This is a genomic window from Acinetobacter schindleri CIP 107287 (assembly GCF_000368625.1).
Classification (GTDB): Bacteria; Pseudomonadota; Gammaproteobacteria; order Pseudomonadales; family Moraxellaceae; genus Acinetobacter; species Acinetobacter schindleri.
The window spans coordinates 1-57,671 of the sequence record NZ_KB849575.1 but is presented as its reverse complement, the minus strand read 5'-3'; the positions used below and the strand labels follow the sequence as shown (position 1 = coordinate 57,671).

Sequence of the window (57,671 nt, the reverse complement as noted above, 5' to 3'; positions counted from 1 at the left end):
ATTGATTTAAGAAATATTAATGATTTTCTTAAAAATCAAAAAAATGAAATATTAAATAAAACAAAAATAGAACAATTAAAAATCAATCAAAATCAAAGAATTAAAGAACTAACAACTAGTTTTACATTAGAGTTACATAGAACAATTAATGATAAATTTATTTCTATATATGAATGGTTCAAAAGACCTCATTCAGTGGCTCCTAAAGCAAGTTTATCACTTCTTTTTAAAGCTGTTATTGAAGAAGTCAGAGACACGTTTCCTTTGTTCAAAGATATAGATGGAGATAATCAATTCGATTTCGAGTTATTTGGTGGAGCGTATCATGTTATATATGATGCATTATATGTGATTATCTATAATGCAGCGAAACATGGAAAACCAACTAGCCATTTAGAAAAATTCTATACAATTGATCCATCAAATTATAAAATTATAGTTTCTGTTAGCTCTGATATAAAAGATAGCGACAACGAAGATTATATCAATAGCAGACTCCAAGTCGATCAAGAAATGGACATTGATAATGCACAATTATCTGAAGATCGAAGCGGAATAAAAAAACTATACCATCTTATGAAATATGACAATAATTTCGTAATTGAAAAAATTGAATGTTCAAACCGCAAAGTAAATATAATATTCTCATATAAGGTATTACATAATGTTTGATATTTTAATTGTAGAGGATGATAGTTTTAAATTAAAAAGTTTAAAGGATTTTCTCTATGCTAATATGGTAAATATTAATATTGTAGTAGCTACAAACCTTCAAAATGCTATAACCCTAATCAATGAATCTATTTTTCACTTAATATTAGTTGATATGGCAATACCAAGCCATCCTATAGAATCAGGAACAGGTTCTCCAATAAGCTTGCTGAATGGAGGCTTACAAGTAATTCTTGAAATTCAATATTTAGATCGTAAAGATGATTGTATCGTTCTGACTCAATATCCTGATGTTGAAATATGTGGTGAATATTTTCCTATTGATCTTGCCTCTTCCAATATTAAAGATTTGCTAGATTGTACCGTGTTAGGATGTATACAATATTCAGAAGATACAACAACATGGAAAGAAGACCTCAAAGAGCTTTTACAATCGTATGAAAATTTTAATTCTTGAAGATGAAACCCATAAATTTAATTTAATTTCAGAAGAAATTTTAAATTTTAACCCTGACATAAAAATTGATCGTTCTGAAGATCGTACTAATTTTATCAAAAAGTTAGAGCGTGAAATTTATGATCTAATTATTATTGATTTAATTGTACCTACACATCCTCAAAGTGACCCAATCGATTTAAGTGGATCGATTATATATGACTTAAGAGATGAAGATTGTCCAAATATTAGGACTCCTGTACTTGCTCTAACACAGTTTGATGCCGTTGCTATTGATAATTTTGAAGAATTAAATAGTCATAATATCAATGTAATAACTTTTTCTTGTGAAAAAGAAGCTTGGAGAAAACCACTTCTACAGCGCTTAATAGATAATCTCCCCCCACCCAAATATGATTTTGTTATTGTATGTGCTTTACCAAAAGAAACCAATGCATATAGAAGTATAGGTCTAGACATTTCTGAATCTAAATCAATTCAAGGTCTAGACTGTTTAGATATTAAACTAGACAGCCACAAAGGATTAGTAATTACTTGCCCAAGGATGGGATTAGTTGATGCAGCTATTACTTCAACTATGGCATTACAGATATTCAAACCTAAGCTGATTGCAATGAGTGGAATTTGTGCAGGAATAGAGGGGGAAGCAGAAATTTATGATATTACTATTCCCGAACTATGTTACCAACATGATTCTGGTAAATGGACTGCAGATGGATTTACACCTGAACCCTACTCAATTCAGCTTGATCATACAGTGAAATTAAAGATCAAAGAATTAATTTCTAGAGAGGGATTTGTTAATCATATCCTTAGTGATATTTCCCCTAATAGATCTGAAATACCTCAACATCTTGAAAAAATTAGCACTTCCATTAAATTAGGTATTTTATCTAGTGGTAGTGCAGTAGTTGCAGATGAAAATTTTAATAAGATTATAAATATGCAACATAGAAAAATTGCAGCATTTGAAATGGAATCATATGCTCTTTATGAAGCGGCAAGATTAACAGATTTTAAACCAATGTTTTTTAGTGCCAAAGCAGTTGTTGATAATGGGACACCAGGAAAAAATGATGACTTCCATAGAATAGCGTGTCTAGTATCTGCAAAAACAACCATTGAAATTATTAAAGTACTTCTTTGATAAAATTAACAAATGGTTCTAAACCTCTAGAGCCATTTGTACTTTTAAAATAACAACTCCACATTCTAGCAAACATACTAGTTCTTTATTATTTGACTATACCTTTAAAATAATTTCTTAAAAGCCTTATTTTTTTATCAAAAGAGTTCCTGGCAGGAATTAAATTATTAATTTATCATTTTCGTTGCAAGTTAATAGGTAAATAATAATGACTGTTAGAATTTATGTAAGAGCAAGTACGAAAGAACAAGATGCAGAACGTGTATTAGATGACTTGAAAAAATTTGCAAAAAATCATATTGAAAGTGACCTAATACAATATATTGAGAATGAGTCAGGTACTAAGTTGGAACGCCCAATTCTAAACAAATTACTTGAAGAATCATCCAATGGAGATATTTTATTAATCGAAAGTGTAGACCGCTTATCACGGCTTTCTCAAAATGATTTTGAAATACTGAAGAATCGTATCAAAGAAAAGGGATTAAGATTAATAGTTGCTGATTTACCCACTACACATATGCTAGTTGCACAAGATGAAAGTATCACTAGCTCAATTCTAACTCTTATTAATAATATGCTGATTGATCTCCTAGCCACTATGGCTAGATTAGATAATGACAAACGCAGAGAACGCATTAAGCAAGGTTTAATGAGAAGTGGCTACATTCCAACTGGAAAAAAGGCGAACTTAGAAAAGCATCGAAGAATTAAAGAGCTAAATATTAAAGGGCTAACAAAAGAAGAAATTGCAAAAGCCGTCGAGTGTGCAATAGCAACTGTGTATAGAGTTCTAAAAAATTAGTAAAAAAAAAGCGATACAAAAGTATCGCCTTTAAAATCATTGTGTTATTGATTGATTGGTTTTATTATACCACCAAAGTTCTACTGCCTTAGCATCAAAATATACGGCGGATTGTCTATTAGTTCCATCCTTAATTGGACGAGGAAATTTTTCATCATTATTAATTAATTTAATCAATTTATCTTGTTTTATAGACAACATGTAACACACTTCTTTTTTTGTTAGTCTTAATTTCTTCATTTCTATCATTTTCTTCCCCCTTTTTTTCTTTTATATTTCTTATTATTCTTAATTCTAGATTTGCTTTAGATTTATCAATATTTCTATCACTTATGATTATTTTCATTTTAGTAGCTTTCTTTGTTCATTTTTTATATTTAAGTCTATACCATACTCATTTAAAATTTTTTTCTTCTTTAAATGAATCATTGTCCTAGAATAATAATCTGAAATACAGCCTTCTTCATAAAGTGTTATAAATTTTCTATCAGATTTATTTTCTATATCTAGAATATTATTTCTCTTATCAACATTGGGAAGCTTTAATTTAGAAAATACATCATCGAACATTCTTCTTATTTTTTCTAAATCATTCCATTGGCTTGCATACATCAAATTCCAGTCTTTAAGTTGAGCATTTAGAATTTTACACTCTGCTCTAACCATTCTTTCAGCAATTTCATAAATTTTTGGCTCTATAGAAAATCTTTGATTTTTTTCTCTCAACTCATTTCCTTTGTGATAATACTTTAAACTCCATCTAGTTTTACTACTCATACCGAAATAACAGCCATTTTTATATAGTTGTTTAGCCTTATAAGGAAAATAACCAAGCATTTGTACATTATTTAAATATCTTAAAGCATCTTGCTTAGATGCAAAAATATAATCAAGTTTCACATCAACTCGATATACTCTGAAATTCCCATTCTTGATATTCTTAAACTGTTCTTCTGAAAAAGAAATCAAATCTTTAGACTTTAAAACATTAACAAATTCCACAATCAAATTAACTAAATTTTTTTCACCAGTAACATTTTGTGATTTCAACCACTTATAAATATTTCCTGAAACATGAATATAATCTTTTTTGTATGTCAAAGTAACAGTTTTACCTTTATCAGATGATATAATTTTAGGCTTAAATTTTATCTGACAATTTTGATCAGACAATTTATAAACGTCATCGACTGTATCTAAATGCAAAGTTGTATACAAGATTGAACCCTCTGTAATTTTCTCTGCATTCCCATCAACAAATAAATCAAAATCAATCCAATCTATTTCATAATTATTATTTTTCTTCATATCAAAATCTCCTTTTTTTTTATAATTTTTCCAAATTAGGAACAAAAAATAGAACCCAATAAAAAAATTATGGATTCAAAATTAAAATAGTATTTTAAAAAATTAAACAATTGTCGCCTTAATATATATAATATGAACTTTTATTATTTTTAAATATATATTTTATACTTGTTATTATACTGCTTTATATTATAAAAGTCAAATTTCAACTAAAAACTACCATAATAAATTAGATGACTAACTTCTTTCTCATACTCATTTAAATTAAACACAATATGACCAAAATTTTTAAAAAATTTTATATTATTATCATCATTTCTTAACAAAAATACTTTTGGAATTATTTTACTTAGATCATCTAATTTTATATTTTCAATTTTTGGATAAATTAAACCATATCCTATCCAGCACTCAATCGCATAAGATAAAACATCATTATTTTCACTTATATCTTCAGCCAAAATTGATTCAACATTTTGGTATTTCATTAAATCTTTGACTGAACATTTAACAACCCTACTATTCGCTAAGAAGAGCTTCATTCATTTTCTCTTTTGATTTTAAATTCAGTAAGTCTCCATATTCATGAGGAGTTATATACGGATTATTTTCAATATAGGTTAGCCAGTTACTCCATATATTCATAATTTTTCTACGTTCTTCTAAGTATTCTGCAATATGAGTATACGCTCCAACGGTATCATTCTTTTCTATATGACTCATTTGCTTTTCTAAAGCATCTCTTTGGAACAAACCCATTTCAGCTAAAGAAGATCTTGCTAAAGCCCTAAAACCATGTAAACAAATCTCTTCTTTGTCATATCCCATACGCTTTAAAGCATTATTAGGTGCTTCCCCACTCAAGAATTTATTTTTGTCTTTCACACTTGGAAAAACGTGATTACAGTTACCACTATAAGTATAAATTTCTTTTAAGATTTCTATCACCTGTGGAGATAATGGCACAAGATGTTCTCTTCTTGATTTTGCCCCTCGATTCGAATACTTAATCCCTTCAATTAATTCTCTTCTAGCAGGTACACGCCACTGTTTCTTTTTAAAATCAATCTCAGTCCAACGTGCGTATCTAACTTCAGAAGAACGAAGGAATGTATGTAATACTAGTTTTAAACAACTCTTAGTTAGAAAATGTCCAGTATCTTTCTTAATCCCTTTTATAAGGTTTGGGATTTCATCTAGTGATTTAAAAGTAGCTCTATGTTTTTTGGGAGCAGATAAATCTAAAGTATCTTTCAAATCTCTAGCTATATTTGTTTCGATAAAACCATGCTGTAGTGCATATGCATAGATTAATATCAAGTCTGCTCTGATTCTCTGTGCATGATCTGCTGACTTTTCATAGATTCTATTTAAAAGATTCATCAATTCTTTTAATGTAATTTTTTCAATCAGTTTATCTTGAAGGATTGGAAAAACATGATTCTCAAATTTTCTTAGTCTTTTATGCTTAGTTTCTTCATCTAATTCAGCTTTTTTTGCATAAACTTCTAACCAAGCAAGTGTGATTTTCTTAAATGTGTGCTGATTATCTTTTTTCTGATTTTGTAAATGCTTTTGTTCTTTTGGATCTAAACCTTCTGCAAGCATTGTTCTGTAAGCTGAACGATATTCTCTAGCTTTAGCTAAACTTAGTTCAGGATAGGTTCCTAACGTCATTTTAGACACTTTATCAGCTATTTTATTTTTATATTTGAATTGCCAACTTTTCGTACCAGAGGGTCTAACAAGTAAAATTAGACCATCACCATCATGCAATGGATATTCTGTATCTTTAGGTTTGGCAGAAGCACATTTAGTATCAGTTAGAGGTATAACTTTTATTGCCATTCCAAATCAATACCTTGAGCATATGAGGTACTCATTAAGGTACTCATTTGGCATAGGTGTATCAAGGAATATAACGTGATATAACGATTGATAATTTAGATAAATGCAGGATTTACAAAGATATTTTATTATATTAATCCATATATCTTAAAAGATATGGTCCCGAGGGTCGGACTCGAACCGACACGTCATCGCTGACAGTGGATTTTGAGTCCACCGCGTCTACCAATTTCACCACCTCGGGAGTGGATGAAAGGTATATTACCCGGTTTCGAACAGATGTCAACGCAGATTCTCTGCATTTGTTTAATTTTAAAACAAAACTCATTTTTTTGATCTATAAAGCTGCAATTTCCTCCTTAAAAAGGAAAAAAGTTTATACTAAGCCCAGTTTTTATTACCGTAACTTGTCATGCAACTTTCTGATTTTAGCTTTGATCTCCCCGATGAGCTGATTGCTCGCTATCCGCTTGAACAACGTAGTGCTTCCCGCCTTTTACACCTCGATGCTGAAGGTCAATATCATGACCACCAATTTACCGACATTCTGGATTTATTGAATGAAGGTGATTTGCTGGTTCTGAACGATACCAAGGTGATGAAAGCCCGCCTGAAAGGTAAACGTGCTTCAGGTGGTGCAGTTGAAGTTCTGGTTGAACGCGTGATGGATCAGTTCATCGCGCACTGTCACATTAAAGCCAGCAATACACCGAAAGCCGGTGCTGAACTGTTTATTGGCCCAAATGCCGTTAAAGTGACTGTTCAAGGCCGTCATGAGAATCTGTTTGTTGTGGAATTCTCCCAGCCGATTTTAGATGTCCTGGATCAATACGGCGCCCTGCCTATTCCACCTTATTTCAACCGTGAAGCGGAAGAGATTGATACTTTACGCTATCAGACGGTCTTTAACGATCCGACTAAAATTGCCAGCGTTGCCGCCCCGACCGCATCATTGCACTTTGACGAAGATTTATTGAAAAAGCTGGAAGAAAAAGGCATTCAAAAAACTTTCGTAACCTTGCATGTTGGCGCAGGTACATTTTTACCCGTGCGCACCAGCGATATTGAAAATCACATCATGCACAGCGAATGGTGCCAAGTGTCTGATGCATCTATGGCGCTGATTAAAGCCACCAAAGAACGTGGCAATAAAGTCATTGCTGTCGGTACAACAGCGACTCGCGCGACTGAAAGTGCGGCACAGGCCAATGGTGGTGAGCTGAAAGGCTGGACTGGTGACACCCAAATCTTCATCTATCCAGGTTATGAGTTTAAAGTGGTAGATCGTTTGATTACCAACTTCCATTTGCCTGAATCTACCCTACTGATGCTGGTCTCAGCGTTGTCAAATCGTGACAATATCCTGAATGCCTACAAACATGCCGTAGAAAGCAGATACCGCTTCTTCAGCTATGGTGATGCCATGCTGATTGATCAGGCTAAATAATTACAGGACCCATCTATGCCGATCGATGCAGTGCAACGCTCCATTCATATTCGTCGTAAGAAAAATGAAGTGGTGTTTAAAAATATCGATCGGCTGTGGCACTTATCGAGTGATGCCAAAAGCCATCAGGACATTCTTAATGGCTTGCATCCATGGCAAGGTTCAATTTCTCTAAAATTTGAAAACACCCTGCCGTGGTTCTTGGCACTCTTTGGCTTGATGCAAGTATTCAGCCTTATCATTGCACCGCACAATTTCTGGCTGCAATGCAATTTTGCCTTGGGTTTTGGCATGTTATTTTGGGCCTATCTGATTTATGAGCAAGAGCGCTCCATCAATGATGTGATTGAATATTTAGAAGAACGTGTGCTGACGCATAAATATCATCTCCACTTTCAACAACAGCCACAGCATATTTCAATGCCACTTAATCCTCGGCAATTTATTGGCAATTTAAAACGCCTTTTTCCTGTGTTTGAACGTGGCTCATTACACAATGACATCTCACGTTATGCCAGCACCACATGGTTAGATGAAAATGAACAAGAACACCAAGTCTTGCTGTTTGAATACCACTATGTAGATGAAATTAAAACCATCGATAAAAATGGCAATACCGTCAAACTCATTGAACAACATAAAAATTTGTGGGGTGCATTTGTCTTTGATGTCTCTGTGCAGGGGCTTGCCATTAGCACATCAAGACGTCCATTCCCCTCACCTTATCGCCATCCTTGGCACAGCAGTGATATACGCACCAATCAGCGTTTAAAATTTTATGGCACAGATCCCATGCAAATGGCCAAACAGCTCAGCCCGGGTTTTGTGCTCCGATTAAGTCAATTTTTCCAATACCGTGAAGGCGATCTTATTTTTCATCCCCAACAACGTGTGCTGTGCTATTTAGGGCCACATGACATTTTTAATGCGCCTGAACGCAAGCAAAATATCCAGGATATTTCTGCATTGCGTGGACATCTGAGAACGTTTAAATTAGTAGAACTGGAAAAGCTGCAAACTGACCTGATTCAGTTTTTAAAATAATTATTTTCTCTGGGGACTGCTTTTATGGGATTTGTTGTTTTTGTCATTATCCCGATTCTGCTGATTGTTGCCATCATCATGATCCGTAACAGCATCGTACGTTATCATAATGCCACAATTCGGGCATGGTCTGATGTTGCCAGCTATGAACGGCAGAAACTGAAAATTCTAGATGGCCTGCAACCTTTGGTCGAACAGTATTCCAGTTTCGAAAAAGGCACGCTGGAGAAAGTGACTGAACTGCGTCAGAACATCATGAACCTGAATATTAAAGATGCCGATATTCGGCAATTACAACGGATCGAAAGCCTGAACCGGGAACTGATGCATAACCTGAATGTGGTGATCGAAAACTATCCTGAATTGAAAGCCAATGAAATTTATCTGAAAATGATGAACGAAATTGAAGAACAGAATGAAAATGTCGGTGCCGCAATCAGTATCTATAATCGTAATGTTGAACTGTTTAATAACCAGATTCAGGTTTTCCCGCATAATATAGTCAATAACATGCTGCTACAAAAGAAAGCTGTGCGTCCTTTCCGCGATCAGGCCGTGACCCAAAGTTTTGACTATCGTCCGAATTTTTAAACCCTGACGTATATTTATGCGATGATAAGAAATACCTAACTGCCTTAGCGATGAATCAGGAGATTCCAGATAAGGCATTTTGCTTCAGAATAAAAATAAAGAATTAAAAACTATGCTGGATCATCTCGATACCTTAAAGGAAGTCCTGATCAAGGAGTTGTATCAACTCTATGATCATTATAGTGACGACGGAATATATGCCTGTAGCCCCTGGTCTATGACGAGTTTCTGCGAGTGGATTACCTCGCCATATCAACCGAACGTAGTATTTTTAATGATCAGGAAGATCGTGCACAGTATCTGCCTGAAACTGAACGCTGGAATGCAGCGAAATGGCGTTACCGTACCGTCCACAGTTCTAATAACGGTATGACGCAGTTTCGTGCACTGCTGGACAGCTATTTCAAGAACCAGCATAGTTTCGGCAACCCTTTGCTGGAACATAGCAAGACCGATCAGGCCAATACGCTGGATGTACTTTTAAAGCTCTTTCAACAGGCACGTGATGCTTTAGAACAGGATTATGGCTTGGACTTAAACCGGATTGTGTTTTTTATCCATATGCCAACACAGCCACAAATAGAATTCCAATCGGCTATTTCTCTAAATCAGGAAAGTCCATTAAGACAACAGTTTCTGTTCAGCAAACAGCCTGCCAATCAACCTGCCATGTCAAAGTCATTTAAGCTAAACCAGAACGATAAAGATCTGCTGATTGATCTGGCGCAGCTGGTCAAGTTAGAAGCTTATGATTATTTACATGTTGCCCATCAGGCCTATTTACTGACCCTGGAACCGCATTTTGTCGATGCCAATTTTTATATCCAGAAACTGATCCAGCATATCGCAGCGATGGCAACTGAAATTGATGGCAGTTGTGCCATGACACAAGCGGAAATTCAGGAGCACATCAGCCAGTTTGAACGTTAGATCACAAGCTTATTCTTCATTTTTTATTCATACAGGCAACATAAATAAAACAGCCCGGACTGGATGGAGCGCTGGTGTTTACGGTCAGAATCAAGGAAAATAGCCGGTTTTAGCATTAACAATCAGCGAACTGTTTTTTCGCCTTGATTTGGAACTCCTATGAAGTTTGAAAAATTAGCGCAGTCGGGCCGTGCCCGTCGTGGCCGTTTAACGCTTGAGCATGGCGTGGTTGAAACCCCAATGTTCATGCCGGTGGGGACTTATGGCACGGTAAAAGGCATGTTGCCTCGTGACATTAAAGAAATTAAGTCTCAGGTAATTCTGGGCAATACCTTCCATCTGTACCTGCGTCCAGGTCTGGACGTCATCCGTGAACATGGTGGTCTGCATCAGTTCATGAAATGGAACAACCCGATCCTGACCGATTCTGGTGGCTTCCAGGTGTTCAGCCTCGGTGCGATGCGTAAAATCAAGGAAGAAGGCGTGACCTTCCGCTCGCCGATTGATGGTTCCAAAGTATTCCTGTCTCCTGAAATCTCGATGGACATTCAGCACACCCTGAACTCTGACATCGTGATGATTTTTGACGAATGTACGCCTTATCCGGCAACGCATGAAGAAGCACAGAAATCGCTGCAACTGTCTTTACGTTGGGCCAAACGCTGTAAGACTCAACATCACGACGTACTGAAAAACCGCAATGCCCTGTTCGGGATTATTCAAGGCGGTATGTACGAAGATTTGCGTGATGAATCCTTAAAAGGCCTGCTTGAAATTGGCTTTGATGGTTATGCCATTGGTGGTCTGTCTGTTGGTGAACCGAAAGAAGAAATGATCAAGGTGCTGGATTATCTTCCAGAGAAAATGCCGGAAGACAAACCACGTTACCTGATGGGTGTCGGCAAACCGGAAGATATCGTGGAAGCAGTACGCCGTGGTGTCGACATGTTCGACTGCGTAATGCCAACCCGAAATGCACGTAACGGTCATTATTTTGTGACCGGCGGTTTAGTACGTATCCGTAACGCGAAATACCGTCATGACCAAAGTCCGCTTGATCCAGCCTGCGATTGCTACACTTGCCAAAACTTTAGCCGTGCCTACCTGTTTCACCTGGAGAAATGCGGTGAAATGCTAGGTTCTATGCTGGGTACGATTCATAACTTGCGCTATTACCTGCGCCTGACTGAAGCGATGCGCGAAGCACTGGATCAAGGCACATTCGAGCAATTTGTTGAGGACTTTTATGCCCGCCGTGGCATGCAAGTGCCGCCTTGTCCTGAAGATTAATCTTTCAGTATTTGCGCTAAAGAAAAAGACAAGGTAAATTGCAGAACAAGTCAATTTATTATCATTCAGTTAATTAACCATTTTTAGTTTAGGAAAATGTAAATGAGCCTATTTATTTCGACTGCTCACGCTGCAGGTGAAGCTGCACAACAACCAAGCCTGATGGCGAACCTTTTGATGATTGCGGTATTCGTAGCAATCTTCTATTTCCTGATCTGGCGTCCTCAATCTAAACGTGCCAAAGAACATCGTGCACTGATTGAAAGTCTGGGTGTTGGTAGCGAAGTGGTATTTGCAGGCGGCTTAATGGGCAGAATCACAAAAATTGAAGGTGACTTTGCTGTGGTTGAACTCAACCGTGGCGTAGAAGTAAAAGTTCAGCGTGCGAGCGTGGTCTCAGTACTTCCTGAAGGCACTTTAAATAACATTTAATCAAAAGAAGTCGTGCTCCCTGCACGACTTTTTAATTTTAAGAAGAAAACAAATGCGTTACCCAGCATGGAAATATGTACTGATCCTGGTTGTCCTGGCGATCAGTACATTATATGCCCTGCCTAGTTTGTATCCAGATGAACCTGCCGTACAGATTTCGGGTGCCAAAGCCGGCACTCAGATCGATGCGGGCATCGTACAAAGAGCAGAGCAATTATTAAAAACTGAAAATATTGCAACTCATGACAACAGCTTCAGCAACAATGCGGCCTTACTTCGTGTTGATTCTAGCGAAGCACAGCTCAAAGCCAAGGAAGCACTGCGTCGCGGCCTGGGCGATGATTATGTTGTAGCATTGAACCTTGCACCAACAACACCAGAATGGCTGCAAAAAATTGGCGCCAAGCCAATGAAGCTGGGCCTGGATTTACGTGGTGGTGTTCACTTCCTGCTAGAAGTGGATATGGACAAGGCGATTGCGCAGCGTATGGAAACATCGGCAACTGACCTGCGTCGTCAATTACGTGATAACAATCTGAAATTCAACAGCCTGACCCTTAGCAACAACACCATTACCATGCAGTTTGCCAATAATGATGATCGTTCTGCGGTAATGGACTTTCTGCGCCGTAATGACAATGAGTTCACCCAGCAGGCTGTAGCGACGGATACCGGATCTACCCTGCGCCTGAACTATACCGATGTGCGTAAGCAGGAAATTGAAAGCTATGCAGTCAACCAGAACTTAACCACACTACGTAACCGTATTAACGAGCTAGGTGTGGCTGAAGCACTGGTACAAACTCAGGGCAGCAACCGTATTGTGGTTGAACTTCCTGGTGTTCAGGATACTGCTGAGGCAAAACGTGTCCTTGGCCGTACTGCAAACCTCGAGTTCCGTCTGGTCTCAGATCTGAACGATCAATATATCGATCCATATACGGGTCAGGCAGCAGGTACATTGCCCCCTGGTACTGAAGCATTTGCTTATGAATCTCTGGACAGCGGTCGTCAGTTATTGCTGAACCGTACCCGTATTCTGACGGGTGAACGTGTTCAAAATGCCTCAAGTGGCTTTAGCCAGGACACTGGTGGTGCTGAGGTGAACATTACCCTCGATGCTGCGGGCGGTAAGCTCATGTCGGATGCCACACGTAATGCCGTTGGCAAACGTATGGCTGTACTGTTCATCGAGAACAAGCAGAAGATCAGCTATGTTGAAGATCCTGCAACAGGTCAGCAAACTGAAGTTCGTACGCCATATACCGAATCTGTGGTAATTAACGCGGCAACCATTCAGGCGGTATTGGGCTCTCAGTTCCGTATTACCGGTCTGGATTCTCCACAGGAAGCATCTGAACTTGCCTTGATGTTACGTGCCGGTGCACTGGCCGCGCCAATGTACTTTGTTGAAGAACGTGTGATTGGTCCAAGTCTGGGTCAGGAAAACATTGATAAAGGTGTATTGTCTACCCAAATCGGCTTTATCTTGGTGGCGATCTGGATGGTCGTGTTCTTCCGTCTGTTTGGTGTGATTGCCAACTTTGCGCTGGTATTTAACCTGGCGATGATCCTGACAGTCATGTCATGGATTGGTGCTTCGCTTACCCTTCCAGGTATTGCCGGTATCGTGATTACCATTGGTATGGCGGTCGATGCCAACGTCCTGATCTGTGAACGAATACGGGAAGAAATGAAATGGGGCGCTTCGCCGAAACAGGCGATTGTGGCCGGTTATGACCGAGCCTATAACACCATTTTCGACTCGAACTTAACTACCTTCCTGGTGGCGTTCATTCTGTTCGCGATTGGTACCGGCCCGATCAAAGGCTTTGCCGTGACCCTGATGATTGGTATTGTCTGCTCGATGTTTACAGCAATTACTGTAACTCGTGCGATTGTACAGATCATCTATGGCAAAAAACGTAACTTGAAAAAGTTGAGCATTTAAGGAGATCACTGATGACTGAGAATACTCAACCTAATTCAAAACAATACGGCCGCCCGGATCACGAACGTGTTATCCCGTTTATGAAAATTGCTTTGCCTGCGGCATTGTTTTCAATTTTATTAACGGTTGCCAGCATCTTCTTTATTGCCACTAAAGGCTTGAACCTGGGTCTGGACTTTACTGGTGGTGTGGCAGCAGAGCTGAACTATACTAATCCGGTTCAGCCAGAATCAGTTACTCAGGCATTGAGTGAAGCTGGTTTTAATGATGCTGTGGTACAAACCTTAGGGTCAGATCGTGACCTGATGGTGCGTATGCCTGTTCAGGAAGATGTTGAAGCAGAAGACTTGACCAAAGCCATTACCACAGCAGTTCAGCTGCCAGGTAATGCAGCTGAAGTACCAAAAGTTGATGTGGTTGGTGGTCAGGTCGGTAATGAGCTGTACGTGCGTTCTGCAGGTGCGGTTGCCCTTGCCCTGCTGCTGATGCTGGTTTATGTCACCATCCGCTTTGAATTCAAGCTGGCGATTGGTGCAGTACTGTCCTTGTTCCACGATATCGTGGTGACACTGGGTATCTTTGCCATGATGCAATGGCCATTCGACCTGACCGTACTGGCAGCGTTGTTGGCGATTATCGGCTTCTCACTCAACGATAACATCGTGGTCTCTGACCGTATTCGTGAAAACTTCCGTAAAATCCGTGGTGCTGAACCATTGGAAATCATCAATATTGCCTTGACTGAAACTTTACGTCGTACCATTCATACCTCTATGACGTTATTGCTGGTAGTCGTAGCCATGATGATCATGGGTGGTGATGGTTTGAAATGGTTCTCGATCGCAATGTTTGTTGGTGTTTTTGTAGGTACCTATTCATCCATCTATATCGGTACAGCCTTTGCTTTATGGCGTGGCCTGAACCGTCAGGATTTCATTGTGCAAGTGAAACCTGAGTTTGAGGAAGAAAACGAAATTCCATAATTTCAGCCTTCTTTTAAAATATGAAAAGCCCATCTACAGATGGGCTTTTTTATCGCCGTTGAATCTGTTCTGGATGCAGGATGGCGATCACTACCTCAGCTTGCTGAACGTCCTGTTTCTGAAAACGAACCTGACGTTTGCCATCCAGACTTTGACATTGTAACTCCTGCTCAGTTTCTCGCTGTAATTCTAAAATTAAACAGAATTTATTGATGAACTGTATGCAAAGCCAATCAGCTGTTTGAGCTGACTGCTGACGGTCACATAGCAACCACCAACCCGATTTTAGTGTAGGTGCATAGGCTTCACCATTAATCTGTATCGCATAGTGATTCGCCTGCAACTGAATAGTAGGCTCTATTTCATAATGAACAGCATTCAGAGGCTTTAAGCAAAACAGTTCCTGCTCCACCGCCTGCATGCTATATAAATGAGGAACCAGAGTATTTTTTACTTGTTCTATCTGAAGCTCTTGCTGATCCAGACTCATGGATTTCAAGCCGAGTTGCTGTTCCAGTTCCCGAGCCGCCTTTTCTCCAATCTGGCGCTTGCTATTCAGTAACTGAGCGACATAAGTCGCAGACAGGCCATAATATTCACAGATCTCTTTGCCTGTTTTAAAGCGCTGACTGGCAATCCATTGATCAATGATCCTGCTCAGATTTTCCCGTCTACGTTCAAATAGTTCTGTCGTACTCATCGCAATTGGGTGACTTCATTTTTATTAAGTGCTACTGAGCACCTTACAATAAAAAAGCCCACCAATAAATGGCAGGCTTTTCTAGACAAATTAATCAGTAGATTTAATTACCTTGTACCAAACGACGGGCACTGATAATCCCTGGCTGCTGTTCTAATCGAGCCAGCAGTTTGGACAGCTGGGCCAGACCTTTGACTTCGATCAATAGTTTCATATTGGCAATACCATCAGCTTCTGAAATGGTATTTACCTGACGGATATTGATCTGATCAGAGAAGATCACTTGCGTCAGATCTTTGAGCAGGCCACGGCGGTCATAAGCTTCTACTACAATCTGGACACTCTGACCACGGGTTGGCTGCATTTCCCAATCAGCTTCTACGGCACGTTCTGGTTCCTGCGAAATCATACGCACATAATCCGGACACGCCACCTTATGGATGCTTACTCCACGATTGAGCGTGATATAGCCCCCAATCGACTCGCCATGTACAGGCTGACAGCATTGCGCCACATGTAGTTCAACATTGTCTAAGCCATCAATCAGAATACCATGAGCAGACAAAGTATGACTGGCACGTGGATTCAGCGCCGGCTTCAGTACCAGTTCAGGTTCATCCTGATCCAGGTGCATATGGCGATTCACCTGATTGATCAGCGCATGCAGGCTGATATCGCCATTTACGATACCAATCAGAATGTCTTCGCCACTCTTCACATTAAAGTGATTGCAATAATCGCCCAAGTCGATCGATTTCGGGTGAATTGCCAGACGTGAGAGTTCTTTATTCAAAATCTCACGGCCAACTTCCAGATTCTTGCTGCGATCCTGCTGACGGAACCAGTGACGTAACTTGTCACGTGCACGTGCAGTCTTGATATAACCAAGCGAGTTCACCAGCCAGTCACGGTTTGGCTCACGGTCTTTTTTGGTCAGAATCTCGACCTGTTCCCCGGTTTTCAGAGTATAAGTCAGCGGCACATAGCGCTGGTTCACTCGTGCGGCATAGCACTTGTTACCCACTTCGGTATGGACATGATAGGCAAAATCCAAGACTGTTGAGCCACGCGGCAATTCTTTAATATCTCCATCGCGGCTAAACACATAGATTTTCTCAAAGCCTTCAAAGTCTTGAATCTGTTCAAAATTCTCAACTTCTGCCTCAGAATCTTTATGTGCACTGGCATCATTACGTTCCTGGTAATGCTCCAATACGGCACGTAAAGAATGTAGACGATGGTTAAAGGAATGGTCTGTGGTTTTTGCCCCTTCCTTATAGTTAAAGTGTGAACATACTCCTAACTCTGCCTCTTCGTGCATGTGATAGGTACGAATCTGCACTTCAAGCGATTTGTTTTCTGCAATTACGGCAGTATGCAGTGAGCGATAACCATTGGCTTTCGGATTGGTAATATAGTCGTCAAACTGGTGCGGAATATGACGCCAGATCTGATGTACGATACCTAAAGTGTGATAACACTCAGGTACTGAATTTACCAGGACACGTACAGCACGGATATCATAGAGCTGATCGAAGCTCAGATCCTTACTCTTCATTTTTCGATAAATCGAATAAATGTGTTTGACCCGACCGGTAATTTCGGCCTCAATGCCATGCTCAGCCAGTTCACCACGCAACTTGTCGATCACAAACTGAATATAATGTTCACGCTCCAAGCGCTTTTCATTCAGTAAAGAAGCAATTTCTTTATAACGTTCTGGTGCCAGATAACGGAAGGCTAGATCTTCCAGCTCCCATTTCAACTGGGCAATACCAAGACGATGGGCTAGTGGCGAGTAGATGGTCAGAATTTCACGTGCAACACGTTCCTGACGGTCTCGAGGTGATTTCGCCAGTTCACGCAATGCATAGGTACGCTCGGCCAACTTGATCAGTACCACACGGACATCTTCGGTGACTGAGATCAGCATCTTGTAAATGCCGGTCAAATGCTCGCGCTGGTTATTATTGAAATGGTCTTCCAGACGTTTGTTATTTTCAATCAGCTCGGACAGCTTACCCATCGACAGAGTGCCTTTCACCAGGCCATGTACACTCTCACCGAATTTCTCCAGTACGTCTGCAAGCGGTGTGACACCTTCACGTACCGAACGATACAGCATGGCTGCAGACAAAGTGTCTTCATCGACATGCAAATGGGCAAGGATATCCGCCATCTCAATACCGGTATAGAAAGTATTGGAGCGATGCTGAACCGTGGTTTCTAACTCATTTTCTAAAGTAAGATGGGCGACTTCTTCGAGCTGTTTTAATGGGTTCCCATCTAATATGCCGCGTACACGATCTAACCATTCGGTCATATCCTGCAGGGCTTGATCGGCATGTTCTACAGTCGCCTCCTGTGACAACTCATTCAGTCGCCCAGGCAGCTGTTCACGTACTGTGACCATACCATTCTCCTACTTTTATATACATCATCTCTTTAATCGTTTATTTAATTTTCTTTTTCGAACAGGGCAATCGACTCAACATGGCCCGTATGTGTGAACATATCCATCACACCTGCCCTGCTCAGACGATACCCCTGTTGTACCAGCAATCCGGCATCTCTGGCTAGAGTTGCCGGGTTACATGATACATAAACGATTCTTTTTGCACCAAACTTAGGAATATATTGCATCACTTCTTCTGCGCCGGAACGAGGCGGATCAATTAGTAATGCATCAAAACCCTGATTTGCCCAAGAATGATGCGAAAAATCCTGGGTTAAATCCTGCGAATGGAATGAAAGTTGTGCAATACCATTTATTTTGGCATTTTCCGCACCACGTTGCACCATTTCTTCACTACCCTCAACACCTACGACGCTTCCACTCGCACCAACACAGCGCGCCAATGGCAAGGAAAAGTTTCCTAATTCGCAAAACAGATCCAGAACACGCTCTCCTGGTTGTAGTCGTAGCAAATCACATGCCAGACGTATCATCTGCGGGTTTACTGTGGAATTGACCTGGGTAAAATCTAGCGGATCAAAGCCAAACTCAACATCAAAATCATCCAGACGGTAATGCAGCCGCGCAGGCAATTGCGGTTGATCAATACGCGTCAGTTGGTTTTGACCTGCTGGCTGAATATAAAGCTGCCACCCCTTCTGTAACGCAAATTCGCGTAATTGGTTGACATCCTGTTCAGGTAATTGTGCAGTTTCACGAACTACTAATGCGATTTCCTGATCACCCATGGCCAATTCTATATGACCAACGTCAGCCTTACCATTTAGACTTTGGAGCAATTGTTTAAGACGTGTAACCGAGCCAAACTCCCGATCCAGAATCATGCAGCGATCAATCGAAGTCAGCTTGTTACTTTGGCTTTCACGGAATCCCACCACCAGCTTGTCTTTACCAGGTAAATAGCGTACGCCAATACGGGCTTTACGACGGTAATCTTCACGCTGTGAACGCAATGGCGCCAGCCATTCATTTGGCTGAATTCCAGCAAAATGTTGCAGATGCGATTTCAGCACATTCTGTTTGAGCTCAATCTGTGCATCCGGAGTGATATGCTGCATATTGCAGCCACCACAACTTCCAAAATGTGGACAAGGGGGCTGTATGCGAATTTCTGAGGCTTCACTCAACAATTCAAGCGAGTCAGCTTCTTCCAGCTTTTTCACTTCACGGGTGATTCGGGCACGCACTGTTTCACCGGGCAGTGCATAACGAATAAAAACTTTTTTACCGTGCTTGTCCGCTGGATGGTCCGGATGTGAACCATAGTGAGCAATGCCACGCCCCTCGTGCGATAGTGACTCAACCTGGAAGATGTATTCGGGTTGCTGCTTGGGCCGTGGTTGAGCTCGATGTTTCATGAAAACCTAATGTGTGGAGATGGGAAAATCAAATTGAGTAAATTCAGTCCGTCGCGACGTTTCACGCCAGACCGATAAAAAGTCCGCATGCTGCGGTTGCGTTTGCAAATACTGGATCGTACTTTGTACCAGATGTTGATAATCAGGCAGCAATAACTGTCCCTTTAGCAACTGCCAGCGAATATAGACCAGCCAGGTATTCAGGACATCACCTTCACAATAGCTGGTGAGCTTGTCCCATTCCTGATTGCGCACATATTCAGGCACATGGTAGCCACCATCGCCACGCTTGCCTGGATAACCGAGCAAGTGCGCCACGTCATCCAATTTCTGGAAATGACGGGCATGAAACATGGCCATCACATCCATCAAATCGACATGACGCTGATGGTAGCGGTTCTGATAATTATTATAGCGCTTTTGCGTATCAATTTCGCCCTGATCAAACAGACTTGGCGCAGACAAGCCATGGTACATGGCCCGGTAAAGAATCACGGGCAAATCAAATTGTGAACCATTCCAACTCACTAGGGTTGGATGACGCTTATCGAAAATCGATAAAAATTTTCGTAAAATTTCAGCTTCTGAATTCTGTTCCCGACTAAAGGAAAACAGTTTCATGCCCTGCTCATCAATCCACAGTCCGGAAATACAGACAATTTCATGTAGTGGCAGACGCTGAAAATCAGAACCCGATTCCTGACGACGCAGTTTGGTCAGGGCCTGATCCAGGCTTTGTTCCGGCAGGTCCAGGCCAAACAGATGTGCGCCTGACTTAAGATCGGTCTGGGTTTCAATATCAAACGTTAAAACAGGCAAGCGCATAAATTGATTACTCAGGAATTATTCAGGATCTTGTACAGAGAATAAACCTGTAGACAGATAACGGTCACCACGGTCACAAATAATGCACACGATTACGGCACCTGGATTTTCTTCTGCCAGCTTGATTGATGCCCAGACTGCACCTCCGGAAGAAGTTCCAGCACTGATCCCTTCTTTTTGTGCCAGCTTGCGCATGGTTTTTTCAGCTTCAATTTGTGGAATATCGATAATACGATCCACACGGCTACGGTCGAAAATGGTTGGCAGATACTCTTCTGGCCAGCGGCGGATCCCCGCAATACTTGAACCGTCAGAAGGTTGTAAACCCACAATCTGAATATCCGGATTCATCTCTTTCAGGTATTTAGATACACCCATAATAGTACCGGTCGTACCCATCGAGCTGACAAAGTGAGTGATCTTGCCACCCGTTTGCTGCCAAATTTCCGGACCAGTGGTCAGATAATGCGCTTCAACATTGTCCGGATTACCAAACTGGTTTAGGACCAGGCCTTTGCCTTCGTTTTGCATTTGCAGTGCCAGATCACGTGCACCCTCCATGCCTTGCTCTTTGGTCACTTCAATCAGTTCGGCACCGTAAGCACGCATGGCATCCTTACGTTCCTGACTCATGTTATTCGGCATGATCAGCTTCATTTTGTAGCCGCGCATTGCCGCAACCATCGCCAATGCAATCCCTGTATTTCCACTCGTCGCCTCAATCAGGGTGTCACCTGGCTTGATCTGACCACGCTTTTCCGCCTGCATGATCATGTTATAGGCCGGACGATCTTTCACCGAACCTGCAGGATTATTGCCTTCGAGCTTTGCTAACACTGTCGCTTGAGTGTGATTTGCCAGACGCTGTAGACGTACCAGTGGCGTTTTGCCTACGTAGTAGTCCAGTAAAAATTCGTCTGCTTGAAAATCAGGGGTTGTATTACTCATTATTTGCACCTATGTCGAGGTGCGGCTATTGTATGAAAATTTGCATTTCCCTGCACCCATTTAGCCAGTCTTTTTCAGAAAACCGATCAAAACTCGTGCAGCATGGTCTAAAAATTAAAAAACATTATTTCTGTCAGTAGCTTATTTGTAAATTAAACGCTGTTATTTCAATATTTCTCAGGTCAATTTCAGATTTAAAAGCTTTCATTTCTTAGCATTTTATACGCTATCTATTTGAATATTTTTCATATCCAGATTTATTCTTAAAAAGTCTGTTTAATTTGATATTGCGAAAAACCTTGATGAAATTTTAACTGAAGAATTAAAGCGTGCTAATATGCGGAGCATAAGGAAAACACTGCTTGAATCATGTCAAATATCAATAAAAAGCTGTTTAAACGCCTACACTTAAATCATGCCTACGGCCAGTTGATTGCCCTGATCTTTGTGCCAATTACAATTTTGGCTTGTGTGGGTGCAGCCCTAGTTTTGACAGAAACCTCCAATGCAGCCCGTGCCCAGCAAAAACAGATGGCGATTGCCATTCTGACCCGTTTTCAGGCCACTTCTGAATCTGCGCTGGATATTGTCAATTACTCCCCCTGGCAGTATGAACAGGCACGCAATGCCATGCAAAACATGCTCAATGAGAAGCATCTGATTCGTGCTGCAATTCTGGATCCTCAAGGCAAAAACCGCCTCGGTATTGGTTTTCAGGACCAGGCACCTTGGCCAAAGTTGAAGCAGGAAGCTAGTTTTGTTGGCCCGATTATCAATCAGAATAATCACATTTTTGCAGTTCGCATTAATGACAATACGGGCAATCCGGGCTGGCTTGCGATTGAGCTGGACAATCAACCCCTCGAAATTGCTCGCTACCGCGTGATGATCGTATTGATTGCCACCGGCCTGTTGACCTTGTTGCTACTTTTATTGTGTCTAAATTTTTACTCGCGCCGCTGGATTGCACCAATGTATGAAATCCGCATGCAGTTACAACGCCTGAATGCGGATACTTTGGATCAGCATATTGTCATCAACAGTACTGGTGAACTGCGCCTGTTACAGCGCGATATTGCCAATGTGGTAAAACGGCTGCATTTCAGTTTTCTGGAACTGCGCGAACATACTGAACAGACCGAAGATGACTTGCGCCGCACCCTCGACACTCTCGAAGTGCAGAACATCACCTACCGTCAGGCCCGTGACCAGGCGATTTCTGCCAATCAGGCCAAGTCAGTATTTTTAGCCAATATTTCACATGAATTACGCACCCCATTAAACAGTATTGATGGCTTTATTCATTTGCTACTGCGTCAGGGTAATTTAAGTAATGAGCAGAGTCTGTATTTACAAACCATCCGCAAATCATCGGCGCATCTGCTGGCCCTGATCAATGACGTACTAGATTTTTCCAAGATTGATGCCGGTAAACTAGAACTTGAAACGGCGCTGTTTGATCTGGAAGAAGCGATTTTTGATGTAATGGACATGCTCTCGCCACTGGCAGCGCAGAAGCATATTGATATGGCCTTCTACTATGCCGACAATGTACCAAAATGCGTCAATGGTGATGCACTGCGCTTTAAGCAGATTCTGACTAATTTGATTTCCAATGCGATCAAGTTTACGCCGGATGGTGAAATCATCGTGCGGGTACGAATGGAACACGATGATATCGGGCAATGTCTGCTGCATTTTAGCGTACAGGATAGTGGTATCGGCCTCAGCGGCACTGACCGCAAGAAGCTGTTTGAATCCTTCTCACAAGGCGATACCTCAGTTACACGTCAGTTTGGTGGCACTGGACTGGGTCTGGCGATTTCCAAACAGCTGGTCAGTCTGATGCATGGCCAGATCGGCTTTGAAGATAACCAGGAACGCGCCCCAACCGAGAAAGGTTCGACCTTCTGGTTTACCGCCCAGTTCCTGGTCGATGAAGATGATGTGATCGAACACCCAGACTTTAGCAATCTGACTGTGGTCTCTTATCTGGCACATCCAGCAACAGCGAATGTACTGCGTCATTATCTGGAAAACTATAACGTGAAGCATACTGAGTGTGCTTCGATTCTGGATCTGTTTAGCCGTCTGAATCATCTAAAAACTACGACTGAAAATACCTGGCTAATCGTTGATCATAGCGGTGACAGTCAGGCCCTGCTACAAGAAATTCGTGCGCGTTATCATGGCAATCTGGCAGTCTATGGCTATCAGATGCAGCTTGATCCAAATATGCTGAATGAATACCGTGCCCGTGCGCTATACCAGCCACTTAGCCGTAGTGCCCTGATTCAACTCCTGAATAACCAGCCCGTATTCGATCAAGAGGTTCATGAAGACTTTAATGGTCAAGGGCTGCATATATTGGCAGTCGATGATCATTTACCCAACCTGATTGTACTGGAAGCGCTACTGGGTGAACTGAATGTCACCACGACCAAGGCCACTAGCGGTCAGGAAGCGATTGATATTATCCAGCAACGTCATGAAGAAGGTTTAAGTCCATTTGATCTGGTATTTATGGATATTCAGATGCCGGTGATGTCCGGCATGGATACAACCCGTGCCATCCGCTCGCTGGAATCCACCTTTGAAAACCATCGACGTTTGCCAATTATTGCCCTGACTGCACATGCCCTGTCTGATGAAAAGCATAAATTGCTACAGGGTGGCATGGATGATTATGTCACCAAGCCCATTCAGATTGAACAGATCATCCAGATTCTGACTCAATGGACCACGGAAAATTTCCGCAAGGCACCCATGCTAGAACGTGCGAATGTCATTGATGCTCTGGATAGCAATATTCTGGACTGGCAGCAAAGTCTGCAACTGGCTGCCAATAAGGAAGATCTGGCCGTAGATCTGTTGAGAATGCTGGTCGACAGTTTTGAAACTGAACTCAGTGAAATAGAACAGCTGATTGAACTGGAAGATTTTCCACAACTGGAACATGTACTGCATCGGCTCTACGGCGCGACACGTTATGTGGGTACGCCGAACCTGCAACAGCTGACAGGCAGTTTTGAACAGTTTGTTTCTACCCTACGTAAAGAACGTCGCAAAGCTGATGAAGCCTTTGTTCAGGAGGTGATGAAACGCCTCGATGAGCTTAAAGCAGGCATTGGCCAGGTGGAACAGGCTGCACAACAGGTGCTAAATAAGCATATGATCTAATGCGCAAGTTAAGAACAATCACAAAGCGTGACTTAAGTGTCATGCACGTGATCTAACGCACATGCTATGCTCAGGGCAATAAAAATGAAGGGTTTAGCCATGTCACTGGTTCGTTTAGAAAAAAATAATGGAATTGCTACGGTGAGTTTAAACCGTCCGGACAAACGTAATGCCATGAGTTTTGCGCTATTGCGTGAACTTGTTGCAACCGCCAACACGATCAAAAAGGATAAAAGTATCCGCTGTGTCATTCTGACAGGTGAAGCACAGGTCTTTAGTGCCGGGATTGATCTCGCTGATTTAAATAATCCAAAAAATCGTGCCTATGCAGCCTGGGAACTGCTGCGTCCGGGTCAGAGTCTATTTCAGAAAGCATTTTTGATCTGGCAAGAATTACCGGTTCCCGTGATTGCAGCTTTGGAAGGCTATTGTTTTGGTGCAGGCATGCAGCTGGCACTGGCAGCAGATATTCGGATTGCTCATCCACAGACTCAAATGTCAATTATGGAAAGCCGTTGGGGCTTAGTACCAGATATGGGTCTGAGCCGTTCGTTAAAAGGCTTAATCAGTCTGGATCTAGCCAAAGAACTGACACTGACCGCGCGTATTTTTGACGGTAACTATGCCAAGCAGATCGGCCTGATCACTCATGTAGATGAGCAACCTCTAGCAAAAGCACAAGCCTTGGCTGAAGAAATGTTGCAGCGTTCTCCAGATGCTTTAATGGCGTCTAAATATGTGCTGGATGCCATGGAACATCAACCAAACAAATCCTTACGTATGGAAAAAATCTGGCAGTTAAAATTACTCCTCGGCAAAAACAGCCAGTTGGCACGCAAGAAAGACAAGAATCCAGAAGTCCAGTTCCAGCCTCGCCAGTATTCATAAGATCATCTCAGTAGATATCGGATAGCATCATGCAGTTTGATCAAACCACTAAAATCGCATTTCTCGGTATAGGCCTGATGGGTAGCCGTATGGCCAGTCGGCTGATTCAGGCAGGCTTTGAAGTTGCTGTCTGGAACCGTACTGCTTCTGCTTGTGATGCATTGATTGCTCAAGGTGCACAGTTATTGCAGCTTGAGCAGATTGCAAATTATCCGGTAGTTCTCATCTGTCTGGCGGACGATTTAGCCGTTAAAGTAGTGTATGAACAGATTGAGCCTTATCTGGTTGCACAACAGGTGATTGTAGATTTCTCCAGTTTATCTGTGCAGCAGACGTTGGAACTGGCACAACGTGCGCAGGCCCAACAGGTGATCTGGATTGATTCCCCAGTTTCTGGCGGTACTGCCGGTGCTGAACAAGGCAGTCTCGTGGTCTTTGCCGGCGGTGATGAACAGATTATTTCTTCTTTAGCTGCAATTTACCAAGTCCTCTCCCATCGCGTGACTCGCATGGGTGACTCAGGTACAGGACAAGCGACGAAAATCTGTAATCAGCTGATTGTCGCGGCAAACAGTACACTGATTGCCGAAGCTGTGGCACTGGCTGGACGTGCTGGAGTAGATACCACCCTGCTTGCCCCAGCGCTGGCCGGTGGTTTCGCGGATTCAAAACCGTATCAGATTCTGGCACCGCGTATGGCCACCCAGACCTTTGAACCGGTGCAATGGAAAGTTCAGACCTTGTCCAAAGACCTCAATAATGCAGTACAGCTTGCAGCAGCACATGCGCTAAATATTCCGGTTGCTTCTCAAGCTTTATCTCAGCTCAAGGCTCATCAAGAGAATGGCTATAGCGAAACGGATCTAGCGACTGTCATTCAGCACGTTCAATAACTTCATTTTCACGATTATTTCCATATTTAGTGCAAGGAGCTTCAGATGTTAAAATTCGCAGTCAACCTTTCCATGATTTTTACGGAAGTTCCCCTGCTGGAACGTTTTGCCCTTGCCCGTGAGCATGGTTTTGACCATGTAGAAATCCAGTTTCCTTATGAACTGACTATCGAGCAGATTCAGGCACAGTTGACAGCGCATCAGCTGAGTTTATGCCTGATCAATGTCCCAGCAGGTGACCTGATGCAAGGCGGTCATGGACTGGCTGGCATACCCGGCAAGGAGATTGAATTTCATCAAGCGATGCAACAAGCGATTACATATGCAACCGCACTGAAAGTACCGAGCGTCAATATTCTGGCAGGTAAACAGCCGCTGGATAGTGACCTGTTACCTTGCCTGAATACATTGGCAGATAATCTGAAAATGGCCTGTTCGATGTTGGCAGATCATGGTATTCAGCCAGTCTTTGAGATGATCAATGGGACCGACATGCCACGCTTCCTGGTGCAAAATGTAGCTCAAGCACAGGAAATGCTCGAAGCAGTCCAACATCCAGCCTTAAAGATGCAATATGACTGTTACCATATGGCGATGATGGGTGAAGATGTATTTGAAGCTTTAAAAGAGAATATTGACACAATTGGACACATTCAATTTGCAGACTGTCCAGGGCGACATGAACCTGGTACAGCTATTGTTAATTATGTCGAGATTTTTCAATGGTTAGAGAATAGCCAATATCAAGGCTATGTGGCAGCAGAATATCGCCCGCTGAAGCATTCAGCAGCGTCTTTTGGCTGGAAGACCCGATATTTTGCAGATTGATTACAAACCGAACAATGTGCTGATTTGAAATTTCGGGGCAAAACCGCTATATTAGATCATGCATAATTGTTAGGAAATTATATCCCCCATGAATTTAGAACCATCGCCCAGCGCTTCTAATTCTCACGATCTTACTATGAATTCACACTTACAGACTGTACAAGACTGCTTGAAAGTTGTGCATGCTGCACTTGAAGATGTAAAGGCCAAAGAAGTTGTTGTGCTTGATGTCAGCGGTATGAGCAATGTTGCTGATGCCATGGTCATTGCCAGCGGTACCTCTACCCGTCACATCAAATCTCTTGCCAACAATGTTGCTGAAGAAGCACGTAAAGCTGGCTTCCGTCCACTTGGCATCGAAGGCGAACGTGATGCTGAATGGATTCTCCTAGACCTCGGATATGTAGTGGTTCACTGCATGCTTCCTACAGCGCGTAAATTCTATGACCTAGAAAGCCTGTGGAGCAATGCTCCTGCAGATTCAGTGGCATAAAACAGATTCTTAAAAAAGCGGCCCATGGAGGCCGCTTTTTTTTATTGGCTCAAAATAAACTTTAACCGAAAAGATTCAAAGGAGTTGCTGTAAATTAGCTTCTGGGTATTTTTGTTTGATCAAATTCTTGGCCTGAGCATAGACCTGATCACTACGTTGTGGGCCATAGAAGTCACAGAATACCTGATATAGACTGGTAATGGCTTGTGCATAAAGTTTTGAAGATACATAGCTCAGCAAATCCGCACTTTTCTGCAATTTCTGAATAGTTTCCTGGAACAAAATCCGGTCTTGTACCAGTTGTTGTGCCAGCTCCCTATAAAAGTCTTGCTGATCTTCTAGCTTGACCTGATCAAGAACTGATTCTCCAAACTCAATATAAGCCTGGTACTGTGCCTTCTGATTAAGAGATACTGCCTCTGTATCTTCAGACTCGATCCATTCACTTTTTTCCAGAATGGTCAGTTCATGCAGTACCTGTTTAAGCATATCTTTCCGGTTCTGCTTAAGCTCTTCTGTAGTACAAATCTCGCTAAGAAAGCGATTCAGTACAAAAGCAGGCTGCCCGCTATATTCCTGTTCCCAATATCCTACGATCTGTTCTAGGTGAGGTCCTTGAAAATAATGCTGTAGCCCACGCTGAATAGCCTGGCGGCGCTGTTCTAGATTGAGCACTTCTGCATTCATGTTATACCCTCCTATCCATTAATGTCGTTTGGTAATGTGATCCGTATCGAAAGTTACATCTCGCTGGAATTCTGGATAAGACAGTTCAGCATGCTCGGTATAGTCCAGACCACGCTGCTCGTGCTGTGCACTCACACGTAAACCACCTAAAATAATATGCAGCACTTTAAATACAATAAATGCCACCCCGAAGCCCCAGGCAAATCCGGCACCAACGCCTACTGCCTGAACAGCAATAATGCTGCTATCAAACATTTTACTTTCATAAAAGATACCCGCAGCTAGCGTCCCCCAAGCACCACAAAAGCCATGTACAGTGACAGCATCCACCACATCATCAATACGCATTTTCTCGAGTAGTGCTGGCAATACACTAACCAGCAACCCTGCTACCAGTCCGGTTATAACAGCAAACATAGGACTCATTGTGGCGCAACCCGCTGTAATCCCCACTAGCCCACCTAAGGAAGCATTAATCGTAGTCCTTATTAAAATTGCTTTACGTCGTACCAGGGCAAATAGCATATAAGCCACTGCCGCCGCACACGCTGCGAGATGGGTATTTAAAGCAATCCGCCCGATGCTGACATCGGCGTTGACTGTAGAAGCGGCATTGAAGCCAAACCAGGCTAACCACAAAATAAAACCACCCAAGGCAATTAAAGGCAGATTATGGCCGGGTAAATAGTGCACTTGACCATTACGGCCAAAACGCCCTATACGTGGACCCAATACAATAATGCCCGCCAAAGCAACCCAGCCACCAATCGAATGCACTACAGTTGAACCAGCAAAATCAATAAAGCCCATGGCTTTGAGCCAGCCTTCACCCTCAAATAGACTCCCCCACGCCCAACTGCCAAAAACTGGATAAATTAAGCCACTCACAAAAGCGGCACTCACCACATAGGCGACAAAATGAATACGCTCTGCCATGGCACCACTGGCAATGGTGGTTGCTGTTGCGGCAAACATCATTTGGAAGAAGAGTAAATTCCAGCTCCAGCTATCTAAATTATCCGGTGCAAAATGTGAGCTACCAAACCACCCGGTATGATTAATCCCGAACATAAGCCCAAAACCTATCAGCCAGAAAACCAGCCCTCCAAGACAGGCATCCATATAATTTTTCATTAAAACATTCACGCTATTTTTACTTCTGACTGAGCCGCTCTCAATCAGTGCAAAACCCGCCTGCATGAAGAACACCAGAATACCGCCCATCACCACCCAGACACTGTCCAGCGATATCCGGATTTCCTGGATATTTTTTACCATTTCTGCTGGTTCAGCTGCATAGATAGGCAAACTCAACAACCCCAGTAATAACCCTAAATATTTTATTTTTGTCATGTAATCCCCCTAGCTCTTAATGAGGAAATAGCAAGAACAATGCCATACAATTTATGAATTTTAAAATTATTTGAAGAAGTAGTTTAATGGTGAACCCATCAAATTTTCATAGATAAATAATTCCTAATTCACAAGATAAATATCCACCTGAAATGAAATATCAATCAATTGTGGTGCATAAGAAATAAGAGCAAAAATAAAAAAACCACCCGAAGGTGGTTTTTTTCTAAATCTTTTAATTCATCTCGACCTTTCTTTTACAAAAGAGGATCTGGAAGAAGATTTTAGGAATTAGTGACCCGTACCATTAATGGCTTTGGTCATATCTTCCACAACTTTCTTGGCATCACCAAAGATCATCATGGTCTTATCGTTATAGAACAGGTCATTGTCCAAACCAGCATACCCTGTTGCCATAGAACGCTTGATCACCAAAATCGTACGTGCCTTGTGCGCTTCCAGAATTGGCATACCGTAAATTGGTGAGCTTGGATCGTCTTTGGCCGCCGGGTTAACCACGTCATTCGCACCGATTACCAGTACTACATCTGTTGCCGGGAAGTCAGAGTTGATCTCATCCATTTCCAGAATGTCTTCATATGGCACGTCAGCTTCAGCCAGCAATACGTTCATATGACCAGGCATACGACCTGCAACCGGGTGAATCGCGAAACGTACAGTCACACCCTGCTCTTTTAACAAGTTCGCCAACTCTTTCACCGCATTCTGTGCACGGCCTTGCGCCATACCATAACCGGGTACAATGACTACACTGTCTGCATTCGACATCAGGAAGCCAGCATCATCTGCAGAACCTGAGCGATGATTACGTTGTACCTGCTCGCCTGCACCCGCTGTTGCTGTTGCGGTTCCACCCATCGCACCACCGAACAGAACGTTGATGATCGAACGGTTCATCGCTTTACACATGATATAAGACAGAATTGCACCTGAAGAACCCACCAGCGAACCAGCAACGATCAGCATGTTGTTTTCTAAAGTAAAACCGATACCTGCAGCTGCCCAACCAGAGAAAGAGTTCAGGAGCGATACCACAACTGGCATATCACCGCCACCGACTGGTGCAATCCATACCCAACCGAATACCAGTGCTAGACCAGTCATTGCCCAGAAGGATGTCATGTTACCAGTCAGGAAGAAGTGAATCCCTGCTGCCAGCATTGCGATAAAGATCAATGCCTGAATTGGTTTTACCCAAGCACCTGAAATGGTTTTTGCCCATTTCTTCGCAGCCAGTTTACCGTAAGCAAATACAGAAGCAGTAAAAGTAATCGCACCGACGAAACACCCCACGAAGAGTTCGAACAAATGCACTTTGCTCATTTCATGGAAAGTTACCCCATTTGCAGCTAAAAGGTCTGGACCCAATTCGATTAACTTGTTGTTATGGATAATCGCAGCAATAGCAATCAGAACTGCGGACAAACCTACCAGAGAGTGCATCAGCGCGACGGTTTCAGGCATTTGAGTCATAGGTACAGTTTTCGCACGGGCAATACCTACGATTGCACCAAGCACCATTGCACCAAGGATCATCCAGATCACCGGATTTTCTGCGACAAAGAAAGTCGTCAATACCGCAATCGCCATGGCAAGCATACCGTAGCGGTTACCTGCAATTGCTGTTTTAGGACCTGACAAACCACGTAGCGTCAAGATAAAGAGAATGGCACCAACCAAATAGAACCAATTTGCATATTCACGAATGAATTCCATCAATTAGCCCTCTTTTTTCTTTTGTTTTGGTTTGAACATTTCCAGCATACGTGCAGTCACGGCAAAGCCACCGAAAATGTTAATGCTCGCCAGGAATACTGCAATTGCGCCAAGTACACTCACCACGTTAATGGTCTGGAAGTCTACGCTGCCTTCAACACCGACCATGGGTAAACCAACAGTCTGAATCATCGCACCCACGATAATGATTGAAGAAAGTGCATTGGTTACCGCCATCAACGGCGTATGCAAAGCTGGAGTCACGCCCCATACCACGTAGTAACCTACAAAGATGGCAAGGACAAAAATCGTAATAGTTTCAACCATGAGTACTCTCCTTAACCACGCTTTAACAGCACTTGGCCGCCGTGAGTGACGAGTAGGGCTTTCTGAATTTCTTCTTCTGGATTGATGGCAAAATTCTTTTCGCTATCAAATAAAGTTTCAACGAAGTTCAAAACGTTACGTGCATACAGTGCAGATGCTTCAGTCGACAAGGTTGAAGGAATATTCGGAATACCCAGAATCTTCACGCCATTTTCAGTCACAACCGTTTCACCGCATTGAGAGCCTTCTACATTACCGCCAGTTTCAACCGCCATATCTAAAATGACTGAACCTGGTTTCATTTTGGCAACGGTCTCGGTACGGATTAAGCGTGGCGCATCACGACCTGGCAATAGTGCAGTCGTGATCACAATATCCGCATTGGAAACTGCTTTATCAACGATGATCGCCTGATCCTTGATATACTGTTCACCTGGCATCCAGCCATAACCATTTTTAGCCGCATCAGCTGCTTTTTGCTGTTCTTCTTCAGACATTGGTACGTCTAACCACTTACCACCCAAAGATTCAACCTGGTCTTTAGCTGTAGGACGCAAGTCGGTTGCTTCTACAACAGCACCGAGACGTTTTGCAGTTGCAATCGCTTGCAGACCTGCAACCCCTACTCCCATGATCACGACACGAGCCGGTTTAACCGTCCCTGCCGCAGTCATCAGCATCGGGAACATGCGCTGGTATTCTGCTGCAGCAAGAAGCACTGCTTTATAACCCGACAGGTTCGCCTGAGAAGACAGGACATCCATGTTTTGCGCACGAGACAAGGTGCGTGGCAAAAGTTCCAATGCAAATGCAGACACATTCTGTGCCGCGAAATGGTCAAGCTCGGTATTGCGGTATGGGTCAAACATCGCCACAACTGTAGCATTCGCAGGTAATTTTTGAATTTCTTCACCCTTCGGTGCACGAACTTTCAAAATCATCTGGCTACCGGTATAGGCATCATCCGTAATTTTTGCACCAACCTGTTCATAAGCGCTATCGATATAGGCAGCTTTTACCCCTGCACCACGTTCGATAATCACGCTATGACCAGCGCTGATCAATTTCTTTACTGTCTCAGGTGTCGCAGCGACACGATGTTCACCGACGACAGTTTCGGCTGGAATTCCGATTTGCATGAGCGTCCCTCAAGCTAATTTTTTCTTAAGTAAACATCGCAAAAACGATGTTTCCCCTCAGAATGTGTTTTTGTTGAATTTTTGGATTCTAATCAAACCATTCCAAAATACTACCCAATATTTATTTAATAAATACCTATATTTTGAACTGATGATTCATAAAAATGATGTTGTCATATATCATTTATAAGTTAGGCCCTGATTTTTTGATCTGCTGAATTTATAAACGATATTCATTCTCTTAAAGGATATTTCCTTTTTTGTTCATTTTTTCTTAGCTTAATTTTTGTTGTACTTTGTTACATTGATCATTCTGACAGTCGTTCCATTTTTTTTGCTGTACTCCTTCCCTTTTCCGCCATGCCAAAATGCTCTAATTTAGGCACTTTTATTGGGCACTTTTTGATTCCTTGACTTCTTTGACAAATTTAACTGAATTATACTGATTCATTTGGAACTCCTGAAAACCATGTTTTCCTATAACTTTTTCCTTTTTTAATCATAAAATTTTTAAATCAGTTGAGTTTAATGTTTCATTTAATTGGCTCTTTTGAGTTATTCTACTCAAGTCTAAAACTACGCTAATAATCGTTAAAAAATAATTTTTGAGTCATTTATTATATTAATACCTTAAACTGGCTCAGCATCATAAATTGTCAAATTTGCACTATATTTGTGCAATAGAATACAGTTTTATCTCTGACTCAATTGCAATGTTTTTCTTCAGTGCCGTTTCGACAACTTAAGATACTTTGTAAGAAAAAAAAGATTAAATACGCATCAGTTATGGTTTTGAAGATATTCAGAGATGGTAATAACTAGATCTGTCTTCAATTTCTGTTGTATTTTTCTACTTTTATCATGTGCTATTTTGACCTATAGTGCCTGCAATCTTTGCATCTTTTTGATGCCATTATCAAAAATAGTCTTCTGCTTCTTATAAGGTAGCTGTCATGAATCCTGCACTGGATATCAGTCAAAATAAGCCTTTGCTCTGGCTGATGGCAATTGCATGTGGTCTATGTGCTGGGGCGAATTATTACTGTCAGCCTCTGATTTCATCAATTCAGCAATATTATCAGGTACCTGAATCGCAAGTCGCCCTGACCGTGACCTTTGCTCAGGTGTCTTATGCACTGGGCCTGCTGTTCATCGTGCCATTGGGTGACATGTTGAATAAGACCAAGCTGATTCCTGCCCTGATGTGGGGGGCTGCGCTGGGACTGATGATCTGTGCCACAGCAATCAATTTGCCCATGCTCTGGTTAGGGACGGTTATCGCCGGTTTATTTTCTGTGGCGGCACAGGTGCTGATTCCTTTAGCGGCCATGACCGTTAAACCGGAAAAAACTGGTGAAGTGATTGGCTTTCTGATGAGTGGTTTACTGGTCGGGATTTTGCTGTCGACCAGTATTGCCGGATTACTCTCTGACTTGTTTCACTGGAAAGTCATCTATGCATTGAGTTCAGTCTCGATGCTGTGCCTGGGAATCTATTTACGTGGGCAGCTACCGACGCTGCCAAAATTCAGAATCAGCTATGCCAGAATTTTCCACTCTATGGGCAGTCTGTTGGCCCAAGAACCACGACTGGTATTTCGTTCTCTTACCGGTGCTTTTGCCTTTGCTGCGATGAGTATTCTGTTTTCTACCATTGCCCTGCTATTGACACAGTCTCCCTTTCATCTGGCAGATGTTATGGTGGGATTAGTCACTTTAGTGGGAGTCTTTGGCGCATTATCAACCCAAATAATTGGGAGATGGGCGGACCGAGGTTATATCAAACTGCTGAGCTGGATTGGCTGTTCAATTCTGGCAGGCAGCTGGCTGTTTCTCTATTTTGGTGGCACATCGTTGATTAGCTATATTGCAGGTTATGCGCTAATTAATTTGGGACTGGCGATTACCCATAGCTGTAACCAGAATGTAATTTTCCGCCTGCGTCCGGATGCCAAATCCCGGATTAACTCTATTTATATGACCCTGTATTTTATTGGAGGTGCCTGTGGCTCTGCAGCGGGAGTATACGCGTGGCATCATGGTGGCTGGAGCATGAGCTGCCTGACTGGATTCATATTTGCACTAGCTGCCACCGTCTTTGCCCTGATTGATCAGTTTTATCATGCGCGTGTAAAAACCAACTAATGATCATCTAATTTACTTGAACCACTGGATAGTAGGCTTTGCCGGAATCCATTACTGCTGCATGTTCCAGCAATATATAGATAAAGGTGTTCAGCAAGGCTGAAAATAGACTACAACTTTCCTGCATCTGCTTGCGACTGAGGGCGCTGGCATAACTCACTCCACCCTGCAGAATTTGTTGCCTTAAAATAGTGAAACGCTTAAAAACTTCTGACAGCATCTTCAATATATCCTGCTGTCCTAGCGCTTGTTGAGCCTCTATTTTTTGTTGCTTCAGCATTTCACGACAATCACTTTGGCTAATCTTATTGTGTTGATAATCCCAAAAGTGCTGAGTGAGATATTGATTATTCAATAGTGCATGCAGCGTAATCTCATAGCGACCCAATAAAATTTGAGAAATTCTTTTCTCCTGATCCTTGCTAAGGATGAGATGGAGAAATTGTGATAAGACCTGCTGATCAAGACTATCTTCATTTTCCTGTATATAAAGAGCATTCAGACCAATCCACAGGCTCAGAAACTGAAAATCATAATCGGCCTGTAACTCTACCGCTTTTCTTAACCAGCTTAGACTGCGTTGAACACGTAGATTGAAATATTCTGAACGCTGAGCTTTTGTTGTTTTGTAAATCTCTTCCAGTAACATCATTATTTTTCTCCTTTTTTTATCCTGTTTTCTTTATCTTAAACTCTTTTACTGTTTAGTAAACTATTCCTTGACCTCTGCATCTATTTGAATGAATTCAATACTTTTTAATTTCCTAGAAAGCTTTCTTGCAGTGCTAGTACTCAGCCATGAAGCCTGATTATTTTTATGCTAATATTGCGCCCTCTTTTACTGGCCGTATCACTGCCGGTGAGCGCCCAAAGCCCCAACGGCGTGCTGTCTCTTCCATTTCTAACTTAAGGCGTGATTTTGAATGACTGATCTCAAGACCATTGAACAACAACTTCAACCACGAATCAGTGTTGCGCCGATGATGGATTGGACCACCAAAGATTATCGTTTCTTTGCACGTCTGTTTAATCCCAATATTATTCTCTATACCGAGATGGTAACGACAGGTGCCATCATTCATGGTGATGCCAAACGTCATCTGGACTTTAATCAGCAAGAACAGCCAGTTGTGTTACAGCTTGGTGGCTCTAATCCCAAAGACCTGGCCACCTGTAGCAAAATGGCACAGGATTGGGGGTATAACGAAGTCAACCTGAATGTCGGCTGCCCAAGTGACCGGGTACAAAACAATAAAATTGGTGCCTGCCTGATGGCGGAGCCTGATCTAGTCGCAGAATGTATTGGTGAGATGCGCAATGCCGTGGATATTCCGGTGACGGTGAAACATCGTATCGGGATTGATGATATGCAGTCTTATGAAGAGATGCTGCATTTTGTCGATACCGTAGCGAAGACGGGTTGTAATAATTTTATCGTGCATGCCCGAATTGCCCTGTTACAAGGCCTATCCCCGAAGGAAAATCGTGAAGTTCCCCCATTACGTTATGAAGATGTTTACCGTTTAAAACAGGAACGTCCTGAGCTGCTGATTGAAATCAATGGCGGGATCAAAACCTATGCGGAAACGGTTGAACACTTAAAACATGTGGATGGCGTGATGATTGGTCGCGAAGCCTATCACAATCCGTATTTACTGGCCGAGTTAGGCCAACTTTGGAATCTTGAAGCTCCTGATCGTTTTGAGATCATGCAACAAATGATGCCGTATATTGCCCAGCGTATGGCAGAAGGTGCACCACTCTCGATTATTAGCCGTCATATTCTGGGCTTGTTCCAGAACTTGCCAGGTGCGCGTAAATGGCGTCAGGCATTAAGCGGTGGTAATGCCAAAACCTTAAAAGATGTAGAAAATGCCTTGTTCAATATTCAGGAGGCGATCAAACGCACTGAAGACTACCTGCTCGAACAGCAAACCCAGAATCTTTAATTTAAAAAGCACCGTTTCCCCGGTGCTTTTTTTTATTAAGGCTTTTTGACTAGAGAATTTATTGGGTATAAGCGGTAATATTTCCCACAGGAATGGGTTCTTCAACCCGCTGTGATGTCGTCCTGGATTCCCGCGTTGCAGCCTCAGTGATCTCATTGACCTTCTCGTTCCGAAAGCCTTCATCTTGTTCGAATTCTGCAGAAATCATAGCCAGTTCCTGCTGTAACTGCTGTTCATAACGCTGAATTTCAACTTCATCAATAAAGGCAAAAGCATCATCTTCCAGCTGCCAGCTATAACCCTGCTCCACCTTCTGGATAGAGACCTTAACTGGAAAAGATTGGCCCTGATACTGTATCTGGGAAATGGCCTGAAAATGATCACCAGAACGTTCCATGATTTTTACATCCATGACTTTTAACCGGTAATGGCGATAATCCAGACTGGAATTAAATTCACGTTGCATCTGAGACTGAATATTGCGCGACAGTTCATCAATAGAGACAAAGTAACTGCAGGAAAACAATAGCAAGGTCAGAAACAATAGACTTATTCTTTTCATACCACCCCCAGTGCTCAAATTAGTGAGGCTGGAAAATAAAAAAATTCTGATTCTTATAGGGTGATTTTATCTTTTTCAAACTGGGCACGAAATAGCCAAAAGTGTCTTTCAAGGTCAAAATACTTGGTTTTCTTTTGAACATTCAGTCAATTCTGCAGAAATAAAAAAGCCCTGACTATGCAGGGCTTTTTTATAAAATAACTTAGAAATCATCATCCTTAGAAGGATCATGATGTAGGGCATCATGAATGGCTTCAACCAGTTGCTGGGCAATTTCCTGTTTGGAAGCCTTTTCCAGATCACGTTTTTCCATATGATAAGATTCTGCAAAGAATACCGTCATGGCATTTTCATCTGAGGCAAAGCCAATATCTGCACGGGAAACGTCATTGCAGGCAATCATATCCAGTTTTTTAGCGACCAGTTTGCCAGCTGCATATTCTTCAATATTTCGTGTTTCTGCGGCAAAGCCAACCATAAATGGACGTTTTTCCTGTTGGGCAATGGTTGCAACGATATCCGGATTTTTGATCAGTGCGACATTCAGCTCATCACCGGCTTTTTTAATCTTATGTTCTGCCACTTGTGCTACGCGGTAATCCGCAACCGCAGCGGTCGCAATGAAAATATCACAGCCCTGTTCTAGCATATGCAGACTTTCATCCAGCATTTTCACGGCTGAGCTGACATTTTTACGTTTGACGCCATTTGGCGTATCCAGCGTCACTGGTCCTGCAATCAGTGTTACATCCGCACCGGCAGCATAACAGGCTGCCGCCAAGGCAAAACCCATTTTTCCGGTACTGTGATTGGAAATATAACGAACCGGGTCAATCGCTTCACGCGTTGGGCCTGCTGTAATCGTGACCCGCTTTCCCGCAAGCTGACCAAATTTTTCTGCAATCGCTCGTTGCGCCTTATGGAAATACCCGGTTACCTGACGTGCCAGATCTTCCGGTTCCGGCATACGGCCCAAACCTACATCACCACAGGCCTGTGAACCTGCATCCGGCATAATCACATGCACGCCATCTTCAATCAAAGTGGCCAAGTTACGTTGCGTCGGCTTGGCTGCCCACATCTGCTGATTCATGGCTGGCGCTACCCAGACCGGTGCGTTGGTCGCCAGATAAAGTGTACTGAGCAAATCATCGGCCAGACCGGCAGCGAATTTGGCCAAAGTATCGCAGCTTGCTGGGGCGACCAGTAACAGGTCCGCCCAGCGTGCCAGTTCAATATGCCCCATGCCTGCTTCAGCTTCTGGATCCAGTAATTCAGTATGGACAGGATTACCCGACAGTGCCTGGAACGTCAGCGGCGTGATAAAGGCCTGTGCGCCTTGAGTCATGACCACACGAACATTAAAACCGGCATCTTTCAGACGACGGACCAGAATTGCACTTTTATAGGCAGCAATACCGCCTGTCACAGCTAAAATAATATTTTTATGAGGAATTACACTTACGTCGAAGCTCACAAACAGGCTACCTTTCTGTTGCAGTGGCGCTCACAATAGCATTAAATAGAATCATGCCCAAGAGACCTTCTTGTGTGAAAAACAATAATTAATAATAAATAAGTCTAATAAACATGCAATTTTCGATTAAACACTGGCCTGAACAGGAACGTCCACGCGAACGCCTGTTACAGTCAGGCCCACAAAGCCTCTCCGATGCCGAATTGCTGGCAATTTTCCTGCGCTCAGGCTCCCAGCGGCATTCCGCAGTGGAACTAGCTCGACTTCTGATTCAACATTTTGGTCATTTAAGTACTCTTTTGGATGCCCCACTGCAAGAGATCAGCCAGTTTCACGGGATGGGTGTCAGTAAATTTACCCAGCTGATGGCTGTTAAGGAACTGGGACGGCGCTATATTGCCGAGCACCTTCGCCAAGATGCATTGGAACTGAATCATTCCCGCAAAATTATGGACTATCTGCGCTTTGAACTCTTAGGAGAAACTCAGGAAGTCTTTGCTGTATTGTGTCTGGATGCCGGGTTAAGAAAAATCAGCTTTAAGAAAATGTTTTATGGCTCGCTTAATTCATGTGAGATTTCGATTAATCAGTTACTACGCCATGCCATTCAGCAACAGGCAACATCGATTGTGATTGCCCATAATCATCCACTCGGTCAGCCTCGACCTTCAGCAGCAGATCTTGAGCTCACTCAGCAGATTGCAAAGGCCTGTCACCTGGTCGAAATCCGCCTGATTGATCACTGTATCATTGCCCGGGAAGGCAGTTTTTCCTTTGCAGAACAGCAACTCATTAATACGGTAAAACCCTGAACGATAGCACTTGACAAAGCAGACACAACTCAACAAGATCATGAAAAAAATTGTGATGATTCCAATAAATGATCGTACGTGACCAACCCAGTATCTTTAAAGTATTATTTTCATGGCGGGGAACGATTTTACCTAAGGTACTGCCGCCTCTAGGCGTGGTCATGCTCATTTCTGCCATTATTGGCGGGCTATCTTATACCAATTATTTACATTTACCGGAATTACCCTTAGTCGGTTTTACCCTGATCGGAGTAGTACTGTCGATTTTCCTTGGTTTCAAGAACTCTGCCGCCTATGAACGCTGGTGGGAAGCGCGCAAACTCTGGGGGATCCTAATTGCCAATGCACGTCATTTTGACCGAGACTGCCGTATGTTGACGCAGGCACGCCGTGAGCGGGTCATCCAGCATGTAATTGTCTTTGCCAATGTACTGCGCGATCGTTTGCGCCATCAGACTGCCAATCCAACCGAACTGGTACAGACCAGTGGTATGAGTCCTCAAGCCCTGCAACAGCTCTATCAACAGGCCAATGCCCCACAGTACACCCTCAGTCTGATTCAATGGGAATTTATGCAGGCCCTGAAAGAAGGCGAAATTTCAGACATCATTTATGCGCAGATGAACCAGCATGTAGCTGAGTTGAGTATTGTACAGACAGGTTGTGATCGGATTGCCACCACACCACTACCTTTCGCCTATTCCGTCTTGCTGAATCGTACCGTATATTTTTTCTGCTTTATGCTGCCATTTAGTCTGGGTTCGACCCTTGGAATGGTGACACCGCTGCTGGTCGGAATTTTGGCTTATACTTTCTTGGGACTGGATGCGCTCAGTTCAGAAATTGAAGAACCTTTTGGTACGCAAAGCAATGACTTACCCCTTGATTCAATGGTACGTACCATTGAAATTGAACTATTGGGTACTTTAGGCAAACCCACCCCCCCACCTATTCAAGCCCAAGATCATAATCTATTATAATAAGTACGATTACAGCTGAACGCAGCTCATATATTCAATTCAAAATTAAAATAATGAAAACAATAAAAATAAGATCTCATGACTATCAAGCAACGGATTCATCGTTATACAACGCAACCGGTGACGCGTCTGGGTGCAACTTTAGCGGCTTTACTGCTTTGTAGCAGAGCCGTGTTCGCATTTGGCTGTGTATTGGCCTGGCAAGATATTTTATTCACTGGATTAGAACAATACTGGATTTTACTGCTTCTCATCAGTTTCATACTGGTATTCGGTCTAAGCTATGACCGGAAACAATATTTCAAATTTCCTTTTCTGATTCAGCAACACCTGATTGATTCGAAACTGGCTCGGGATATCCGTGAAAGAGCCTTACGCAGCTCAGATGCTACAATTATGGGCCAACGTCAGACTCACACGACCCCGCTACGCAAACAGCAGCAACTCCTATTAAAGATCAATGATCATGAAGCCCCATAATGGTTTAATGTCGATCTGAATCAGCTGTTTAACACAGAGTCGTATCTGGATATCCATGTTCAACCAAGTGATGCGCTCATCGGCCAGCAGGTTCTGGTCTATTACCTGAGGCGTACACGCTGGATTGTTCAACTGTATGCACATGATGGAGACCAGAATTTTCAGCATTTGCAGTACTATATCGCGACACCGCTCCGCGGACGGATTTACTTCGACCATATTCCCAGTCGACTCATGCTGGACTTACCAAGAATTGTACATATTCAGGCGAGTCGTGAAGATGACTCTCCAACTTATACGCTTAAGCTGAGTACCAATTATGGTAAGTACTATCGGATGTCCTGCAAGGCAGTACATTTTGACAAGCTGGAACTGGCGCTCGCGAATTTGATCGATTTTCTACGCTATCGAGAATTCAAACATCATCCAGACATCCAGCAGGCGGTAATTTCCCGGAACCATCCTTTTCTTTATCGCAATTTACTGAACTATACGCTTATTGCAGCATTATTACTGATGGCAGCGATTACAACAACTTGGCAACTGGCATTACAGTTTAGCTTTGGCCTGCCTTCTAGGCATAAAAATCCAGCAGCAAAAGCAGTCTCCATTTATTGAAGCCTGACGCCTGTTACCGAAAACTTTCCCAGATGCCCACTTGCCCGTCTTTAACTGTTGGAATATGGCCGAGCTTAATCCAGGGCATATTGTCCCCATGATAATCACTGCCTACAGATACTTTTAGCCCATGTTCAGCAATCATCCGATCTACCATCTGCCGGGTAGAAGCCGGATCAACTGCTGGTGGCAGCTCAACGGCGTCCCCACCGAACCTGGCAAAAATTTCTATCAGGTAACGGTTGTTGGTTGCAGACAGATCATAACGGGTGGGGTGCGCTAGCACTGCAAAACCACCACTGGCATGAATCACCTGAATGGTTTCTTCCAGTCCCAGTCCATCAAACTTCACATAAGCTTTCTTACCTTCCTTGATATATTTATCAAAAGCCTGTTGTGGACGGGTGACTATCCCCTTTTCAACCAGTGTTTTGGCAATATGGGTTCGCGTGACACGGTCTGGAATATTATCAACCTTAGCGACTACATCTGGATAAATATCTTGTCCAATCAATGGTATCAGTAGATCACAAATCTTTTTTGAGCGTTCAGCGCGAATCTGTTTTTGCTGTTCTAAAGCCTGTTGCAATGGCTCAGGATTTTGAACATCTAACGCCACAATATGCACGCCATAATTCTTCTTGGTGGCCGGACGTGACCATTGACTGGAGATTTCTACCCCAGAAATGATCTTAATTTCGTGATCTTTAGCGGCTTCACGCGCCAGCTCTAAACCGTCCATGGTGTCATGATCAGTCAAGGCCAGCGTATGGATAAAGCTCGCTGCCGCGGCCTCAACCAGCTGCTGTGGACTTAAGGTTCCATCAGAAATATTGCTGTGTGTATGTAAATCTACGCCGTGCATCTCTATACTATGACATTTATTTGATCAGATTTAGATACTCTAACATGAAAGCACTTTTAGACTTTGTGCCACTCATTATTTTCTTTTATTTATATAAGACAGTAGATCCTAAAGACACCAACCATCCATTACTCCAGCTGATTGGCTCCGCAGGCGGTGTCGACAATAACAATATTCTTGTGGCAACCACAGGTCTGATCATTTCCATGTTAGTGGTCTATGGCGCGTTATTTGTTTCACAGAAATTCCGTCTGGACAAACAGCAATGGATCGTATTGTTTATGACAGTAATCTTCGGTGGAATCACTTTAATACTCAGTGATGATTTCTATATCCGCTTAAAAGCTGTCTTGCTAAATCTGGTTTTTGCTGGCGTATTCCTGCTTTCACCATGGTTCAGTAAAGATAAAAAACCATTAATCCAACGTCTGTTTGGACCAGTTTTTAATTTAACTGAAAAAGGCTGGTTTAAGCTCAACTATGCTTGGGCAGCAATGTTTGCGGTGATGTCTTTCTTACATTGCTTCTTTGCCTATATCTTTATGGATGGAAAATATTGGGGAGAATTTACCGCATTTGGTGACATGATCGTGATGTTTTCCTTTATCATTATTCAGTTCATTGTATTGCGCAAATACTTTAAAACTGCTGAATAAAAGTTAGACTAAGTCATCGAGAACTGCCATGCCATTATTTGTTGTCAGCTGTACCGATCAGGAAGGTACTGTCGAAAAACGCCTTGCGATTCGTCCTCAACATCTTGCACGTCTGCAAAAATTAAATGATGAAGGTCGTTTAATCGTTGCCGGCGCGATGCCAAAAGAACCAGGTAATCCTCAAGCAGGTTTTTATGGCAGCACCATCATTGTGGACTTTGACAGCCGTGAAGCATTGGAGGAATGGTTACAGGAAGAGCCATTCTTAAAAGAAGGCGTCTATGCGCATATTGACGTTAAACCATTCAATAAAGCATTCCCACAAGGATAAGGTTCATGCACGCTGTAATTGCCAGTTTAATCGGTTTATCTTTTGCCTGTACAACTGCTTGGGCAGTTGAAGCAACATTGGCAGCGGAATCTGCTGCCCCAGCGCAAAATACACCAGCAACTGTGCAACCCGCGGTAGCCAATACGCCACCGCAAACACTGTCTGCCAATAAACCTGGCATCATGCCAGTGGCTGCTTCGAATAATCCTCTTGTTCAAAATCCTGCTGCCAAGCCATTGACTGCAGAAGATATTGCACAGAACAAAGCTCAGCAAGATGCCAAAGTGAAGGCTTTGGTCAAAGATCAGGCGACACGTCTGCAACAACTGGAAAAAGCCAATCTTGAAGCATTGACCCAGAATCAGGAACTACAGCTGAAAAACGATAATCTCGGCGTTCAGGTGAAGGTGCTACAAAGTGAACGTAGTGCACAAATGTTTCTTTACGGTGCTGCGACATTGGCAGTTGGGGTACTACTTGGCTTCCTGATCGCGAGTTATGTTTATACCAAACGCCGTCGTCAGTGGTAAGCTATTCCCTCTCCTGACGTATTCAAGGTTGTATCCGTTTTGTCTCATGCAATTCAAACTGCCGATCTCGATTGGCAGTTGGTAGATGGCATTGACGTGCCAGTTTCCAAACAGTTCGGTGATGTTTATTTTTCCAAGGACAATGGTCTGCTTGAAACACGCCATGTGTTTTTAAATGGTAATGATCTCGGTACCCGGCTCACGGATCTCAAACCTTTTGAATATTTTTGCATAGGGGAAACGGGCTTTGGTACAGGACTCAATATTCTGGCCTTATGGCAACTGTGGCAACAGGTTCGTCCAGATAACCAGAGCCATCTGCATGCCATTTCAGTGGAAAAATTTCCTCTATTAAAAGATGATCTGATTCGTGCTTTAAATGCCTGGCCGGAACTAAAACCCCTTGCAGATCAGCTGATTTCCCAATATCCACTCCCAATTGCTGGCTGTCATCGCCTCAGTTTTCCTGAAGAACGTTTTTCTCTGGATTTATGGCTAGGTGATGCACAAGATGTCTTTCCAGTCATTGAAAAAACTGTGTCAGTACATGCCTGGTTCCTGGACGGTTTTGCGCCTTCCTGCAATCCGGATATGTGGGAAGAGAATGTCCTGAACAATATTATTCGACTCTCGGATTATGGCACCACCTTTGCCTCTTTTAGTGTCGCAGGTATACTGAAACGCGGTCTTAGAAATCATGGTATTTCGATTTCACGTCCACGTGGCTTTGGTCATAAACGTGAAATGCTGAAAGCCATCTGGAATCTGCCTGAATTTGCACAGCCAGTAACAGCAATTCCTGAACATCATACTCAAAAAAAAACTTCGCTCAATAAAGAGTTGAAATGTCAGGCACGTCAGATCGCTGTCATTGGTGCTGGTATTGCCGGTTTAAGTATAGCCTGGGCTTTTGCTCTACGTGGTCATCAAGTCAGCCTATTCGATCAAACAGCACCACTTTCCGGTGGTTCTGGTAATCCATTAGCGCTACTCAATCCGAAACTGTCACCGATTGCACAAAGCGCTGAACATTTAATGACCCAGGCTTGGCAACACGCCCTAAATCATTATGCACAGTTTAAAGCCTTTCGCGCGATTCAGGTTCAGCAGCTGGCATTGAAAAATCCAGAAAACCTGTTGGCTCTGGCTGATGAGTATCCTGATGGTATTCTAGAAGTTCCAGATCAAAATCAGCAGTCTTTAACAGCGAAATATCCAGCATTGTCGTTGTTACAGGCGGGAGCTGTATCGCCTCATCAGTTGCGTGATGAAATCCTGCAACATAGCAATATTCGCTATATCCAGGCCCAAATTAGCCGAATTGAACCACACTCATGTCCAGAATTATTTGATGGTGATAGCTCACTCGGCCAGTTTGATCATGTCATCGTCTGTACCGCATTAAATACGCCACAGCTGCTTGAAGAGCATCCTGAACTTAAACCCATTCGTGGACAGGTCAGTTGGCTCAAAAATAGCGATCAACCACTTAATCCGAATATTGCCTATAGCTACGGCGGATACTGCATCCAGTTTGATGAACAGCATTTGCTGCTCGGTGCTTCATTCTGCCTGAATCGTGATGATACAGAGGTACTGGAAGAAGACCATATCCATAACCTTGAACTGATCCATTCAGTATTTCCAGAGTATGCACAGAGTTTGGCTGATGTCAGTGAATGGCAAGGTCGTGCTTCGGTTCGTGCCCAAAGCAAAGATTATTTCCCCTTGCTTGGAAAACTCAAATCAGATCAGGAAATCTATAGTCTGGCTGGCTTAGGTTCCAAAGGTTTTCTATTTGCTCCATTGTGTAGTGAAATTTTGGCTGCACAGATTCTAGGAGAGGCTTGTCCTGCATCCATAAATCTAGTGAAGAAGCTGGATGTCAAACGCTTTGAAAAGAAAATCAAAACCAAGAAGCCTTATTTTAAACCTTAGTGTTAAAGCCCTTCCCTTTATTAAAGGGTGAGGAACACTGTTCCGCAAGGGAAGGATTTATAGGAAGAATTTAATCCCCCTCTTGCGCCATATATGGCTCACCTTTTTCAAAGGGGAACATTGAAGAAATATAGCCAAGAAAAAAGCGCCTGACGGCGCTTTTTTCTTTTTTTAAAGCTTAATCAGGCACCCTGTTCCAGCGGCAAGCCTGCATCACGGGCAGCACGTGTACCACCCATCAGGATGACATATTCACGAGAGCTGTCGAAACCCTCTAGTTTTTCAGCAGCACGAGGGGCTTTACTACCTCCACCACACAGGATATAAATCGGCTGATCCGTGGACACTTGAGTAAGGCTATCTGCTGAAAGATCGTTAATGGGCTGGTTTACCGCACCCTTAATATGTGCTTCAGCAAAAGCATTAGAATCACGTACATCCCAGATTACAGCACCTTCTGGGAACTCAAATGTTGTAATTTCTTGTTTACGGATCATTGCGCACTCCTTTGATGTAAACAACACTTGGCAAATGAAGAAAACATCCCTAGCATCTCAGATATTCTTTCCATTTGTAAAGGTCTAAACTATGCCTTCTTTCGATATTGTTTCTGAATTAGAAATTTTTGAAGTAAACCATGCAGTTCAAAACACGCAAAAAGAAATTGCGACCCGTTTTGACTTCCGTGGTCAGGACGTTTCAATCGAGCTGAACGAAAAAAATAAAGAAATCAAAATCAAGACTGAAAGTGATTTTCAGTGTGAACAAGTTTATAGCATGTTAGAAAATCACTTCTTTAAACGTAAAGTAGATATTCAGGCGCTTGATCCGCAAAAAGGTGCACCTTCAGGTAAAAACTATATCCAGGTGATTAAACTGAAAGACGGTCTTGACTCAGATACCGCAAAAAAAATTAATAAAGCCATTAAAGAAAGTGGCATTAAAGCGCAGTCTTCTATCCAAGGCGACAAGATTCGTGTGACCGATAAAAAACGCGATACTTTGCAACAAATTATGGCATTCCTCAAAGAACAGCAATTTGGTGTGCCTTTACAGTTCAACAACTTTAAAGACTAAGACAGTCTATTTTCGGATAATAGAACCATGGCCAAAAGCAATCAACTCTCCAAACTGGTAAAAGCAAGTTCACGACTTCCACAAGGCATTCGTACTGCACTGCTGAGTAAAACCTTTGGACGTGTGGTGCCGATGGTCGGTTCTGCCCGAATTCGCTATGAACAGGTGAGTCATGATCAGGTCATGGTCAGCATGGCCAATCATAAGGCTATGCAGAACCATATTGGTCAGGTTCATGCCTGTGCCATGGCACTGCTTGCAGAAACAGCCACAGGATTTGTCACCGCAATGAACGTGCCTGATTCTGCAGTCGTCCTTATTAAAAGTATCAAAATTGATTATAAACGTCCTACCCAGGGGGCAATGCGTGCTATAGCCACTCTGACTGCTGAACAGCAGCAATTGATGCAAAGTACAGATAAAGGCGAAACATTGGTGCAGGTTGTCATAACAGATGAATCTGGTGAAGCACCAATTCAGTGTGAAATGCTGTGGGCCTGGATCGCTAAATCGCAGCTTAAAACCAAAGCCGCATCTTAATTTTTTAAGAATATACGCTAAATAAATTGGGGATTATTTAAAAGTATCCTCATCATCTATCAAGATAATGACTGTTTTCCTTGTCTCAGCTTAAAAACTATTTGATTTTTTAGCTTTAAAATCAGGATAAGCAATAAAAATCATTGCCTAAGAATTTAAATTTTCAAAAATAAAAAAACCAGACAAATTGTCTGGTTTTTTGCATTCATCAATTCGTTTACTGAGCGTCAAGGAACTTCTGTTTTGCTTCATCTGGAATCGGACGCTTATTGCCTTTGACATCCACCGCTACGAAGGTAAACACGCCTTCTGTGACACGAACAGGCGGACGGGAATCATCGTGACTGTCCCACACTTCGATCTGCATTTGAATCGAAGTATTCCCCACCTTCAGAATCTTGGTATAGCAGCTGATCACATCACCGACTTTTACCGGTACCAGAAAAGTCATCTGATTAATCGAAATTGTCGCACAACGTCCTTTGGAAAAACGTTCTGCATGGATCGCACCGGCCAAGTCCATTTGTGAAACAATCCATCCACCGAATACGTCACCGCTCCAGTTGGTATCTGCTGGCATTGCAATCGTCTGTAGGGAAAGAACTCCCTCTGGTTTTACATGAGAATCTGACACGTTAACTCCAGGCCTGGGTATTAGGATTTGGCATTCAGATGCTGATCCAGCCACTGTTGCAGCTGAGGTGCTCTGAGCGCACCACTTATTCTAGCAATTTCATCAGTTTTATTCATCAAAACCAGTGTTGGAATACTACGAACATTAAATGCAGCGCTGAGTCGTGGATTCGCTTCAGTATCAATTTTGGCAAATACCACATTTGGATACTGCTGTGCTACTGTTGCAAAATGCGGAGCCATCATCTTGCATGGGCCACACCAGTCTGCCCATAGGTCAATCAGAATCGGTAAATCGCTGCCAGTCACGAACTGGCTAAAATTCTGTTCATTGAGTTCAATCGGTGCAAGTGGAATCAGGCCCTGATGACACTGGCCACATGCAGGACTCTCGGTGAGTTTATCTTCAGGCACACGGTTTTTGGCCTGACATGACGGACATACAATGATCATCTAACGAACTCCAATATATTGATGTAAGAATTCTAATTGGGTCGAAATTGCTTTTTCAAACCATTCACCATGATATATATCGAAATGTCGCATATTCCACTCATGATATTGGGCAAATGGTGCGATATTGGTTACCGTTTCACGGCTGGACTCAATCGGAATCAGGCTATCCTGTTGCGCAGCGATAAACAGAACCGGTACTGTAATTTTACGCACATCCTGAATCGGTCGATAGCGGATCAGTTTAAAGAACACCCGGGCTGGTATTTCCCCACTCCAGTAATGGTCTGGATGAACAATTGACAGATAACCTTCGTAGCTATCGGGTGTTGGTAAGAAACAGAGTTCATTCTGGGCTACAACGGGTAAAGTTCGTGGCGTCATCCCGACTTTAGAGCCCATATAATCTTGACTGGAAATTTTCAGCGCTTTAGGCAGCTGCTGTAAAGGATACAATTTGGCACTTTCAGCACCATCCACAAATGGGACTTGGACCATAATGGCCTGTACATCTTTGGATTCTGCGGCAAGTGTTAGTACATATCCGCCACTCAAACTCGTTCCCCAGAGCACAATACGTTTAGCATCTACGGATTTACGTGCTTTAACGTGAGCAATCATGGTTCGCCAGTCTTCAAGCTGGGCTTTAATTGAAACCAGTTCTCGTGGTCGTCCGGTACTTCCACCCCAGTAGCGATAATCAAACAAAATGACGGCATAACCCGCTGCTGCAAAACGTTGGGCATATTTGACCAGTTCAAAATGACGTAAGGCAGCCAGACCATGTGCCATTAAAATGACTGCTGGTTTGTGTATATTCTTGGGACGATAAAAATCGGCAGCAATGACATCTTGACCGCTTTTGACATACAGTGGTTCAACTGTATATACATGCATACGCGCTCCGTTGCGTTATTTTATGGTTGTATTCGTTTATAAAAATTTCAGATCTTTCTGCTCATTTTTGAGCTTAATGCTATCATAAAGCATATCTTTATAAATGAAATGATGGAGTGACATCATGAGTGAAAATGTAGGCTTTGCAGGTCAAATTGGTCCAGAACATATCGAACAGGTAGTTGAGAAAGGCTTTAAATCCATTATCAATAACCGCCCGGATATGGAAGGTGGTTCGGATCAGCCAACCAGTGCACAAATTGAAGAGGCTGCTCGTGCAGCAGGTCTGGATTATGTGCATCAACCTGTAGTTGCAGGTCAGATCACTGAACTCGATGTCCGTACTTTTGCCAATCACTATAATGAACTACCAAAACCCTTATTGATGTTCTGCCGTACTGGTAACCGTTCTAATAACCTGTACCAGATCGCAAAACAAATGGATTTATTGGATGACTAATCCCTGCTTCTGGAAATGTGCAATGCTTGGACTCGGTCTAAGCTTTGCTACACTCAGTTTTTCTGCAGAATTAAGCCGGCCATTAACTCCTACAGTAAGTGTAGCTGGACAAATGAATAGCATTAAGTTTCAAGAATTAATGAAACAGGGTTTTAAGTCTGTCATTGTCAATCGTCCAGATCAGGAAACAGGTAATGAAGTATCGGTTATTCAGCTTCGCACTATCGCAGAGCGCCATCATGCCAGTGTAATTTATCAGCCAGTGATTAGCGGAAAAATTACACAACAGAACATTGAAGAGTTTTCCAAATACTATAATGACTTACCTAAACCCATTTTAATGGTTTGCCGTAGTGGTACACGCTCTGCCGCCTTGTATTACAAGGCGAAGGACCAAGGATTAATTCATGAATAAAGTTTTACTGATCATTTGTTTAAGTTTAAGTTTTGTTGGTTGTAGTTCGATGAATGTTCGACCGACTGTGGGTGTGAGTGTGGGAACATCAATTTAGTTTTTTAAATTTTAGTTCCCATAAAAAAAAACAGCGCTTCGGCGCTGTTTTTTATACAAATATAATTTCTATTGATAATCTACATAAATTGTTGATACTTTACTATCTGGCGAAGAAACAGAAACTTTCAACGTATCTCCTACCGCACATTCTTTTAGACGATAGCCATAATAACTTTGATTACTATTTTTGAAAGTGCTTGGTGTCAAAAGATCAAAGACATTTGCGACAGGTGAACTTCCTGTTGCTAACTCTGCAGTACAAGATAAATTATTAGCTTTTGTATTATCCTCAGGCGTAACACTTATTGTGGTACCTGTTGGCATAGGCACACTTTGAGCGCTATTTCCATACATATTAAAAGACAATAAACTTCCACTTGCCTTTACATTAGTAAAGGTTGGTGTATTTTCAGCAAATGCAAATAATAATTGCTGACGGATGACCGTATCTAAATTATCGTCACATGTGTCTGCGATATTCGGCTGTCTAATTGTAGATGGAGCACAGGTCGCTTTGTTTCCTAATACCGCACGATTATAAAGAAATTCACCAATACCATAATCTTTGTTATATTGATTATCCTCGTTATCGTCACGGAAAAAGCTACCAATATTACTAAGAAGTCGATCTACGCCTTTAGTATAAAGATTATCGCCATCTAAATCTGTAAAGCTTTTATCACCCTCAACATAAGCCAATACAGTCACACGATTATCTAAAGGACGAGGTTCTTGTGTTGTTAGAGTTACAGAACATACTCCTTGGACTGTTGAACAATTAGGTTCAACCTTCCCTCCCTCAGAAACAAAGCTAATTACTGTACCATCTGGAACAGGGTTCCGTGTACGATCAACCATTCTCGCTGTAATAGTTGCAGTGTCACCATCAATTACATTCTGTAATGAATTTTTAGATACTGATAAACTTAATCCATCTTGAGTTACTCGACCAATGGATACAGATACATTTTTAGATACAGCCGAAACATTTTTGTCTGAAACTAAAGTTGCTCTTATCTCTACAGGCCCAGGTTTATCTCCTGGATAAAGATTCACAATCACTTTACCATTTGAATCACTTTTTATAGTTTTGTTATTTTGATTTCCAAATGATACGAACGATAAATCTTCTGGTGCTTGTACTTTCTCAATCAAAACATCTTGATCTGCTATAGGTACACCATTTGCATACAAAGTAAATTCAATTTGACCAGATGATGCTGAGCCACTTTTTCTAATCCCCAAATTAACTTTATTAGATGTATATACTAGTGAATTAGCTTCAAGTGCCTTAATACTGACATCAATTCCAACTTCTGGGATATTTAAACCTGTTGCCAAAATTTTTTGTGTTCCTGTACAAAGCTTTCCATCTGTACCAATCGCTTTATAAGTTGTCGTAACATTTCCTTGATTTGATGAAACAACTGTAGCAGGTTCAAATTTACCACATGGTGCAGTGAATTCGACATTGACATTATTCTGATTGACTTTTGTATTTGCATCTTGCGTTTTTAACGTGATATTTGTTGAACCACCAGATTCTAATTGAGTACTAGCTGCCGTTAAATCGACTAAAATAATATTGGTTGCTTGAAGTGAGAAATTAAGTGCTGGTGTTGATGCTTCGGTACCATCAAAATCTGCAACTGCAGAAATTTGATAGGCACCATTGGTATTTAAGTTTTCAGGTTTAACTGAGATACTCGCTTCACCATTTGTATTTGTTAAAACAGCACCATTGGAACTACCTAAAACAACACCACCAGTCACTGTAAATGTAACTAATGCACCACTAATTCCTTTACCCGACTGATCAGTTACTTTGACTTGAGCGCTCACACCTTCTGCAGCGATTGCCTGAGTCAAGTTACCATTTCGATCAATCAATTGTATAGTACTAATATTAACAGATTTTACTTCTTCACCTGTGCTAGGGTTCGTAGTAATATTTCCAGAACTAGAGCCATCATTATTATAGTAACCATCACTTCCACCGCCCCCGCAGCCTGCTAACATTAGTGCCAAAGTAAGAGCAGATAATTTAATACCTAATTGTTTACTAATCATTTAAATCCCCAAGACCCTCTATTATAGAGTTTGTTATCAATCTTTATTCATTATGCGATATGTAATCATAGTTAAGCATTTATGTAAATAAAGGTAAGCTAAATGTTTTTTATGCTAGCTTATATTCATAAATTGATTTCAATAAGAGCAATTAATGTACGACCTCATCATTATCGGTGCAGGCACTGCAGGTATCACTGCCTATAAAGAAGCAATCAAACATACGGATAATATTCTGATCATTAATGCTGGCCCTTGGGATACGACCTGTGCACGCGTCGGATGTATGCCAAGTAAAGTTTTAATTGCTTCAGCCAATCGTATGCACCTGATTCAGCATGCACCTGATTTAGCTTTAAATATTGATAGTGAAGTTACCCCGAACAATGTCATGTCACGTGTTCGTGAATTACGTGATTTCTTTACTCAAGCCACCCTTAAAGAAGTCAATCAATGGAATCCAAAACATAAAATTTCAGGTCATGCCAAATTTGTAGATGTCCAAACAATAGAAGTAGATGGACAATATTATCAAGCTAAAAGTTTTATTTTGGCTGTAGGCTCACGACCAAATATCGATTCAAAACAAAAAGAAGTACTCGGTGAGCGACTTCTTAGCTCTGATGAGGTGTTTGAGCTTCCTACCCTACCTGAGTCACTGGCAGTGATTGGTAGCGGAGTGATTGCCATTGAGCTTGTTCAAGCCATGCAACGCTTAGGAGTTAAGACCACTGTATTTGCCCGTAGTCAAAAAGTCGGTTCTCTTACAAGTCCGGTGCTTCAGGAACTTGCTCAACAGCAACTCAGTTCAGAACTTGAGATTAAATTTAAAACTGTTCCTGATGAAATGATCCGACAAGGTGATCAAGTCCAGATAAAATTTAAGCAAAATGATCAACCAGAAAATTTAGAGGTTGACTATGTATTAACTGCAACTGGAAGAAGCAGTAATCTTGATCAACTCGACCTGGAAAAAATCGATCCCTCATATACAGACATCAAAAATCTTCCAATTGATCTTTCTACAAAACAGTTAGCTAACTATCCAATTTTTATTATTGGTGATGCAGCTCCTGATGCTCCAATTCAGCATGAAGCTGCATATGCAGGTAAAAAAATCGTTAAAAATTGCCTAAATTATCCAGATGTACAAGCAATTCCAAAACTAACCCCTTTGGCAATTGTGTTCAGTCAGCCTGAAATGGCCATTATTGGAAAAAATTATCAGCAATTACAAAAAGCAAAAACTGATTTCGTTACAGGTTTTATTTCTTATGAAAGACAGGGTCGAGCGCGGGTGGAAGCTACCAATATGGGTGGTGCTGAAATATATGTAGACAGGTCTACGCGTAAACTTTTGGGTGCAGAACTATTCTGTGCACAGGCAGAACATCTAGCACATCTTCTTGCCTGGTTAATTGGTGAAGGAGTGACAATTGATCAGATCCTAGAAAAACCATTCTATCATCCGACTCTAGAAGAGGGCTTACGTACTGCACTCAAGCATGCGCGTCGTCAGTTAGCTGATCAGCATTGAGTTCATTTTCACTTAATACATTTACAAAGCGCTGGCTATGGGAAATAAACCGATCCAGCCAGCGATGTGCTGCGAGTAATTCCAAGGTTCTGGCAGCACTCAATTGATTGCTAGAAGCATACTGATTAATCTTTTCACGAAGTTCAGCATGATGTTGTTTCGTCCATTGTTCCAGCAGAATCAGTTCATTTTGTAACATGCAAGTTTTATCATAATCCTTTAAATCTGAAGCTTCCTTCCAATAACTATCAAAAATTTCAATAAAATCCAATATAACCTGATATAAAGCAGGCTGAGTCCGGATATCCAAACTATAGGATAATTGTTCAAGATCACTGCGGAATACATTGAGATAGACCACTTTCCTGAGTAAGGCCAACAAATGTGCTTGCTCTTCGGTATTTTGAGACACGGTAATTTGAGCCAAATATTGTTTAAGCTTTGCAATGAGTTCATCTTGTTGTTTGAGTTGATTGGCTGCAACCAGCTGTCCATCTTTAAATGCTGCAATAAACCAGCCATATTGTTGCCATACTGTCTGATCAATGACATGTTCAGCATTCGCAACTGCGACTGCGGGTACTGAAAGACTCGACTCATCCAGAGACTGAATTAAACTGTCCTCATCAGTAGGAATGAGCCAAGTCAGAAAATGCTTAAACTGTTCGATAAAAGGCATTAATAATACAGCCCCACATAAACTAAATGCCGTATGAAAAGCTGCAACAATTACTACAGAATCCCAAGAAGCCAGCAAGTGACCTTGGTGGGATAACCAGAGAAAAAGTGGAATTAAGACCAGGAAGGCAAAAGTTGCACTGCTCAGATTAAAAATCACATGAACTGCAGCCGTTCTTTGTGCATTGCTATTCGCCCCAATTGCCGCCAAGACTGCCGTAGCCACAGTTCCAATATTTTGGCCAATAACCAGCAAAAGTGCCTGTTCCAGCTGAATAATCTGGCTCGCCAATGCAGTAATTGTTGTCGTAATTGCGGCACTAGATGACTGTAAAATGACCGTCATCACCAAGCCAATCAAGACTAATAATAATTTTGAGAAAAAGTTTTGGGTGCTAAATATAGAAAGATCTATACGATTTGCCAGGCTAGACATTGCCACCTGCAATAACTCAATTCCAAAGAAAATCAGACCAAATCCCGCAATTACCAGCCCAGTCAAAGCCAGCCGACCCTGAGCTAAGATCTTGAGTAATGCACCCGCTGCAATTAAGGGTAAAGCGAATTTTCCAATCGAGAATTTGACACCAAGCAGTGCTACCATCCAGCCAGTACTGGTGGTTCCAATATTTGCACCAATAATCACGCCAACAGATTGAGCAAAAGTTAGTATTCCTGCACTTACAAAACCAATAGTAGCAAGTGTTGTCGCTGTTGAAGACTGCACAATCAAGGTAAAGATAATACCTGAGCTCATCGCTTTTAAAGGAGAACCCGTAAATCTACCTAACCATTGTCTCAGAGATTCACCTGCAATATCCTTCAGGCCGTCGGTCATCAAGGTCATGCCGAGCAGGAATAAACCTATTCCACCACAAAGTTGTGCAAATACATCAAACACACTTATCCCTTTTTATAATTTTTTAAGTTTTAATAATTTATATACGATAGCTGAAACTAAACCAAGCCTATCAAATACTTTAAACCCACCTATTTTTCCCACGCATAAAAAAACACCCCCTGCCATTTGACAGGGGGTGTTTAGAATAATGAGCTGGCGATGACTTACTCTCACATGGGTAACCCCACACTACCATCAGCGCTAAGAGGTTTCACTTCTGAGTTCGGGAAGGGATCAGGTGGTTCACTCTTGCTATGGTCGCCAGCACAACTGGTATGATTACTCGCTATGGTCTTATCTACGTTGCTTGCGCTTCGTTTGCCTAGCTTTCTTCAAATAGAATGCATTAACAGATGTATCTGAGTTGCAGTAGTTTGTTCGATTAGCTTAACTAAATCAAGGCTTCGTCTGATCGTTAGATCAATATGAAATCAATTGAGCGTTACACAACAACTGTTTGGGTGTTGTATAGTCAAGCCTCACGAGCAATTAGTATTGGTCAGCTTCATGTATCGCTACACTTCCACATCCAACCTATCAACGTCGTAGTCTTCAACGGCTCTTTAGGTGACATAAAGTCACAGGGAAATCTTATCTTGAGGTAGGCTTCCCGCTTAGATGCTTTCAGCGGTTATCCCTTCCGAACATAGCTACCCGGCGATGCGACTGGCGTCACAACCGGTACACCAGAGGTTCGTCCACTCTGGTCCTCTCGTACTAGGAGCAGATCCTCTCAAATTTCCAGCGCCCACGGTAGATAGGGACCGAACTGTCTCACGACGTTCTAAACCCAGCTCGCGTACCTCTTTAAATGGCGAACAGCCATACCCTTGGGACCTGCTTCAGCCCCAGGATGAGATGAGCCGACATCGAGGTGCCAAACACCGCCGTCGATATGAACTCTTGGGCGGTATCAGCCTGTTATCCCCAGAGTACCTTTTATCCGTTGAGCGATGGCCCTTCCATACAGAACCACCGGATCACTAAGACCTACTTTCGTACCTGCTCGACTTGTGGGTCTCGCAGTTAAGCGCGCTTTTGCCTTTATACTCTACGCGTGATTTCCGACCACGCTGAGCGCACCTTCGTACTCCTCCGTTACTCTTTAGGAGGAGACCGCCCCAGTCAAACTACCCACCAGACATGGTCCTCGTCCCGGATAACGGGACAGAGTTAGAACCTCAATATTACCAGGGTGGTATTTCAAGGACGGCTCCATGGCAACTAGCGTCGCGACTTCAAAGCCTCCCACCTATCCTACACAAGTAAGATCAAAGTTCAATGTCAAGCTGCAGTAAAGGTTCACGGGGTCTTTCCGTCTAGCCGCGGGTACACCGCATCTTCACGGCGATTTCGATTTCACTGAGCCTCTGCTGGAGACAGCGCCCCCATCATTATGCCATTCGTGCAGGTCGGAACTTACCCGACAAGGAATTTCGCTACCTTAGGACCGTTATAGTTACGGCCGCCGTTTACTGGGGCTTCGATCAATAGCTTCGCTTGCGCTAACCACATCAATTAACCTTCCAGCACCGGGCAGGCATCACACCCTATACGTCCACTTTCGTGTTTGCAGAGTGCTATGTTTTTAATAAACAGTTGCAGGGGCCTGGTTTCTGAGGCTGCCAACAGCTCAAGGAGCAAGTCCTATCACCGCCGGCAGCGTACCTTCTCCCGAAGTTACGGTACCATTTTGCCTAGTTCCTTCAGCAGAGTTCTCTCAAGCGCTTTGGTCTACTCGACCTGACCACCTGTGTCGGTTTCGGGTACGATTCCTGTTTAACTGAAGCTTAGAGACTTTTCCTGGAAGTATGGTATCAGCCACTTCACTG

Annotated in this window: 56 protein-coding genes, 1 tRNA gene, 2 rRNA genes and 1 pseudogene; 32 read left to right on the top strand and 28 right to left on the bottom strand. The window is 42.4% G+C overall.

Features of this window, described 5'->3' with window-relative positions; all coding sequences use genetic code 11:
- Window positions 1-195: 195 nt before the first annotated feature.
- The 4 genes from F955_RS03540 (at window position 196) to F955_RS03525 (ending at window position 3,081) form a co-directional block, all read left to right on the top strand.
- Window positions 196-672 (top strand): hypothetical protein, encoded by a 477-nt coding sequence (locus F955_RS03540; protein WP_004891444.1) that lies wholly within the window; start codon window positions 196-198, stop codon window positions 670-672.
- Entirely contained in the window at window positions 665-1,129 is a 465-nt protein-coding gene (locus F955_RS03535; protein ID WP_004891443.1) for a DNA-binding transcriptional response regulator, read from the top strand. Before F955_RS03540 ends, F955_RS03535 begins: the two co-directional genes overlap by 8 nt.
- Window positions 1,110-2,276, top strand: coding sequence for a 5'-methylthioadenosine/S-adenosylhomocysteine nucleosidase family protein (locus F955_RS03530; protein WP_004891440.1), 1,167 nt, complete (start codon window positions 1,110-1,112; stop codon window positions 2,274-2,276). Before F955_RS03535 ends, F955_RS03530 begins: the two co-directional genes overlap by 20 nt.
- A 208-nt stretch (window positions 2,277-2,484) precedes the next feature.
- The gene (locus tag F955_RS03525) at window positions 2,485-3,081 is read left to right on the top strand and encodes a recombinase family protein (RefSeq protein WP_004891438.1); all 597 of its coding nucleotides are present in this window, start codon (window positions 2,485-2,487) and stop codon (window positions 3,079-3,081) included.
- Window positions 3,082-3,117: 36 nt separating this feature from the next.
- On the opposite strand, the gene F955_RS03520 is transcribed toward F955_RS03525, so the two are convergent.
- The 5 genes from F955_RS03520 to F955_RS03500 form a co-directional block, all read right to left on the bottom strand.
- A complete protein-coding gene (locus F955_RS03520) occupies window positions 3,118-3,330 on the bottom strand; it encodes a helix-turn-helix transcriptional regulator (RefSeq protein ID WP_004891435.1) in 213 nt (70 codons plus the stop codon).
- Window positions 3,331-3,423: 93 nt separating this feature from the next.
- The gene (locus F955_RS03515) at window positions 3,424-4,389 is read right to left on the bottom strand and encodes a phage/plasmid replication protein, II/X family (RefSeq protein ID WP_004891433.1); all 966 of its coding nucleotides are present in this window, start codon (window positions 4,387-4,389) and stop codon (window positions 3,424-3,426) included.
- Between the two features lie 209 nt (window positions 4,390-4,598).
- The gene (locus tag F955_RS03510; protein WP_004891432.1) at window positions 4,599-4,931 is read right to left on the bottom strand and encodes a hypothetical protein; all 333 of its coding nucleotides are present in this window, start codon (window positions 4,929-4,931) and stop codon (window positions 4,599-4,601) included.
- Window positions 4,909-6,237, bottom strand: a complete 1,329-nt coding sequence (locus tag F955_RS03505; protein WP_004891428.1) for a tyrosine-type recombinase/integrase — start codon at window positions 6,235-6,237, stop codon at window positions 4,909-4,911. Before F955_RS03505 ends, F955_RS03510 begins: the two co-directional genes overlap by 23 nt.
- Before the next feature lie 157 nt (window positions 6,238-6,394).
- A tRNA-Leu gene (locus F955_RS03500) sits at window positions 6,395-6,481 on the bottom strand.
- Window positions 6,482-6,649: 168 nt separating this feature from the next.
- Here F955_RS03500 and queA point away from each other — a divergent pair.
- From queA to secF, 8 genes and pseudogenes are all read left to right on the top strand, one after another.
- On the top strand, window positions 6,650-7,684 hold the full coding sequence (gene queA / locus F955_RS03495) for a tRNA preQ1(34) S-adenosylmethionine ribosyltransferase-isomerase QueA (RefSeq protein WP_004891426.1): 1,035 nt from the start codon (window positions 6,650-6,652) through the stop codon (window positions 7,682-7,684).
- A 15-nt stretch (window positions 7,685-7,699) separates the two neighbouring features.
- The gene (locus F955_RS03490; protein WP_004891422.1) at window positions 7,700-8,728 is read left to right on the top strand and encodes a hypothetical protein; all 1,029 of its coding nucleotides are present in this window, start codon (window positions 7,700-7,702) and stop codon (window positions 8,726-8,728) included.
- Between the two features lie 24 nt (window positions 8,729-8,752).
- Window positions 8,753-9,319, top strand: coding sequence for a LemA family protein (locus F955_RS03485; protein ID WP_004891420.1), 567 nt, complete (start codon window positions 8,753-8,755; stop codon window positions 9,317-9,319).
- Window positions 9,320-9,431: 112 nt separating this feature from the next.
- Window positions 9,432-10,249: pseudogene (locus tag F955_RS03480) on the top strand (DUF4303 domain-containing protein).
- Window positions 10,250-10,408: 159 nt separating this feature from the next.
- On the top strand, window positions 10,409-11,539 hold the full coding sequence (gene tgt, locus F955_RS03475) for a tRNA guanosine(34) transglycosylase Tgt (protein ID WP_004816067.1): 1,131 nt from the start codon (window positions 10,409-10,411) through the stop codon (window positions 11,537-11,539).
- Window positions 11,540-11,641: 102 nt separating this feature from the next.
- The gene (gene yajC / locus F955_RS03470) at window positions 11,642-11,971 is read left to right on the top strand and encodes a preprotein translocase subunit YajC (RefSeq protein WP_004816064.1); all 330 of its coding nucleotides are present in this window, start codon (window positions 11,642-11,644) and stop codon (window positions 11,969-11,971) included.
- Window positions 11,972-12,023: 52 nt separating this feature from the next.
- Window positions 12,024-13,922 carry a protein translocase subunit SecD gene (gene secD / locus F955_RS03465; protein WP_004891415.1) on the top strand — a complete coding sequence of 633 codons (1,899 nt, stop codon included), beginning with the start codon at window positions 12,024-12,026 and terminating at the stop codon, window positions 13,920-13,922.
- An 8-nt stretch (window positions 13,923-13,930) separates the two neighbouring features.
- The gene (gene secF / locus F955_RS03460) at window positions 13,931-14,905 is read left to right on the top strand and encodes a protein translocase subunit SecF (protein ID WP_171058629.1); all 975 of its coding nucleotides are present in this window, start codon (window positions 13,931-13,933) and stop codon (window positions 14,903-14,905) included.
- A gap of 49 nt (window positions 14,906-14,954) precedes the next feature.
- Here the strand turns inward: secF and F955_RS03455 are convergent, their stop codons facing one another.
- From F955_RS03455 to cysM, 5 genes are all read right to left on the bottom strand, one after another.
- Window positions 14,955-15,605 carry a S24/S26 family peptidase gene (locus F955_RS03455; protein WP_004891409.1) on the bottom strand — a complete coding sequence of 217 codons (651 nt, stop codon included), beginning with the start codon at window positions 15,603-15,605 and terminating at the stop codon, window positions 14,955-14,957.
- 103 nt (window positions 15,606-15,708) lie between these two features.
- On the bottom strand, window positions 15,709-18,018 hold the full coding sequence (locus F955_RS03450) for a RelA/SpoT family protein (protein WP_004891407.1): 2,310 nt from the start codon (window positions 18,016-18,018) through the stop codon (window positions 15,709-15,711).
- Window positions 18,019-18,062: 44 nt separating this feature from the next.
- The gene (gene rlmD / locus F955_RS03445) at window positions 18,063-19,439 is read right to left on the bottom strand and encodes a 23S rRNA (uracil(1939)-C(5))-methyltransferase RlmD (RefSeq protein WP_004891404.1); all 1,377 of its coding nucleotides are present in this window, start codon (window positions 19,437-19,439) and stop codon (window positions 18,063-18,065) included.
- Window positions 19,440-19,445: 6 nt separating this feature from the next.
- On the bottom strand, window positions 19,446-20,264 hold the full coding sequence (locus F955_RS03440) for a 3'-5' exonuclease (RefSeq protein ID WP_004891401.1): 819 nt from the start codon (window positions 20,262-20,264) through the stop codon (window positions 19,446-19,448).
- Between the two features lie 18 nt (window positions 20,265-20,282).
- Window positions 20,283-21,212: a cysteine synthase CysM gene (gene cysM, locus F955_RS03435; RefSeq protein ID WP_004891398.1), complete on the bottom strand. Its 930-nt coding sequence runs from the start codon at window positions 21,210-21,212 to the stop codon at window positions 20,283-20,285.
- 369 nt (window positions 21,213-21,581) lie between these two features.
- Between cysM and F955_RS03430 the strand changes: the two genes are divergently transcribed.
- From F955_RS03430 to rsfS, 5 genes are all read left to right on the top strand, one after another.
- Complete coding sequence (locus tag F955_RS03430; RefSeq protein WP_004891395.1) at window positions 21,582-24,392, top strand: GacS-like sensor histidine kinase; 2,811 nt, start codon at window positions 21,582-21,584, stop codon at window positions 24,390-24,392.
- Between the two features lie 99 nt (window positions 24,393-24,491).
- Window positions 24,492-25,280 carry a crotonase/enoyl-CoA hydratase family protein gene (locus tag F955_RS03425; RefSeq protein WP_026056767.1) on the top strand — a complete coding sequence of 263 codons (789 nt, stop codon included), beginning with the start codon at window positions 24,492-24,494 and terminating at the stop codon, window positions 25,278-25,280.
- A 29-nt stretch (window positions 25,281-25,309) separates the two neighbouring features.
- Window positions 25,310-26,173 (top strand): NAD(P)-dependent oxidoreductase, encoded by an 864-nt coding sequence (locus tag F955_RS03420; RefSeq protein ID WP_004891392.1) that lies wholly within the window; start codon window positions 25,310-25,312, stop codon window positions 26,171-26,173.
- Between the two features lie 45 nt (window positions 26,174-26,218).
- On the top strand, window positions 26,219-27,001 hold the full coding sequence (locus F955_RS03415) for a hydroxypyruvate isomerase family protein (RefSeq protein ID WP_004891390.1): 783 nt from the start codon (window positions 26,219-26,221) through the stop codon (window positions 26,999-27,001).
- Between the two features lie 88 nt (window positions 27,002-27,089).
- Complete coding sequence (rsfS, locus tag F955_RS03410) at window positions 27,090-27,494, top strand: ribosome silencing factor (RefSeq protein ID WP_004816041.1); 405 nt, start codon at window positions 27,090-27,092, stop codon at window positions 27,492-27,494.
- Between the two features lie 75 nt (window positions 27,495-27,569).
- Here rsfS and F955_RS03405 read toward each other — a convergent pair whose 3' ends face one another.
- The 5 genes from F955_RS03405 to F955_RS03385 form a co-directional block, all read right to left on the bottom strand.
- Entirely contained in the window at window positions 27,570-28,181 is a 612-nt protein-coding gene (locus F955_RS03405) for a hypothetical protein (RefSeq protein ID WP_004891387.1), read from the bottom strand.
- Window positions 28,182-28,199: 18 nt separating this feature from the next.
- Window positions 28,200-29,534: an ammonium transporter gene (locus tag F955_RS03400; protein ID WP_004891384.1), complete on the bottom strand. Its 1,335-nt coding sequence runs from the start codon at window positions 29,532-29,534 to the stop codon at window positions 28,200-28,202.
- Window positions 29,535-29,825: 291 nt separating this feature from the next.
- Window positions 29,826-31,271: an NAD(P)(+) transhydrogenase (Re/Si-specific) subunit beta gene (locus F955_RS03395; protein WP_004891381.1), complete on the bottom strand. Its 1,446-nt coding sequence runs from the start codon at window positions 31,269-31,271 to the stop codon at window positions 29,826-29,828.
- Between the two features lie 3 nt (window positions 31,272-31,274).
- Window positions 31,275-31,598 carry a proton-translocating transhydrogenase family protein gene (locus F955_RS03390; protein ID WP_004783638.1) on the bottom strand — a complete coding sequence of 108 codons (324 nt, stop codon included), beginning with the start codon at window positions 31,596-31,598 and terminating at the stop codon, window positions 31,275-31,277.
- An 11-nt stretch (window positions 31,599-31,609) separates the two neighbouring features.
- The gene (locus F955_RS03385; protein WP_004891379.1) at window positions 31,610-32,737 is read right to left on the bottom strand and encodes a Re/Si-specific NAD(P)(+) transhydrogenase subunit alpha; all 1,128 of its coding nucleotides are present in this window, start codon (window positions 32,735-32,737) and stop codon (window positions 31,610-31,612) included.
- A gap of 953 nt (window positions 32,738-33,690) precedes the next feature.
- Here F955_RS03385 and F955_RS03375 point away from each other — a divergent pair.
- Window positions 33,691-34,881 carry an MFS transporter gene (locus tag F955_RS03375; RefSeq protein ID WP_004891376.1) on the top strand — a complete coding sequence of 397 codons (1,191 nt, stop codon included), beginning with the start codon at window positions 33,691-33,693 and terminating at the stop codon, window positions 34,879-34,881.
- Between the two features lie 7 nt (window positions 34,882-34,888).
- On the opposite strand, the gene F955_RS03370 is transcribed toward F955_RS03375, so the two are convergent.
- Window positions 34,889-35,533 (bottom strand): hypothetical protein, encoded by a 645-nt coding sequence (locus tag F955_RS03370; RefSeq protein ID WP_004891373.1) that lies wholly within the window; start codon window positions 35,531-35,533, stop codon window positions 34,889-34,891.
- A 271-nt stretch (window positions 35,534-35,804) separates the two neighbouring features.
- Between F955_RS03370 and dusA the strand changes: the two genes are divergently transcribed.
- Window positions 35,805-36,830, top strand: a complete 1,026-nt coding sequence (gene dusA, locus F955_RS03365) for a tRNA dihydrouridine(20/20a) synthase DusA (RefSeq protein ID WP_004816026.1) — start codon at window positions 35,805-35,807, stop codon at window positions 36,828-36,830.
- A gap of 58 nt (window positions 36,831-36,888) precedes the next feature.
- Here the strand turns inward: dusA and F955_RS03360 are convergent, their stop codons facing one another.
- Complete coding sequence (locus F955_RS03360) at window positions 36,889-37,392, bottom strand: hypothetical protein (protein WP_004891368.1); 504 nt, start codon at window positions 37,390-37,392, stop codon at window positions 36,889-36,891.
- A 202-nt stretch (window positions 37,393-37,594) separates the two neighbouring features.
- A complete protein-coding gene (gene coaBC / locus F955_RS03355) occupies window positions 37,595-38,869 on the bottom strand; it encodes a bifunctional phosphopantothenoylcysteine decarboxylase/phosphopantothenate--cysteine ligase CoaBC (RefSeq protein ID WP_004891364.1) in 1,275 nt (424 codons plus the stop codon).
- Between the two features lie 113 nt (window positions 38,870-38,982).
- On the opposite strand from coaBC, the gene radC reads away from it, so the two are divergent.
- The 3 genes from radC (at window position 38,983) to F955_RS03340 (ending at window position 41,141) form a co-directional block, all read left to right on the top strand.
- Complete coding sequence (gene radC / locus F955_RS03350; protein WP_004891361.1) at window positions 38,983-39,681, top strand: RadC family protein; 699 nt, start codon at window positions 38,983-38,985, stop codon at window positions 39,679-39,681.
- A 68-nt stretch (window positions 39,682-39,749) separates the two neighbouring features.
- A complete protein-coding gene (locus F955_RS03345; RefSeq protein WP_004816019.1) occupies window positions 39,750-40,661 on the top strand; it encodes a bestrophin family protein in 912 nt (303 codons plus the stop codon).
- 78 nt (window positions 40,662-40,739) lie between these two features.
- Window positions 40,740-41,141: a hypothetical protein gene (locus F955_RS03340; RefSeq protein ID WP_004891357.1), complete on the top strand. Its 402-nt coding sequence runs from the start codon at window positions 40,740-40,742 to the stop codon at window positions 41,139-41,141.
- Here F955_RS03340 and F955_RS03335 read toward each other — a convergent pair.
- Entirely contained in the window at window positions 41,112-41,285 is a 174-nt protein-coding gene (locus F955_RS03335; RefSeq protein ID WP_212749518.1) for a hypothetical protein, read from the bottom strand. The genes F955_RS03340 and F955_RS03335 overlap by 30 nt on opposite strands.
- Before the next feature lie 24 nt (window positions 41,286-41,309).
- On the opposite strand from F955_RS03335, the gene F955_RS03330 reads away from it, so the two are divergent.
- A complete protein-coding gene (locus F955_RS03330) occupies window positions 41,310-41,759 on the top strand; it encodes a hypothetical protein (RefSeq protein WP_228127673.1) in 450 nt (149 codons plus the stop codon).
- A gap of 13 nt (window positions 41,760-41,772) precedes the next feature.
- On the opposite strand, the gene F955_RS03325 is transcribed toward F955_RS03330, so the two are convergent.
- Window positions 41,773-42,624: a PHP domain-containing protein gene (locus F955_RS03325; RefSeq protein WP_004891349.1), complete on the bottom strand. Its 852-nt coding sequence runs from the start codon at window positions 42,622-42,624 to the stop codon at window positions 41,773-41,775.
- Window positions 42,625-42,668: 44 nt separating this feature from the next.
- Between F955_RS03325 and F955_RS03320 the strand changes: the two genes are divergently transcribed.
- The 4 genes from F955_RS03320 to mnmC are packed head-to-tail and all read left to right on the top strand — an operon-like array spanning window position 42,669 to window position 46,079.
- Complete coding sequence (locus F955_RS03320; protein ID WP_004816013.1) at window positions 42,669-43,280, top strand: septation protein IspZ; 612 nt, start codon at window positions 42,669-42,671, stop codon at window positions 43,278-43,280.
- 28 nt (window positions 43,281-43,308) lie between these two features.
- Window positions 43,309-43,611: a YciI family protein gene (locus tag F955_RS03315; protein WP_004816011.1), complete on the top strand. Its 303-nt coding sequence runs from the start codon at window positions 43,309-43,311 to the stop codon at window positions 43,609-43,611.
- A gap of 5 nt (window positions 43,612-43,616) precedes the next feature.
- Window positions 43,617-44,141, top strand: coding sequence for an SH3 domain-containing protein (locus F955_RS03310; RefSeq protein ID WP_004891346.1), 525 nt, complete (start codon window positions 43,617-43,619; stop codon window positions 44,139-44,141).
- 39 nt (window positions 44,142-44,180) lie between these two features.
- A complete protein-coding gene (mnmC, locus tag F955_RS03305; protein ID WP_004891345.1) occupies window positions 44,181-46,079 on the top strand; it encodes a bifunctional tRNA (5-methylaminomethyl-2-thiouridine)(34)-methyltransferase MnmC2/FAD-dependent 5-carboxymethylaminomethyl-2-thiouridine(34) oxidoreductase MnmC1 in 1,899 nt (632 codons plus the stop codon).
- A gap of 182 nt (window positions 46,080-46,261) precedes the next feature.
- Here the strand turns inward: mnmC and F955_RS03300 are convergent, their stop codons facing one another.
- Window positions 46,262-46,576, bottom strand: a complete 315-nt coding sequence (locus F955_RS03300; RefSeq protein WP_004816007.1) for a rhodanese-like domain-containing protein — start codon at window positions 46,574-46,576, stop codon at window positions 46,262-46,264.
- A 91-nt stretch (window positions 46,577-46,667) separates the two neighbouring features.
- Here F955_RS03300 and F955_RS03295 point away from each other — a divergent pair, with 91 nt between their 5' ends.
- Window positions 46,668-47,156, top strand: a complete 489-nt coding sequence (locus tag F955_RS03295) for a YajQ family cyclic di-GMP-binding protein (RefSeq protein ID WP_004816006.1) — start codon at window positions 46,668-46,670, stop codon at window positions 47,154-47,156.
- A 27-nt stretch (window positions 47,157-47,183) separates the two neighbouring features.
- Complete coding sequence (locus F955_RS03290) at window positions 47,184-47,696, top strand: DUF4442 domain-containing protein (protein ID WP_004816005.1); 513 nt, start codon at window positions 47,184-47,186, stop codon at window positions 47,694-47,696.
- Window positions 47,697-47,913: 217 nt separating this feature from the next.
- Here F955_RS03290 and F955_RS03285 read toward each other — a convergent pair whose 3' ends face one another.
- The 3 genes from F955_RS03285 to F955_RS03275 form a co-directional block, all read right to left on the bottom strand.
- The gene (locus F955_RS03285; protein WP_221415591.1) at window positions 47,914-48,276 is read right to left on the bottom strand and encodes an acyl-CoA thioesterase; all 363 of its coding nucleotides are present in this window, start codon (window positions 48,274-48,276) and stop codon (window positions 47,914-47,916) included.
- 74 nt (window positions 48,277-48,350) lie between these two features.
- Window positions 48,351-48,782 (bottom strand): thioredoxin TrxC, encoded by a 432-nt coding sequence (trxC, locus tag F955_RS03280; RefSeq protein ID WP_004816003.1) that lies wholly within the window; start codon window positions 48,780-48,782, stop codon window positions 48,351-48,353.
- Window positions 48,783-49,679, bottom strand: coding sequence for an alpha/beta hydrolase (locus tag F955_RS03275; RefSeq protein WP_004816002.1), 897 nt, complete (start codon window positions 49,677-49,679; stop codon window positions 48,783-48,785).
- 124 nt (window positions 49,680-49,803) lie between these two features.
- Between F955_RS03275 and F955_RS03270 the strand changes: the two genes are divergently transcribed.
- Together F955_RS03270 and F955_RS03265 are read left to right on the top strand one after the other, a co-directional pair.
- On the top strand, window positions 49,804-50,139 hold the full coding sequence (locus tag F955_RS03270; RefSeq protein ID WP_004816001.1) for a protein tyrosine phosphatase family protein: 336 nt from the start codon (window positions 49,804-49,806) through the stop codon (window positions 50,137-50,139).
- A complete protein-coding gene (locus F955_RS03265; RefSeq protein WP_008304907.1) occupies window positions 50,132-50,554 on the top strand; it encodes a protein tyrosine phosphatase family protein in 423 nt (140 codons plus the stop codon). The genes F955_RS03270 and F955_RS03265 overlap by 8 nt, the downstream gene beginning before the upstream one ends.
- A 165-nt stretch (window positions 50,555-50,719) precedes the next feature.
- On the opposite strand, the gene F955_RS03260 is transcribed toward F955_RS03265, so the two are convergent.
- Window positions 50,720-52,723: an Ig-like domain-containing protein gene (locus tag F955_RS03260; protein ID WP_004891339.1), complete on the bottom strand. Its 2,004-nt coding sequence runs from the start codon at window positions 52,721-52,723 to the stop codon at window positions 50,720-50,722.
- 154 nt (window positions 52,724-52,877) lie between these two features.
- Here F955_RS03260 and F955_RS03255 point away from each other — a divergent pair, with 154 nt between their 5' ends.
- Window positions 52,878-54,260, top strand: coding sequence for a dihydrolipoyl dehydrogenase (locus tag F955_RS03255; protein ID WP_004891337.1), 1,383 nt, complete (start codon window positions 52,878-52,880; stop codon window positions 54,258-54,260).
- Here F955_RS03255 and F955_RS03250 read toward each other — a convergent pair.
- The 3 genes from F955_RS03250 to F955_RS03240 form a co-directional block, all read right to left on the bottom strand.
- Window positions 54,223-55,839 (bottom strand): Na/Pi cotransporter family protein, encoded by a 1,617-nt coding sequence (locus F955_RS03250; RefSeq protein WP_004891334.1) that lies wholly within the window; start codon window positions 55,837-55,839, stop codon window positions 54,223-54,225. The two genes, F955_RS03255 and F955_RS03250, sit on opposite strands and share 38 nt — an antisense overlap.
- Before the next feature lie 151 nt (window positions 55,840-55,990).
- Window positions 55,991-56,105: ribosomal RNA gene (gene rrf, locus F955_RS03245) — 5S ribosomal RNA — on the bottom strand.
- A 202-nt stretch (window positions 56,106-56,307) separates the two neighbouring features.
- A 23S ribosomal RNA gene (locus F955_RS03240) occupies window positions 56,308-57,671 on the bottom strand; the annotation flags it as partial.

What these genes read in the sequence shown, in the direction of transcription:
- F955_RS03310 (WP_004891346.1), top strand. Translation starts at nt 43,617, where the DNA reads ATGCACGCTGTAATTGCCAGTTTAATCGGTTTATCTTTTGCCTGTACA.
- F955_RS03420 (WP_004891392.1), top strand. Translation starts at nt 25,310, where the DNA reads ATGCAGTTTGATCAAACCACTAAAATCGCATTTCTCGGTATAGGCCTG.
- F955_RS03375 (WP_004891376.1), top strand. Translation starts at nt 33,691, where the DNA reads ATGAATCCTGCACTGGATATCAGTCAAAATAAGCCTTTGCTCTGGCTG.
- F955_RS03300 (WP_004816007.1), bottom strand. Translation starts at nt 46,576, where the DNA reads ATGATCCGTAAACAAGAAATTACAACATTTGAGTTCCCAGAAGGTGCT.
- rsfS (WP_004816041.1), top strand. Translation starts at nt 27,090, where the DNA reads ATGAATTTAGAACCATCGCCCAGCGCTTCTAATTCTCACGATCTTACT.
- F955_RS03455 (WP_004891409.1), bottom strand. Translation starts at nt 15,605, where the DNA reads ATGAGTACGACAGAACTATTTGAACGTAGACGGGAAAATCTGAGCAGG.
- F955_RS03505 (WP_004891428.1), bottom strand. Translation starts at nt 6,237, where the DNA reads ATGGCAATAAAAGTTATACCTCTAACTGATACTAAATGTGCTTCTGCC.
- cysM (WP_004891398.1), bottom strand. Translation starts at nt 21,212, where the DNA reads ATGAGTAATACAACCCCTGATTTTCAAGCAGACGAATTTTTACTGGAC.
- F955_RS03490 (WP_004891422.1), top strand. Translation starts at nt 7,700, where the DNA reads ATGCCGATCGATGCAGTGCAACGCTCCATTCATATTCGTCGTAAGAAA.
- F955_RS03515 (WP_004891433.1), bottom strand. Translation starts at nt 4,389, where the DNA reads ATGAAGAAAAATAATAATTATGAAATAGATTGGATTGATTTTGATTTA.
- F955_RS03290 (WP_004816005.1), top strand. Translation starts at nt 47,184, where the DNA reads ATGGCCAAAAGCAATCAACTCTCCAAACTGGTAAAAGCAAGTTCACGA.
- F955_RS03255 (WP_004891337.1), top strand. Translation starts at nt 52,878, where the DNA reads ATGTACGACCTCATCATTATCGGTGCAGGCACTGCAGGTATCACTGCC.
- F955_RS03315 (WP_004816011.1), top strand. Translation starts at nt 43,309, where the DNA reads ATGCCATTATTTGTTGTCAGCTGTACCGATCAGGAAGGTACTGTCGAA.
- F955_RS03320 (WP_004816013.1), top strand. Translation starts at nt 42,669, where the DNA reads ATGAAAGCACTTTTAGACTTTGTGCCACTCATTATTTTCTTTTATTTA.
- F955_RS03450 (WP_004891407.1), bottom strand. Translation starts at nt 18,018, where the DNA reads ATGGTCACAGTACGTGAACAGCTGCCTGGGCGACTGAATGAGTTGTCA.
- F955_RS03295 (WP_004816006.1), top strand. Translation starts at nt 46,668, where the DNA reads ATGCCTTCTTTCGATATTGTTTCTGAATTAGAAATTTTTGAAGTAAAC.
- F955_RS03370 (WP_004891373.1), bottom strand. Translation starts at nt 35,533, where the DNA reads ATGATGTTACTGGAAGAGATTTACAAAACAACAAAAGCTCAGCGTTCA.
- F955_RS03335 (WP_212749518.1), bottom strand. Translation starts at nt 41,285, where the DNA reads ATGTGCATACAGTTGAACAATCCAGCGTGTACGCCTCAGGTAATAGAC.
- F955_RS03265 (WP_008304907.1), top strand. Translation starts at nt 50,132, where the DNA reads ATGACTAATCCCTGCTTCTGGAAATGTGCAATGCTTGGACTCGGTCTA.
- F955_RS03395 (WP_004891381.1), bottom strand. Translation starts at nt 31,271, where the DNA reads ATGGAATTCATTCGTGAATATGCAAATTGGTTCTATTTGGTTGGTGCC.
- F955_RS03325 (WP_004891349.1), bottom strand. Translation starts at nt 42,624, where the DNA reads ATGCACGGCGTAGATTTACATACACACAGCAATATTTCTGATGGAACC.
- F955_RS03360 (WP_004891368.1), bottom strand. Translation starts at nt 37,392, where the DNA reads ATGAAAAGAATAAGTCTATTGTTTCTGACCTTGCTATTGTTTTCCTGC.
- F955_RS03520 (WP_004891435.1), bottom strand. Translation starts at nt 3,330, where the DNA reads ATGATAGAAATGAAGAAATTAAGACTAACAAAAAAAGAAGTGTGTTAC.
- F955_RS03340 (WP_004891357.1), top strand. Translation starts at nt 40,740, where the DNA reads ATGACTATCAAGCAACGGATTCATCGTTATACAACGCAACCGGTGACG.
- secD (WP_004891415.1), top strand. Translation starts at nt 12,024, where the DNA reads ATGCGTTACCCAGCATGGAAATATGTACTGATCCTGGTTGTCCTGGCG.
- F955_RS03405 (WP_004891387.1), bottom strand. Translation starts at nt 28,181, where the DNA reads ATGAATGCAGAAGTGCTCAATCTAGAACAGCGCCGCCAGGCTATTCAG.
- F955_RS03485 (WP_004891420.1), top strand. Translation starts at nt 8,753, where the DNA reads ATGGGATTTGTTGTTTTTGTCATTATCCCGATTCTGCTGATTGTTGCC.
- F955_RS03385 (WP_004891379.1), bottom strand. Translation starts at nt 32,737, where the DNA reads ATGCAAATCGGAATTCCAGCCGAAACTGTCGTCGGTGAACATCGTGTC.
- F955_RS03275 (WP_004816002.1), bottom strand. Translation starts at nt 49,679, where the DNA reads ATGCATGTATATACAGTTGAACCACTGTATGTCAAAAGCGGTCAAGAT.
- yajC (WP_004816064.1), top strand. Translation starts at nt 11,642, where the DNA reads ATGAGCCTATTTATTTCGACTGCTCACGCTGCAGGTGAAGCTGCACAA.
- F955_RS03390 (WP_004783638.1), bottom strand. Translation starts at nt 31,598, where the DNA reads ATGGTTGAAACTATTACGATTTTTGTCCTTGCCATCTTTGTAGGTTAC.
- F955_RS03415 (WP_004891390.1), top strand. Translation starts at nt 26,219, where the DNA reads ATGTTAAAATTCGCAGTCAACCTTTCCATGATTTTTACGGAAGTTCCC.
- rlmD (WP_004891404.1), bottom strand. Translation starts at nt 19,439, where the DNA reads ATGAAACATCGAGCTCAACCACGGCCCAAGCAGCAACCCGAATACATC.
- F955_RS03430 (WP_004891395.1), top strand. Translation starts at nt 21,582, where the DNA reads ATGTCAAATATCAATAAAAAGCTGTTTAAACGCCTACACTTAAATCAT.
- F955_RS03345 (WP_004816019.1), top strand. Translation starts at nt 39,750, where the DNA reads ATGATCGTACGTGACCAACCCAGTATCTTTAAAGTATTATTTTCATGG.
- F955_RS03530 (WP_004891440.1), top strand. Translation starts at nt 1,110, where the DNA reads ATGAAAATTTTAATTCTTGAAGATGAAACCCATAAATTTAATTTAATT.
- F955_RS03440 (WP_004891401.1), bottom strand. Translation starts at nt 20,264, where the DNA reads ATGCGCTTGCCTGTTTTAACGTTTGATATTGAAACCCAGACCGATCTT.
- F955_RS03285 (WP_221415591.1), bottom strand. Translation starts at nt 48,276, where the DNA reads ATGCCAGCAGATACCAACTGGAGCGGTGACGTATTCGGTGGATGGATT.
- F955_RS03260 (WP_004891339.1), bottom strand. Translation starts at nt 52,723, where the DNA reads ATGATTAGTAAACAATTAGGTATTAAATTATCTGCTCTTACTTTGGCA.
- queA (WP_004891426.1), top strand. Translation starts at nt 6,650, where the DNA reads ATGCAACTTTCTGATTTTAGCTTTGATCTCCCCGATGAGCTGATTGCT.
- F955_RS03270 (WP_004816001.1), top strand. Translation starts at nt 49,804, where the DNA reads ATGAGTGAAAATGTAGGCTTTGCAGGTCAAATTGGTCCAGAACATATC.
- trxC (WP_004816003.1), bottom strand. Translation starts at nt 48,782, where the DNA reads ATGATCATTGTATGTCCGTCATGTCAGGCCAAAAACCGTGTGCCTGAA.
- F955_RS03535 (WP_004891443.1), top strand. Translation starts at nt 665, where the DNA reads ATGTTTGATATTTTAATTGTAGAGGATGATAGTTTTAAATTAAAAAGT.
- tgt (WP_004816067.1), top strand. Translation starts at nt 10,409, where the DNA reads ATGAAGTTTGAAAAATTAGCGCAGTCGGGCCGTGCCCGTCGTGGCCGT.
- F955_RS03525 (WP_004891438.1), top strand. Translation starts at nt 2,485, where the DNA reads ATGACTGTTAGAATTTATGTAAGAGCAAGTACGAAAGAACAAGATGCA.
- F955_RS03400 (WP_004891384.1), bottom strand. Translation starts at nt 29,534, where the DNA reads ATGACAAAAATAAAATATTTAGGGTTATTACTGGGGTTGTTGAGTTTG.
- radC (WP_004891361.1), top strand. Translation starts at nt 38,983, where the DNA reads ATGCAATTTTCGATTAAACACTGGCCTGAACAGGAACGTCCACGCGAA.
- F955_RS03510 (WP_004891432.1), bottom strand. Translation starts at nt 4,931, where the DNA reads ATGAAGCTCTTCTTAGCGAATAGTAGGGTTGTTAAATGTTCAGTCAAA.
- F955_RS03425 (WP_026056767.1), top strand. Translation starts at nt 24,492, where the DNA reads ATGTCACTGGTTCGTTTAGAAAAAAATAATGGAATTGCTACGGTGAGT.
- dusA (WP_004816026.1), top strand. Translation starts at nt 35,805, where the DNA reads ATGACTGATCTCAAGACCATTGAACAACAACTTCAACCACGAATCAGT.